The 57671-nt window shown below is 35.2% G+C and carries 62 protein-coding genes and 4 pseudogenes (2 of these 66 only partly in view); 20 read left to right on the top strand and 46 right to left on the bottom strand.

Annotation, left to right across the window (positions count from 1 at the left end; translation table 11 throughout):
- The 4 genes from AN957_RS06980 to AN957_RS06965 all read right to left on the bottom strand — a co-directional run.
- Positions 1–27, bottom strand: the start of a protein-coding gene (locus tag AN957_RS06980; protein WP_053474818.1) for an anthrone oxygenase family protein. 405 nt of this gene lie to the left of the window's left edge; 27 of the gene's 432 nt are visible here — the first part of the coding sequence; it begins with the start codon at positions 25–27; the stop codon falls past the left edge of the window.
- 302 nt (positions 28–329) lie between these two features.
- Positions 330–1466, bottom strand: coding sequence for a hypothetical protein (locus tag AN957_RS28775; RefSeq protein WP_053474817.1), 1137 nt, complete (start codon positions 1464–1466; stop codon positions 330–332).
- Positions 1467–1785: 319 nt separating this feature from the next.
- Positions 1786–2670, bottom strand: a complete 885-nt coding sequence (locus tag AN957_RS06970; protein ID WP_172797623.1) for an IS3 family transposase — start codon at positions 2668–2670, stop codon at positions 1786–1788.
- Between the two features lie 46 nt (positions 2671–2716).
- Positions 2717–2956 carry a helix-turn-helix domain-containing protein gene (locus tag AN957_RS06965; protein WP_245637768.1) on the bottom strand — a complete coding sequence of 80 codons (240 nt, stop codon included), beginning with the start codon at positions 2954–2956 and terminating at the stop codon, positions 2717–2719.
- 308 nt (positions 2957–3264) lie between these two features.
- On the opposite strand from AN957_RS06965, the gene AN957_RS06960 reads away from it, so the two are divergent.
- Complete coding sequence (locus AN957_RS06960) at positions 3265–3792, top strand: NAD(P)H-dependent oxidoreductase (protein WP_053474816.1); 528 nt, start codon at positions 3265–3267, stop codon at positions 3790–3792.
- A gap of 67 nt (positions 3793–3859) precedes the next feature.
- Here the strand turns inward: AN957_RS06960 and AN957_RS06955 are convergent, their stop codons facing one another.
- The 4 genes from AN957_RS06955 to AN957_RS06945 form a co-directional block, all read right to left on the bottom strand.
- Entirely contained in the window at positions 3860–4219 is a 360-nt protein-coding gene (locus AN957_RS06955; protein ID WP_053474815.1) for a winged helix-turn-helix transcriptional regulator, read from the bottom strand.
- 73 nt (positions 4220–4292) lie between these two features.
- Positions 4293–4415, bottom strand: coding sequence for a hypothetical protein (locus AN957_RS28770; protein ID WP_256376280.1), 123 nt, complete (start codon positions 4413–4415; stop codon positions 4293–4295).
- Positions 4412–4870 (bottom strand): hypothetical protein, encoded by a 459-nt coding sequence (locus AN957_RS06950; RefSeq protein ID WP_053474814.1) that lies wholly within the window; start codon positions 4868–4870, stop codon positions 4412–4414. The genes AN957_RS28770 and AN957_RS06950 overlap by 4 nt, the downstream gene beginning before the upstream one ends.
- A 594-nt stretch (positions 4871–5464) precedes the next feature.
- Positions 5465–6097, bottom strand: a complete 633-nt coding sequence (locus tag AN957_RS06945; protein ID WP_056687089.1) for a hypothetical protein — start codon at positions 6095–6097, stop codon at positions 5465–5467.
- A 247-nt stretch (positions 6098–6344) separates the two neighbouring features.
- On the opposite strand from AN957_RS06945, the gene AN957_RS06940 reads away from it, so the two are divergent.
- Both AN957_RS06940 and AN957_RS06935 read left to right on the top strand, forming a co-directional pair.
- The gene (locus AN957_RS06940; RefSeq protein ID WP_053474813.1) at positions 6345–6674 is read left to right on the top strand and encodes a hypothetical protein; all 330 of its coding nucleotides are present in this window, start codon (positions 6345–6347) and stop codon (positions 6672–6674) included.
- A 228-nt stretch (positions 6675–6902) separates the two neighbouring features.
- A complete protein-coding gene (locus AN957_RS06935; protein WP_053474812.1) occupies positions 6903–7268 on the top strand; it encodes a hypothetical protein in 366 nt (121 codons plus the stop codon).
- Positions 7269–7363: 95 nt separating this feature from the next.
- Here AN957_RS06935 and AN957_RS06930 read toward each other — a convergent pair whose 3' ends face one another.
- Together AN957_RS06930 and AN957_RS06925 are read right to left on the bottom strand one after the other, a co-directional pair.
- Positions 7364–7909 (bottom strand): hypothetical protein, encoded by a 546-nt coding sequence (locus AN957_RS06930; RefSeq protein WP_056683054.1) that lies wholly within the window; start codon positions 7907–7909, stop codon positions 7364–7366.
- 358 nt (positions 7910–8267) lie between these two features.
- The gene (locus tag AN957_RS06925; protein WP_056683051.1) at positions 8268–8831 is read right to left on the bottom strand and encodes a hypothetical protein; all 564 of its coding nucleotides are present in this window, start codon (positions 8829–8831) and stop codon (positions 8268–8270) included.
- A 306-nt stretch (positions 8832–9137) separates the two neighbouring features.
- Between AN957_RS06925 and AN957_RS06920 the strand changes: the two genes are divergently transcribed.
- Entirely contained in the window at positions 9138–10061 is a 924-nt protein-coding gene (locus AN957_RS06920) for an EamA family transporter (RefSeq protein ID WP_056687086.1), read from the top strand.
- A gap of 86 nt (positions 10062–10147) precedes the next feature.
- Here AN957_RS06920 and AN957_RS06915 read toward each other — a convergent pair whose 3' ends face one another.
- Positions 10148–10591, bottom strand: a complete 444-nt coding sequence (locus tag AN957_RS06915; protein WP_056683048.1) for a YfmQ family protein — start codon at positions 10589–10591, stop codon at positions 10148–10150.
- A gap of 395 nt (positions 10592–10986) precedes the next feature.
- Here AN957_RS06915 and AN957_RS06910 point away from each other — a divergent pair, with 395 nt between their 5' ends.
- Positions 10987–11337, top strand: coding sequence for a VOC family protein (locus AN957_RS06910; protein ID WP_056683046.1), 351 nt, complete (start codon positions 10987–10989; stop codon positions 11335–11337).
- A gap of 385 nt (positions 11338–11722) precedes the next feature.
- On the opposite strand, the gene AN957_RS06905 is transcribed toward AN957_RS06910, so the two are convergent.
- The gene (locus AN957_RS06905) at positions 11723–13933 is read right to left on the bottom strand and encodes a heavy metal translocating P-type ATPase (RefSeq protein ID WP_056683043.1); all 2211 of its coding nucleotides are present in this window, start codon (positions 13931–13933) and stop codon (positions 11723–11725) included.
- 129 nt (positions 13934–14062) lie between these two features.
- Complete coding sequence (locus AN957_RS06900; protein WP_056683040.1) at positions 14063–14887, bottom strand: cytochrome c oxidase assembly protein; 825 nt, start codon at positions 14885–14887, stop codon at positions 14063–14065.
- A 469-nt stretch (positions 14888–15356) separates the two neighbouring features.
- Between AN957_RS06900 and AN957_RS06895 the strand changes: the two genes are divergently transcribed.
- The 4 genes and pseudogenes from AN957_RS06895 to AN957_RS28405 all read left to right on the top strand — a co-directional run.
- Positions 15357–15980 carry a TetR/AcrR family transcriptional regulator gene (locus tag AN957_RS06895; RefSeq protein WP_056683037.1) on the top strand — a complete coding sequence of 208 codons (624 nt, stop codon included), beginning with the start codon at positions 15357–15359 and terminating at the stop codon, positions 15978–15980.
- A gap of 18 nt (positions 15981–15998) precedes the next feature.
- Positions 15999–16580, top strand: a complete 582-nt coding sequence (locus AN957_RS06890) for a hypothetical protein (RefSeq protein ID WP_056683033.1) — start codon at positions 15999–16001, stop codon at positions 16578–16580.
- Between the two features lie 721 nt (positions 16581–17301).
- Positions 17302–17625, top strand: coding sequence for a universal stress protein (locus tag AN957_RS06885; protein WP_082446808.1), 324 nt, complete (start codon positions 17302–17304; stop codon positions 17623–17625).
- 119 nt (positions 17626–17744) lie between these two features.
- A pseudogene (locus AN957_RS28405) lies at positions 17745–17870 on the top strand (hypothetical protein); the annotation flags it as partial.
- A gap of 240 nt (positions 17871–18110) precedes the next feature.
- Here AN957_RS28405 and dnaB read toward each other — a convergent pair.
- The 7 genes from dnaB to AN957_RS06850 form a co-directional block, all read right to left on the bottom strand.
- On the bottom strand, positions 18111–19430 hold the full coding sequence (dnaB, locus tag AN957_RS06880; RefSeq protein WP_245637767.1) for a replicative DNA helicase: 1320 nt from the start codon (positions 19428–19430) through the stop codon (positions 18111–18113).
- A complete protein-coding gene (locus AN957_RS06875) occupies positions 19360–19689 on the bottom strand; it encodes a replicative helicase loader/inhibitor (protein WP_056683024.1) in 330 nt (109 codons plus the stop codon). Before AN957_RS06875 ends, dnaB begins: the two co-directional genes overlap by 71 nt.
- Before the next feature lie 15 nt (positions 19690–19704).
- Positions 19705–20523, bottom strand: a complete 819-nt coding sequence (locus AN957_RS06870) for a hypothetical protein (RefSeq protein WP_053474803.1) — start codon at positions 20521–20523, stop codon at positions 19705–19707.
- Between the two features lie 243 nt (positions 20524–20766).
- The gene (locus AN957_RS06865) at positions 20767–21207 is read right to left on the bottom strand and encodes an SRPBCC family protein (protein WP_053474802.1); all 441 of its coding nucleotides are present in this window, start codon (positions 21205–21207) and stop codon (positions 20767–20769) included.
- A 399-nt stretch (positions 21208–21606) separates the two neighbouring features.
- Positions 21607–22545, bottom strand: coding sequence for a peroxiredoxin family protein (locus AN957_RS26720; protein WP_245637766.1), 939 nt, complete (start codon positions 22543–22545; stop codon positions 21607–21609).
- 63 nt (positions 22546–22608) lie between these two features.
- Positions 22609–22839, bottom strand: a complete 231-nt coding sequence (locus AN957_RS06855; RefSeq protein WP_056683021.1) for a glutaredoxin family protein — start codon at positions 22837–22839, stop codon at positions 22609–22611.
- Positions 22840–23235: 396 nt separating this feature from the next.
- Positions 23236–23676, bottom strand: coding sequence for an Lrp/AsnC family transcriptional regulator (locus AN957_RS06850; RefSeq protein ID WP_053477455.1), 441 nt, complete (start codon positions 23674–23676; stop codon positions 23236–23238).
- A 120-nt stretch (positions 23677–23796) separates the two neighbouring features.
- Between AN957_RS06850 and AN957_RS06845 the strand changes: the two genes are divergently transcribed.
- Entirely contained in the window at positions 23797–24351 is a 555-nt protein-coding gene (locus AN957_RS06845) for a cysteine hydrolase family protein (RefSeq protein WP_056683018.1), read from the top strand.
- A 446-nt stretch (positions 24352–24797) separates the two neighbouring features.
- Here the strand turns inward: AN957_RS06845 and AN957_RS06840 are convergent.
- The 8 genes and pseudogenes from AN957_RS06840 to AN957_RS06805 all read right to left on the bottom strand — a co-directional run.
- Positions 24798–24944 (bottom strand): annotated as a pseudogene (locus AN957_RS06840) (metal-sensing transcriptional repressor); the annotation flags it as partial.
- Positions 24945–24975: 31 nt separating this feature from the next.
- Positions 24976–25200, bottom strand: coding sequence for a hypothetical protein (locus tag AN957_RS06835; protein ID WP_053474798.1), 225 nt, complete (start codon positions 25198–25200; stop codon positions 24976–24978).
- 54 nt (positions 25201–25254) lie between these two features.
- The gene (locus AN957_RS06830; RefSeq protein WP_082446806.1) at positions 25255–25761 is read right to left on the bottom strand and encodes a hypothetical protein; all 507 of its coding nucleotides are present in this window, start codon (positions 25759–25761) and stop codon (positions 25255–25257) included.
- 188 nt (positions 25762–25949) lie between these two features.
- Positions 25950–26543: a GNAT family N-acetyltransferase gene (locus tag AN957_RS06825; protein WP_053474796.1), complete on the bottom strand. Its 594-nt coding sequence runs from the start codon at positions 26541–26543 to the stop codon at positions 25950–25952.
- Between the two features lie 271 nt (positions 26544–26814).
- On the bottom strand, positions 26815–27312 hold the full coding sequence (locus AN957_RS06820; protein ID WP_056683015.1) for a GNAT family N-acetyltransferase: 498 nt from the start codon (positions 27310–27312) through the stop codon (positions 26815–26817).
- A gap of 172 nt (positions 27313–27484) precedes the next feature.
- Complete coding sequence (locus AN957_RS06815) at positions 27485–27937, bottom strand: NUDIX hydrolase (RefSeq protein WP_075209099.1); 453 nt, start codon at positions 27935–27937, stop codon at positions 27485–27487.
- Positions 27938–28113: 176 nt separating this feature from the next.
- Positions 28114–28395, bottom strand: coding sequence for an immunity 22 family protein (locus AN957_RS06810; protein ID WP_053474794.1), 282 nt, complete (start codon positions 28393–28395; stop codon positions 28114–28116).
- Positions 28396–28540: 145 nt separating this feature from the next.
- On the bottom strand, positions 28541–29026 hold the full coding sequence (locus tag AN957_RS06805) for an NUDIX domain-containing protein (RefSeq protein WP_172797622.1): 486 nt from the start codon (positions 29024–29026) through the stop codon (positions 28541–28543).
- 216 nt (positions 29027–29242) lie between these two features.
- Here AN957_RS06805 and AN957_RS06800 point away from each other — a divergent pair, with 216 nt between their 5' ends.
- Positions 29243–30835 (top strand): M2 family metallopeptidase, encoded by a 1593-nt coding sequence (locus AN957_RS06800; protein WP_053474792.1) that lies wholly within the window; start codon positions 29243–29245, stop codon positions 30833–30835.
- 112 nt (positions 30836–30947) lie between these two features.
- Here AN957_RS06800 and AN957_RS06795 read toward each other — a convergent pair whose 3' ends face one another.
- The 6 genes and pseudogenes from AN957_RS06795 to AN957_RS06770 form a co-directional block, all read right to left on the bottom strand.
- Positions 30948–31472 carry a GNAT family N-acetyltransferase gene (locus AN957_RS06795; protein WP_056683008.1) on the bottom strand — a complete coding sequence of 175 codons (525 nt, stop codon included), beginning with the start codon at positions 31470–31472 and terminating at the stop codon, positions 30948–30950.
- A gap of 250 nt (positions 31473–31722) precedes the next feature.
- The gene (gene alr, locus AN957_RS06790; protein WP_053474790.1) at positions 31723–32838 is read right to left on the bottom strand and encodes an alanine racemase; all 1116 of its coding nucleotides are present in this window, start codon (positions 32836–32838) and stop codon (positions 31723–31725) included.
- Complete coding sequence (locus AN957_RS06785; protein ID WP_056683005.1) at positions 32831–33742, bottom strand: D-alanine--D-alanine ligase; 912 nt, start codon at positions 33740–33742, stop codon at positions 32831–32833. Before AN957_RS06785 ends, alr begins: the two co-directional genes overlap by 8 nt.
- 4 nt (positions 33743–33746) lie before the next feature.
- Positions 33747–35195 (bottom strand): annotated as a pseudogene (gene pdxR / locus AN957_RS06780) (MocR-like pyridoxine biosynthesis transcription factor PdxR).
- A 470-nt stretch (positions 35196–35665) separates the two neighbouring features.
- Complete coding sequence (locus AN957_RS06775) at positions 35666–36232, bottom strand: DMT family transporter (RefSeq protein ID WP_056683002.1); 567 nt, start codon at positions 36230–36232, stop codon at positions 35666–35668.
- On the bottom strand, positions 36219–37139 hold the full coding sequence (locus AN957_RS06770; RefSeq protein ID WP_053477453.1) for a DMT family transporter: 921 nt from the start codon (positions 37137–37139) through the stop codon (positions 36219–36221). Before AN957_RS06770 ends, AN957_RS06775 begins: the two co-directional genes overlap by 14 nt.
- Before the next feature lie 117 nt (positions 37140–37256).
- Here AN957_RS06770 and AN957_RS06765 point away from each other — a divergent pair, with 117 nt between their 5' ends.
- The 8 genes from AN957_RS06765 (at position 37257) to AN957_RS06730 (ending at position 46975) form a co-directional block, all read left to right on the top strand.
- Positions 37257–38597 carry an aminotransferase-like domain-containing protein gene (locus tag AN957_RS06765; RefSeq protein WP_053474786.1) on the top strand — a complete coding sequence of 447 codons (1341 nt, stop codon included), beginning with the start codon at positions 37257–37259 and terminating at the stop codon, positions 38595–38597.
- 898 nt (positions 38598–39495) lie between these two features.
- A complete protein-coding gene (locus AN957_RS06760) occupies positions 39496–40185 on the top strand; it encodes a TorD/DmsD family molecular chaperone (RefSeq protein ID WP_053474785.1) in 690 nt (229 codons plus the stop codon).
- The gene (locus tag AN957_RS06755; RefSeq protein WP_053474784.1) at positions 40178–42580 is read left to right on the top strand and encodes a DMSO/selenate family reductase complex A subunit; all 2403 of its coding nucleotides are present in this window, start codon (positions 40178–40180) and stop codon (positions 42578–42580) included. Before AN957_RS06760 ends, AN957_RS06755 begins: the two co-directional genes overlap by 8 nt.
- A gap of 15 nt (positions 42581–42595) precedes the next feature.
- Entirely contained in the window at positions 42596–43174 is a 579-nt protein-coding gene (locus AN957_RS06750; protein ID WP_053474783.1) for a DMSO/selenate family reductase complex B subunit, read from the top strand.
- A gap of 13 nt (positions 43175–43187) precedes the next feature.
- Entirely contained in the window at positions 43188–44024 is an 837-nt protein-coding gene (locus AN957_RS06745; RefSeq protein WP_056682999.1) for a dimethyl sulfoxide reductase anchor subunit family protein, read from the top strand.
- Positions 44025–44833: 809 nt separating this feature from the next.
- Positions 44834–45451 (top strand): NUDIX hydrolase, encoded by a 618-nt coding sequence (locus tag AN957_RS06740; RefSeq protein ID WP_056682995.1) that lies wholly within the window; start codon positions 44834–44836, stop codon positions 45449–45451.
- A gap of 156 nt (positions 45452–45607) precedes the next feature.
- The gene (locus AN957_RS06735; RefSeq protein ID WP_056682992.1) at positions 45608–46231 is read left to right on the top strand and encodes an HAD family hydrolase; all 624 of its coding nucleotides are present in this window, start codon (positions 45608–45610) and stop codon (positions 46229–46231) included.
- Between the two features lie 486 nt (positions 46232–46717).
- Positions 46718–46975, top strand: coding sequence for a hypothetical protein (locus AN957_RS06730; RefSeq protein WP_053474779.1), 258 nt, complete (start codon positions 46718–46720; stop codon positions 46973–46975).
- 144 nt (positions 46976–47119) lie between these two features.
- On the opposite strand, the gene AN957_RS06725 is transcribed toward AN957_RS06730, so the two are convergent.
- The 8 genes from AN957_RS06725 to AN957_RS06690 all read right to left on the bottom strand — a co-directional run bounded on the left by AN957_RS06725 (position 47120) and on the right by AN957_RS06690 (position 54291).
- On the bottom strand, positions 47120–47665 hold the full coding sequence (locus tag AN957_RS06725) for a GNAT family N-acetyltransferase (protein WP_056682988.1): 546 nt from the start codon (positions 47663–47665) through the stop codon (positions 47120–47122).
- Between the two features lie 152 nt (positions 47666–47817).
- Positions 47818–48261, bottom strand: coding sequence for a carboxymuconolactone decarboxylase family protein (locus AN957_RS06720; RefSeq protein ID WP_053474777.1), 444 nt, complete (start codon positions 48259–48261; stop codon positions 47818–47820).
- Positions 48262–48396: 135 nt separating this feature from the next.
- The gene (locus AN957_RS06715; RefSeq protein WP_053474776.1) at positions 48397–49761 is read right to left on the bottom strand and encodes a DUF4179 domain-containing protein; all 1365 of its coding nucleotides are present in this window, start codon (positions 49759–49761) and stop codon (positions 48397–48399) included.
- The gene (locus AN957_RS06710) at positions 49721–50275 is read right to left on the bottom strand and encodes a sigma-70 family RNA polymerase sigma factor (RefSeq protein ID WP_056682986.1); all 555 of its coding nucleotides are present in this window, start codon (positions 50273–50275) and stop codon (positions 49721–49723) included. The genes AN957_RS06715 and AN957_RS06710 overlap by 41 nt, the downstream gene beginning before the upstream one ends.
- Positions 50276–50521: 246 nt before the next feature.
- A complete protein-coding gene (locus AN957_RS06705) occupies positions 50522–51532 on the bottom strand; it encodes a GNAT family N-acetyltransferase (RefSeq protein WP_056682983.1) in 1011 nt (336 codons plus the stop codon).
- 254 nt (positions 51533–51786) lie between these two features.
- Positions 51787–52035 (bottom strand): DUF3923 family protein, encoded by a 249-nt coding sequence (locus AN957_RS06700; protein ID WP_053474773.1) that lies wholly within the window; start codon positions 52033–52035, stop codon positions 51787–51789.
- Positions 52036–52279: 244 nt separating this feature from the next.
- Complete coding sequence (locus tag AN957_RS06695) at positions 52280–53356, bottom strand: helix-turn-helix domain-containing protein (protein ID WP_053474772.1); 1077 nt, start codon at positions 53354–53356, stop codon at positions 52280–52282.
- A gap of 173 nt (positions 53357–53529) precedes the next feature.
- Positions 53530–54291 carry a glycoside hydrolase family 25 protein gene (locus AN957_RS06690; RefSeq protein ID WP_053474771.1) on the bottom strand — a complete coding sequence of 254 codons (762 nt, stop codon included), beginning with the start codon at positions 54289–54291 and terminating at the stop codon, positions 53530–53532.
- A gap of 365 nt (positions 54292–54656) precedes the next feature.
- Between AN957_RS06690 and AN957_RS06685 the strand changes: the two are divergent.
- A pseudogene (locus AN957_RS06685) lies at positions 54657–55138 on the top strand (DinB family protein).
- Positions 55139–55261: 123 nt separating this feature from the next.
- Here the strand turns inward: AN957_RS06685 and AN957_RS06680 are convergent.
- The 4 genes from AN957_RS06680 to AN957_RS06665 form a co-directional block, all read right to left on the bottom strand.
- Positions 55262–55672 carry a hypothetical protein gene (locus tag AN957_RS06680; RefSeq protein WP_231690026.1) on the bottom strand — a complete coding sequence of 137 codons (411 nt, stop codon included), beginning with the start codon at positions 55670–55672 and terminating at the stop codon, positions 55262–55264.
- A gap of 586 nt (positions 55673–56258) precedes the next feature.
- Positions 56259–56528, bottom strand: a complete 270-nt coding sequence (locus tag AN957_RS06675; RefSeq protein WP_231690025.1) for a hypothetical protein — start codon at positions 56526–56528, stop codon at positions 56259–56261.
- Positions 56529–56999: 471 nt separating this feature from the next.
- Positions 57000–57404: an NUDIX domain-containing protein gene (locus tag AN957_RS06670; protein WP_053474768.1), complete on the bottom strand. Its 405-nt coding sequence runs from the start codon at positions 57402–57404 to the stop codon at positions 57000–57002.
- A 47-nt stretch (positions 57405–57451) separates the two neighbouring features.
- On the bottom strand, positions 57452–57671 hold the 3' portion of the coding sequence (locus AN957_RS06665) for an LOG family protein (RefSeq protein WP_053474767.1). The gene runs 365 nt beyond the window's last position; only the last 220 of its 585 coding nucleotides appear in the window; the start codon falls outside the window, past its right edge; it ends in the stop codon at positions 57452–57454.

The following is a 57671-nucleotide window of genomic DNA, read 5'->3' as shown; positions in this document are numbered from 1 at the left end:
TACATATGGAATTAATTGGTCAATCAAACCTCATCATCCCACACATTATAAATCATCTCCTTATTTTAAATACTTTTGTTATTCGTTAGAAAAAGATAAGTTTCCTTCTTTAACTCCCTCAATATACTAATCACTATCTTACTTTATAAAAAAGTTTGATTGTTTCAGTGCTCCTTATGCCATTAAAGCGCCCGGCTGCTGAATAAAAATTTTACAATTAATGCACAGTATGTTCGTACAGCAATTATTTATTATTTGCATTTTCCTATGGCAAAAGCAAAAAATATTTCATTCAGTCGAACGTATGTTGAACATTTCTTTAAATGACTTTATTTATCTCTATACAAGAAGAATTTCTCATACAACCTTTCCAGCATATTATTATATTGTTCATGGATCTCCTGCAGCTTTTCTTGGAATTTTCGTTCAATTTCCAGAACGGCACGTTCTTTTTCTAAATCCTTTGTATTGGTGAAGTAAGTTAACTTGTTTTCAAGTTTTATCTTTAGGGAGTCCAGTTCTTTTTCGTTTTCTTCGGTAGTCTTGTTGAGTAATTCAGTTAACAGGTTAATTTTGGATTGTTGTTCACTGACGGTTAACTTTAATTCTTCAATGGAAGGTAGTAACCTTTTTTCTTTTTGTTTAAACTCAGTATCCATACTTTCTTTTAAAACTGTGCTTTCCTCAGTGTTTGTTTTTTCATTATTCATTTCAAGAACATTTAATTGGCGGGTATCAAGTAAAAGAGGGGGTATCTTGTTCTCCTTTAATATTGAAGCGTGATGTATATTAAATTCCTCAAAATTTGTTTTCGCTGTTGTACTTGCTGCAAAAAATGAATTAGTAGGGGGAAAAACTTCTGCAGTAAGCCCAAGGTTATAAGCCTGGATATTTACTACATTTCCAGGATTTGCGTTCAGACGATGAGAAGCTCTTATTTCGTACGTATAGGTTCCCGCAGGCCCGGGTACATCGACAAAAGTAAAATTCGGATGCCAACTGTAAAATTGAAAAGTACCCTCAGGTCTAGTGTAGACTCCTTCAACGAAAGCGCTAGTTAAGGGGACGCCATCCCTAAACAACTCATAAATTAGGGCTAATCCAAATGTAGTTGATGATGATACTGCTTGAACTCGAGTACTTACAATTGCATCTATTTTAACTCTTTCATTATCATTGTTGGTAGTAACTTGAACATTTACAATAGGTACTGGGTCAGTGATTAAAAGAGGTATCTCTACTACTAACGCCTGTTCCTCAGTTACGAAAAGATTTGTACTAGGACCTGGATCTCCTTGAGCTCCCTGTTCACCTTGTATTCCTTGTATTCCTTGTATTCCTTGAGGACCTTGAGGACCCGGTGGCCCAGCTGGTCCTTGGGGACCCATTAATCTTGGTAGGTTAGGCGGTTTTGAAATCGGACTAATTGGACAGCATCCCTGAAAGGGGTTATTATTGTTAACCATACAAATCATCTCCTTAATAAAAAACACCTTGTAAAATAATATGTAGTGACTTTTGGAGATTCTTGGACTACGGTTGACTTTCTGCTATTGCCTTCCTATGTATACCAAGGGTTAGGCTCTTGTCCATTATTACTCGTTTATGCAGGATTTTATTAATCGTTGATAGATCAACGTTTTAGGCTTCTGAAGAAGCCTAGGAACTGTATAAAAAAGTCGTGTTTTATGTAATTCTTATTCCATATAATGGCCCGATTACTGAAAAAGGCACAATTCCTCTTCTGATCTGACCCCTGTCAAGTAGACACAAAAATAAGCGCAGTTAAAAAGCCTGACTTCTATATTCGATAGGAGTCAGGTTGTTTAGCTTGTTTTGAAACCTTTCGTGGTTATAAAAGAGAATGTAGTCTTTAATAGCCCTTCTAACCTCTTGTGAAGTTTTAAAAGAATGCAGGTTAAAACATTCTGTTTTTAAATGACTAAAGAAATTTTCCATACTAGCGTTATCCCAACAGTTGCCCTTTCTAGACATACTAGCTTTCATTTTATTTTTTGTGAGTAGCTGATTATAGTTATGGGACGTGTATTGGTATCCTTGATCACTATGGAGAAGGATTCCCTTTACATTCCTTCCTTTTATGGCTGTTTTAAGAGTATCCAAGACTAGTTTATAATCATTGCGTCTACTAATTTGGTACGCAACAACTTCGTTATTATATAGGTCTTTGATGGCAGACAAGTATAGTTTCTGTCCATTTAAAATGAGGTACGTAATATCAGTTACCCACTTTTCATTAGGGCGAGAAGCGTAAAAGGCTCTATTTAAATAATTATTCGAAATAAGATAGGGTTCTTTCTTTCCGTAATAAATTCGTTTCTTCCTGATAATGGCTTTAATACCTAGTTCACTTAGTAACCGTTGAACTTTTTTGTGATTAATGTGAATATCATAGGTCCTTTTTAACCAAATTTGTATTCTTCTATAGCCATAGATGCCCTTATATTTCTGATGGCATTCTATTATTTTCTGCTTTAGCTTCTCATCCTCTATCTGCCTTTCCGAAGGAAATGCTTTACGCTTTACCCAATTGTAGTATCCACTTCTTGAAACTTTAGCCAGATGGCAGAGCAGCTGTATAGAATGATTTGATAAATCATCAATGATTTGAAATAGAATACTAGGTTCTAAATCAAGTCCCCCTTTCACATCTTTAAAAGCTTTTTTAATAGTTCGTTCTCAGCTTCTAATCGCTTTATTTTCTTTTGAGGATTTCAATAGTAGATGAAGAGACTTTACCAGACCCACTTTTTCTTCCGCGTTTCTCTCTAAGGCCAACAATTCCATCTACATTAAACTGTTTAACCCACCGTTGTATGTTTTTTCTATGAATGTTTAATTCTCTGGAAACAGCTGAATAATTCTTCTTTTGATGATATAAATCCACCGCTTTTTTCTTAAACGATATATCATAAGTCTCTGCTTTTTTCTCCATAAAAAATACCCCCTCCTAGTAGACAGATTAATGCGCCTTTTTAAATGTGTCTACTATAAGGGGAAGCCCTTCCAAACGGAAGGGCTTTTTACATCATATAAAGTAGTTAGATAGGAAATTGAAGTATCTTCCAAAAAATAGGCAATAATAGAATATTAATCAAATCAAAATGTGATTGCTTAAATAAGTAACGTCAAACATCAAAGGTACTTACCTTTATGTAAGTACCTGTAATAAAAGTGCGTACTTACATATTTTTAGTTTAGAATTTACAATAAAAATGAAGTCAGCCTAAGGAGGAAGAAACATTGAAAACTCTTATTATCGCAACACACCCCAGTTTAGAAACATCTGTTGTTAATAAGCGATGGGTAGAAGAATTAAAAAAATATTCAAAAAAATACACTGTACACGAATTGCATAAGGTTTATCCTGATGGGAACATAGATGTGGAAAGAGAACAAAAATTGATTGAATCTCATGGAAACCTTGTTCTCCAATTTCCTGTATATTGGTTCAACTGTCCTCCTCTCTTAAAAAAGTGGCTGGATGATGTTTTCCTTTATGGATGGGCTTATGGTTCAAAAGGAGATAAATTAAAGAATCGTAAAGTTGCTTTAGGGGTATCTGCCGGGATCAAAAACGTGGATTATAGTGAAGATGGAAGATATCATTATACACTCGAACAAGTTTTACGTCCGTTTGAGACGACAGCCATCTATTGTAAAGCAGATTATCGTTCGTTCTTTGCGTTTTATGGAACAGAATTTGAGCCATCTGCAAGTGAAATTGAAAAAAGCACTCAAGATTATTTAAATTTCATTGATAACATGTAATGGGTAACTTTTATAAAAGTAAAAATAAGGAGTACCTCCTAAACAAGAAGGTACTTTCTTTTTATGCCTATTTTGTTCCAGCTTCTAGAGCTTGAAAATTATTTTCCACTCCCCACTCGCACATCATATCTAACAATGGAATAAGTGAACAACCACGTTCAGATAATGAATATTCAACTTTTGGAGGTATTTGGGGAAATTCTTTGCGTATAATAAGGCCATCTTCCTCAAGCTCTTTTAACATAACACTTAGTGTTTTAAAGGAGATAGTCCCAATACGTCGCTTCAGCTCATTGAACCTCATAACCTTATTTTCAGACAACCAATACAAAATAATCATTTTATATTTACCACCTATTAAGGATAACGTATATCCAAAACCAGTGTTTTTTAGTTCTACGCCAGTCGGAACACAGGTTTCTCTCACAATCCCCACTCTCCTTCTGATAAAAATATCCTATTAATATGAATACTTTATAGTAAACCACTATGCAATCTTATCACAAGAATGTATAGTAACTCGTTTTTATTTTCATTAATGTTTTTAATGTCATATATTGTTTCATTCTCATGCAAAGAATTAAATTGACTAAGAAAGAAATATTAAAAACTTTCTTACTCATTCTGTTTCCTCCACAATTTGACCCACCGGAGCCAACGGACCCCACTCATACGTATACCGGTTGTCCCAATCAACATTGTCTCTCATATATGAAGGTTCCCCCCGAACCAAAGCAGGATTCTGCTCTACATCTGTTAATCTGACAATCGGTAAGTCAAGACTTGCTTCTGGCAATGTTTTCGTATCACCTTTTACAAGCTGAACGAATGGAGGTATAGCACTAAATCCAACAACTACTGTAAATAGTAAAGCTATAGTCGAATTTAATCGGTAATGCATCTCCCAAGGAGCATGATGATCAATCGGTTTTCCTTCGATAAGATCCTTTCGCAAAGCACGAATAGAAATAGCTGCTTGTAGCGAAGTATAGGCCAAATATCCGATGAAGATGGTTAAAATAGTTTGTTGAATTGCCAGCCCTTCAACTAGCTGAAAAGGGATACGGAATGTAACCATACCATACCCCTTTTGTCAACAAACTGAAAGACTAAAAACTTATTAATGTAAGTAATTCCTTAGATATTTAATAAAACGGTTTATTATTTTTCATTTCATTAATCCATTTAGTTATAGTGGCAAATTCCGCATAATTAATAGGATACTTTTACACTCACAAATTTTCTTACTTGCTGGCTCTAAGTATGAGGTTTTAGCTATTACAGCTCTATCCGCATTCTTGTCTACCATATCAAAATAAAGTGCTTTTACATAAATTACACTTACTTTATTACCAAAAATAAGCGTTAATCCTTCTTAACGTTAATTATGTTATAATAAAAAAACGTCTAATCCCATATGTACCAAGGGTTAAGACATTTTCAATACAAAAATTATTTAAGCGTTAAATTGAATTTTACGCATAATTTTACAAAAATAGACAGCAGTGGCTAGGACAAAACCCTTTATAAACTAAAAAGCCTGTGAAATTTTACGGGGAGTTAAACTTCACAGGCTTTGATTCTTTTTACCTTTATTTTCATGTAGCTGGTGAGCATACCCGTCGGGTTAGGTATAACATGCTTCTTCGAATTGTGCAGAAATAATAGTGTTTTATTCACTTTGTACGGTAGATAGGGAAATATGAATGGGCCCAGCGAAATCGGATACCTCCGCCCCTTTCGGATTATGAAGACGGAACAAAAAAGCATCGCCCGATTCCGATGTCCACACGATATAATCGCTGATGCCTTCCTTTCCGGAAGCTTGAAGGTAGAGATCCGCGAAACCAAGAGGATGTTCGATCAACTCGCCACTAAAATTGGACACATCACCGAATTGACGTAACTCTTCCTTACCCGCTACCTCAAGTTGAGCCAAATCATAATCGGATGGCAGTGGTTCAATATAAACGTAATATCCTGGGTTTCCACTTAATGATAGGCGACCCGCAGTTGCGTCAAAAGTAAATTTCTCAAAGACATACAAAGAAAACCCTTTCCCCTGATGTAGAGTAGCCTCCAGTGACTGATTCCCCTTAGATGTTAGCAGTTCAAAGCTTTCAACTGCTGGACGAGTTTCTAGAGCGGTTGGCTTCTGCCCGGATGAAGAAGACGATACCGATTCAGCTTCTGAGGTTTCCTTTATCGTTGTATCGGAAGGCCTTGTTTCTCCTGTGCAAGCAGTAAGCATGAAAACTATGACTAGTACCAGTATACTTTTCAAAATGGCATATAGTCTTTTCAATTTAATCGCTCCTTTCAAAAATGATACTCTTTTTCTGCAGTGTATTTACTCTCACGTTATCCTCCTTGAATGGTTAGACGGATAAATGGTAAATAAGTTACTTAATTATTCCGCAAAATGGCCCGATTGTTGAATCGTATGTCTAGGGGTACAGTCAGGAAAGTAAAATGATAAATTATTTTCACCCTGCTTAATCTTGTTTTTTTTGGAAATTTGTTACCATAAAAAATATGGAGGTATCTTTAATATGAAAAAAATTCTATATCTAGTTTTTACTTTTGTTGTTGTTGGTGCCATTTGGTTTGGGGGAAATAGTCAACTTTCTAAAAATCAATTTGTTTTTACTGTAGCTGACGAAGATCTACAAGATAATGGAACTATCTCTGATGGAATCCATAACACATCAATGTTTTTAAGTATGTTGTTAGAAGATTCATCTGAATTTTCGGAATTACGTGGACTTGAAACCCTAAAAGGATATTCAAAGGGTGCCGTGCAACTAGCTGAAAAAAGAAATGCTGACTTAATGAGGATGTCCCAGGGAACGTTACCCCTCATAAGAATGATCGAGTTTTAAAAGCTGTAAGAAAGACTAACATTGAGCAAATATTAAACAAAACTAATAAAAAAGATTTGTAGCTATCCGCTTTTTATAAAAATATATGGAACCTAAAATTCTTTACTTAATGTAACGAAATAATATTCGCAAATTTTTCATTTTTTCTTTCTTAATAAGCTGATATGCTCTAAATAAGTATATAGATAGTAAATTAATACTAGCTGCGTTAAGTAAAGGAGGTTAGTTATGAAGAGAATCATCATTTTTTTACTTTCACTTCTCGTTTTGTTGGTTGGCGGATATGTACTAATTAGTAGTGAGGTTCTAAAAATTGATGAAGATAGGGATATCATCAAATATGACGGACGTATTTACTCTAATGCTACCGACCTTGAATGGTTCGATGAAGAAAAGAATAGGTTTCAAAAGGGACAAAAAATTGGAGAAATAAAAAGACAAAAAGACACTTCCATTTTATGGGGAAACTTTACAGCAAATAAATTAGTCAAAGGAACTGCATTGTATGGTACACATACTGGGAAAGGAGGAATAATAATAGTAGAAAAAGATAATGGAGAATTATTATATTATCTTGAGCAAATTAAAGAATAAACTCAGTTTTTTATAGAAGTTACTAGTGTTGCTGTATACAAATTAAAAACCATTCCTGCAACTTTGCAACACTAGTAAATATCAAGCAAAGACATTTAATTATTCTTTGTCTGTTTTGTTGCCTTTTCCATGAATGTATCAAGAACATTTAAATTAGAAATTTCAATTAGATTAGAAATTTCCTTTAATTTATTTTCTCCAACTGGATAAATTTCTCCTTCTTTATCAATCTTGTAATGACCTTGATGTAGACCCATTAACCTGTAAGCATCTTCAATTACAGGACCTTCATATTTCTTTAAAAACAATAATACTTTTTCGTTTTTCTTAACTAGGGGGTCAAGTTCACCGAGGTCATTTTGTAAAAGAGTAATTTGGGTGTTTCGTTCTAGAGTACCATCAGTATCTTTATATATATCTTTGATTTTAATTTCAGATTTATAAAACGGTACTCCCTCGAATTCAAATTCTTCTGTATCAGTATCGACTTGCCCTATAATTATAATAGGACTTTCTTCAGTTAATTCTTGAACATCTCCAAAGATTTCAGTCGGATCACCATTAATGAATTTCCTTTTCGATTCTTTTAACAAAAGTAAAATAAGATAATTTTTAAATTTGGATATTAAGAAAGAAGCCACCCAGCAGAAATCAAACTATAAATACTTTTCTGAAAAAGTAAAACTTGTAACTCCTACATCTCCAAGTCTTGCTCCCTATTGTTGAAGATTCAGCCAGTTAGTATTTGTTAAAGAACCTCCTTCACTATATAGAGAAAGGTGTTACTATTTGACTAACTAATTAATATTTTCCACTCAAAAGCCGAACTTGTCCTATTGTGTTATTTATTTCTTAAAACTAACGATTGCTAACCTATAAATGCGTTAATCCACGTGGGATTAACGCATTTTTTTTTTGTGGATGGTTATTAATCTTCTAATCACCCTCAAAATTTTCTTCTTCCATTTTTCTTAGCTATTAAACAATGAATGTTAGCTATTAATCTCTTTCCCAAAATAAAATACCACTGTCATCTGCAATGACAAAATAATTGCCGCTATATGAAAATCCATAGCCATACAAAAAGCCTCGATAAATACGAACGCAATTTTCATTGTGTCCTTCAACAAAACAGTCCTCAAATGCAGGCTGATAGATGATGTCTTCACAAGGGAAAAGTGGAGAAACTCTGCGTAAATGATCCCCGGATTTACTGCCGATTGGCAGAAGACTGCCACCGTACTTGCCTGCTAATTTAATCGTTTTATTTTTTAAAACGTCAAATCCTTCACAAATTAACAGCGTTTCATCTAAGTGAAAGTCTTCTGAATAATCACGAGCAATCTTTTCTGCTTTTGATAGATCGATAATTCCTCTGCCATTCGAGGATACGACAAGGCATAAATCGGATGATTCATCAAACCCAAAATATTCGAGTCCACCAACATTAAAGCTGCCCTTATAGGTCCAGCCAGCTGGACTTTTAACAGAAGGTACTTTTTCTAATATGTTCGTTATTTTATTTCTATGTTTCTCAAATGCCTCACTTTTAAAATAATCCATTTATGGCCCTCCATTCGTTCATCATATTATTCATCATAGCAAAATTGCTTCTATCTATGTAAATACATTCCTGGTTGAACCTGCTCAATCGTGGAATATCGCGCTAGGAAGTTAACCACTTCTCATCAGCAGATTTTCTAAACTAGATTTGTATAAGCATTTTTTTCGTCCATTTCCATAAAAAAAGGTTGCAAAACAGGCGATACATATTTTATATTAGAGTTTATGATTTTTTTTTAACACTCCTAAAATCATAATCAAAATTTAAGTCATCAGGAATTTTAGGAAGGATGTAGTATGATGAAGATGTATCTCTATCCCCTGCTAGTTATTATTGCAGCTAGCAGCTTTGGTGTTGTTTCTACCATTATTAAACTGGCAATGGGCAGTGGCTTTTCAGTGTCTGAGGCTGTTACTAGTCAATTTTTTGTCGGTTTTTGTATCGCCGTAATTATTTTCTTACTTACAAACAGAGCAAAATTTAGCTTTAATGGGGTTAAAATACTGATTTGTGCAGGTATTTTAACTGGGTTAACAAATATTTTATATGGTCATTCGTTGAACTTTTTGCCTGCTTCTTTGGCGGTTGTCCTTTTGTTTCAATTCACATGGATTGGCATGCTGATTTCTTGTATCTCCAAACGGCAATTACCAAGCAGAATTGAAGCCATATCCTTACTCGTATTGGTAGCTGGAACGATCCCGGCTGCTGGGTTGATTGATGTTGATTTATCGCAAATCCCTCTTCAGGGGTGGCTATGGGGGCTAGCAGCTGCTCTTAGTTATTCCTTCTTTTTATTTGTGAACGGAAAGGCAACTGCAAATATGTCAGCCTCAAACCGTTTAGTATGGGTTTCTTTTTCCGCTTTTATGATTACGGCTGCTTTTCAATCTCCGGAAATTATTTGGAACGGTACGCTGTTTAACGAAGGACTTTGGATGTATGGATTGGCATTAGGGTTATTTGGCATGATTATTCCTGTTTTCTTATTCACAATGGCCGTTCCTAAAGTTGGATTAGGGATGTCATCGATATTGAGTGCCTTTGAATTGCCTATCGCGGTGATGGCATCCGTGATCTTATTAAGCGAAACGGTTACACCATTGCAAATTGCAGGTATTGTAACCATCATTCTCGGTACGTGTTTACCAGCGTTGCTAAATAAAAATGGTTTGTTAAGAAAAAATAAAATGAAAAAACAAACGGTGTTAGGCGAACATGTGAGTTGATACAAAAGGGACAGTTCTATTGCTTCAATGAAGCATGAGAACCGTCCCTTTTCTTACATTTCTAGCAAATAAGTATATAAGACTTTTTATACACTTATCCCGTTTGAATTAGTAAGATTTTGTAAATTAGTAGAGCTAAGATTATAAGAAGCAACTTTCTTTTTCCACTGCTTAACTACAAAAATCTGATCATCCTCACAATAAACATAGAATTTCATGTTTCTTTTACAATCCTTTACATTAATGATAAATGGAATAATATTAGTATCTGGGCTTAAAAATAGTTTTTCATCCCCCGGAAAAATATGGTTTCTATCTAAGAAAAGAGCTTTATTGAAATAGTCTGTAAATCTAATTTTTTCTTCCCCTTCTAAGTACTCTCCATTAAATATTATTGAAACATCTTTGACATCTAGTTTCGGATGAAGGGCAAATTTACTTATAAGCCAATTTACAACTGCACTTGGAGGACTTGTTAACATCTTCAATGTTATTCCAAGAATGATAATAACAAAAGCAGTCCATGTCATATCTATCCACTCCTTGGGTAATTTCTGGGTGCCTTATTTTACAAATAAGTAAGTATTATTCTAGTTATCCACTTTTTTAATCATATATAATATTTCATTTTTTTGACCATCCAATCCATTACTTTTTTGACCGTCCATTTACCAAAAAATGAAGGAAAATCAAGAGCAATTCTGATTGAGTTTAGTGCTGCCACATTCTCTCTAGCAAAAATGAATCAGGCATAACATGTTTAGGATCCCATTTTGCTTAGAATCAACAACCGCTTTTGCATTAAAATCCAATATTTAACTTACTTGTCTAGCAGTGCTTGTAGTAACAGGCAGAAGTTCACAAGAAGGAGATTTTTATTTCATCACGAATTAAACCTCTAAAGCTAAAAATTTGGAGGTAATCTATGAACCCTATTTTAAATCAAATTGGTACGGTGTTTATTCCTGTAAGCAACATTGAGGAAGCTCGTAACTGGTATTGTGACATATTAGGGTTACCAGCAGATGGTGAGATATTATTTGGTCATCTGTATATAATCCCTATGAACGGAACGGGAATTGTATTAGACAGCAAGATTTATTCAGAGGACAATATTTTCAAAACGCCACCTTTTCATTTGAACACTGCCAATATAGAACAAGCATATGAGCATATGAAGAGTAAAAATGTCGAATTAACAACCGAAATTGAGCATAACCATTGGTTTAATTTCAAAGACCTTGATGGAAACCATTTAATGGTTTGCAAATGCTAACCCTATTGTATTAACGATAAACGTTAATTACGTATTGAGTGGTCTCTTTTTTTATGTAGGCTCTGTTATAACTGAATGTTGATTTTTCTGTGTTTGAAAAATAAGCGGAGAATTTCCGTTTATTTTGGTAAATACCGATATTTCCTTAAAAATAAGGGGAGTTTTTCCGGTTATAGTATCCAAATCACAGGATTTCGTCTGAATCAGAGCAATTAACCGGAATATCTCCGCTTATATCTGCTTCTTGAGCTTCCTCTCTATATATTAGCCGGAAATTCTCCGCTTATGAATTCTCATACATACATGAAAATCAAAAATGAAAAATAGCAGACATTTCTAGCAAATAGGTATATAAGACTTTTATATACACTTATACCGTTTGATTTTAGATTCTAGTCTTTTGTAATCTAAGAGAGTTAAGGACGACTGAGACTGAACTAAAAGCCATTACAGCACCCGCCAGCCAAGGGGCTAAGAGTCCGAACATCGCAAATGGAATGCTGATCATATTATATAGAAACGCCCATACAAAGTTTTTCCTAATATTGGTCATCGTTGCTTTACTTATCTTAATTGCATCCACAACTTTACTCAAATCACCTTTTATTACCGTAATATCACCAGATTCAATAGCAATATCGGAACCGGTACCCATCGCAATTCCAACATCAGCGACTGTTAAGGCTGGTGCATCATTAATCCCATCACCAACCATAACGACATGTTTTCCTTCGTCCTGAAAAGATTGAATGATTTCTGCCTTTTTTTGTGGTGTGATATTTGCTTGAACCTTTTCAATTCCAGTCTTTTTGGCAATCGACAGGGCGATCTTCTCGTTATCACCAGTTAACATGATCACATCCATTCCCATCTGCTTTAGACGAGTAATCGCTGATTTTGATGATTGTTTTACCTCATCAGCAACGGCAATAATCCCGGCAAATCGAGCATTAATAGCGACTAACATGACTGTTTTTCCTTCTTGTTCAAATCTTTTAATCTCTTTATCTGCTCTTGATGGAACGTAAAGTTTATTCTTAATAAAGTAACTTGGATTAGAAATTAACACTTCTTTCCCTTTTACAAACGCCTTGATTCCATATCCCGGAATGGTTAGTACTTCGCTTGCACTTGGAAAATGAAATACCCTCTTCTTGGATTCTTTCACAATCGCTTTTGCAACAGGATGTCCTGAAGCCCCTTCAACAGCACCTATCATTTCAAAAAAGTCACTTTCACTAAAGGATTCAACATACATGTCCGTTACTTGAGGCTCTCCTTTTGTAATCGTTCCGGTTTTATCAAGAATGACGACATTGCTTTTTCCTAAAACTTCAAGATATTTTCCCTCTTTAAAAAGAATGCCTGTCTGTGCTGCTCGTCCACTCCCTACCATTACAGAAGTAGGGGTAGCCAATCCAAGAGCGCATGGGCATGCGATAATTAATACAGCAATTACTTTTTCCAGCGCTTCACTTAATTGTCCCGGCTGGATCATGACATACCACAAAACAAATGTAAGCATTGAAATGACAATAATAATCGGAACGAAGATTCCTGTCACCTTATCTGCTATGTGCTGAATAGGTGCCTTTGAAGATTGTGCTTCTTCCACAATGCGAATGATTTGTGACAAAGTAGTCTCAGAATCTCTTTTAGTAACCTTTATTTTTAATGTTCCGTTCTGATTAATGGTCCCTGCATAGACATGATGACCAATGCCTTTTTCAATTGCTGCACTTTCTCCAGTTAACAATGACTCATCAATCATTGAGTTTCCTTCAATAACTTGTCCATCTATTGGCACCTTTTCGCCAGATTTAACAATAATCACATTGCCCGGAGATAATTTATAAACAGGCGATTGGGATTCCTTTCCGTTCAAATACAATGTGGCTGTTTTCGCCTGTAATTGGTACAGTTTCTTGATTGCCTCTGTAGTCCTCATCTTCGTTCTTGCTTCTAGTAATTTTCCCAACAAAATAAACGTGATAATAAATGCACTTGTTTCATAGAACAGTACAATTGAATGTGGACGTTCTAAGGTATTTAAATGAGTGAAAGTCAAATAATGGCTGTAAAAAAAGGCTGCCGATGTACTTAAAATGACTAAAACATCCATATTCGCACTTCCACTTTTCAACGATTTCCAAGCCCTTTCATAGAATTGGTACCCTATTATAAATTGAATAGGAATGGTAATAGCAAATTGGAATAATGGATTGATGAAAACCTCTGGAACTGTAATAAAAGAAGCCCAACTAAAATGAGAAAACATCGCCCATGCCAAAGGAAAAGTTAGCAATGCTGAAACAAAAAACTGCCATTTGAGGACTGTAATTGCTCTATGCTTCTCCATTTCTGACTGAAGGTTATTCTTTCTATCTATTTCCGCATCAAATCCAATTGTATTAATCTTCTTGATAATCTCATTAATATTTATCTTAGTATTGCTAAATGTGACACGTCCCTTTTCAGTTGTTAAATTCACATGTATTTCCTCTACCCCATCTATTTTAGAGACCGCCTTTTCTATTCTTGTTGCACAAGCGGCACAATGCATTCCTCTAATTTCTAAATGGTTTGTTTCTTTCATCCTCTATTTTCACCACTTTCTTTTTCGCCAAATTAATATAATCTATTAACAATAGATACGCTTTAGAACAATTAATAGAGAAGAGCCTTATTTTAATAAACTAGAGTTGATAATAAAAAAGAGGTATTTTTACGGACTTACTTTATCTGCTTGAGTGTCCGATCTCTCCGTTCCAAGCCTTATGGCAGCCATTAATGACATTTTATGAATGCCCAGCATAATAAATCCTGCCATTGCTTGATCATATTTTGTATTAAATGGAGGAGGAAGGATATGAATGGATATGGATTGAGAGGGCATGCAAAGAAGAGCTGTTATTTGTGTCAAGAAGGGGTTATTTGCTCCGTCTATTAAGGCGCTGAAAACGGATAATAAGCAAGCTGGCATTAATAGAACGCCACTCAGTAATACATATCGTTTCTTTTGTCCATCACATAGTCGTTGCTGTGGATCAGGTGACACAATGGGCCACCACATACTAAAAGATAATATCAACAGTAAACATATATACCCATTGTGAACCAAAGGGTGTTGTGTAAAAACAGTTAACACAACAGGTAAATGATACATCAAAAACAATACGGCAAAAACGATTAATGAAAGCTTAGGCGCCAGGAACCGTTTGCTTATTATTTTGTTAGCTATCGGCGTCTTCAGTATCCTTTGAAACAACTGACTAGGAATCCCTAATAAAAAAATGGGTGGGACAATAAAATATAAAATGCTCATTTGAATCATGTGTAAACTAAATGAGAGATGACTTATCGCAGTTAAAGGACTGCCGATGGTTAAGTATAACAAGCCTAAACTTAGGAAAAAGAATAGTGGTTGTTTATGATACATTTTTATGTCTTTCAAACGATTAACGAATAATGCATATAAAACGGCAATACCTATCACACACAATAACAATGGTTTATTCCACGTCAGATCTACAAGTAAAATATTAAACATCTAATTCCTCCTCCCCGCAGCTTGACCCCTTTGCTATTGAGAAACAATGTTCATTTATTAACTATATATAAGTATGTTTGATTATGTGATTTATAACAATAAATCTTAGTATTTAGCTGTATGCCGTAAAGTGAACGGCTCCCTATAGGGAAAGAATAAAAATAACCTACATTTGGAAATATATTATAAATAGTTCCGAAGGTGGATTATATGTACCACTATACAAACGATAACACTAGGTAGAAAGGTAGAAAACTATTTTAATAGCTTTGTGTTCATAAAATGACGGTTTTTTGAACAATTCCTTTATGTATGTTTACAGCGTTTTGCTGGTACTCCCCCTTATGAATAATATGAAATTTTTGTCGAATAATTTTGGGGTTAATTATATATACAAAAATTAGAAAAAGAATTATCATGACAGTAATGTCATATGACATTACTGTCATTTTTAAGGAGTGATGATTGGATGCCAACACCAACCTTTTTTAATTTATCTGAGAATAAAAAAATTTTAATTATAGAATCTGCAGTGGATGAGTTTTTTGAAAAGGGATACGAAAAAATGAGTATAGCTAAGATGATTGACAAGGCTAAAATTCCCCGTGGGAGTTTTTATCAGTACTTTGAAGATAAACAAGATCTTTATACATTTATTATCATCAATATCATTGGTAGCAAAAAGCATTCTTATTTTGAAAATAGTAATATTGATGAGATGAATTTTTTAGACATAATTAAGGAGTTATTCGTAAGTGGAATCAATTTTTATAAGGATGAACCTAAGCTAGCCTCAATTGCAACGGAATTTCTCAATATCAAGGATCGAGAGTTGAAAAGGAATATTCTTGGAGACAGTCAAAAAGTGGGTCATGTATTTTTAAAAAATCTTATAGAAGATCGAAAAAGGTTGGGGGAAATTTCAAAGGAAATTGACACGGAAATGCTAATTTATTTTATTAATACGATCAACTCTTCCTTTGTGGAGTATTTTATTGAACATAAGAATCTAAGTATTGAGAACAATGGTTTAATAAAATATTTGGATAAGATGCTTTTTCTATTAAATAATGGACTTCAATCAAATAAATAGAGAGAGGTTGAGTTATATATGTTTTTAAAGAAGTATGATAAAAAGGTGGCCATTATATTTGCTTTTTTCACTTTGCTATTTTTTATAGTTGCGATTACAAGCAAGGACTTCCTTGATTGGGCGTTTACTCGGCATCAAAATCAATTAAGTTGGTATATTAGACCACTTTTTCTAATTCCTTTTTGCTTTTTTGCTTTTAAGAAAAGTTGGGCTGGGATCTCAATAACTATCTTCTGCATATTTACTAGTATGTTCTGGTTTCCTGAACCTCAATCGGTGAGCAAGCAAGTCGAACAATTTTTGCAATACGAGATTGATTATTTGACTGGTGACTGGAACGTTACAAAAATTCTGATGACTCTTTTAGTCCCAATATCCCTGTTCTTATTAGGTATGGGATTTTGGAGGAAAAATTTATGGATTGGCTTATCAGTTATAATTATGATAGCATTTGGAAAAATAGCGTGGAGCATTCTTTCTGCAGGTGAATCTGGTAAGTCTATTATAATCCCGGCCATAATAGGGTTACTTATTTGTGTGGTATTAATATATGGTGGTTTTAAGAAATTAGGTGAAAAGGGCAAAACGATTAGTAAATAAATATAGATTATGAAAAAGTCTTCTTATTGGATGGAATATACACTTTTCAGCTTACTAATGTTTCCTATTGTTTAGCAAAAGGGCGCTTTTTTTTAGAGTAACGAAAAACTCCCAATTTCTCAATTTTACTGCTGAGGAATTGGGAGTTTAATATTGAGATTTCCTTAACGTTGTAAATCCACATTTTCCTGACGCTACCCCTTAAAGAAGATTACTGAGAGAAAAAAGAATTTTAAGAGAAGACTTACCAAATTGACACGATGATAAGTAGCTAGTTTAGATTCATTCTGGCCCTTGTCCTATATGAATAAAGCCCATGATTCCTTAGCGTAGGATAAATCGGCTTTGTTCATGTTGAAATTTGGCTTAGCGTATGTTTTCCGCGTTTTGTTGGCGGGACCCTTGGCGGGACCCCATATAGGGAGAATTATATTTATTTCAACTCTTATTCTTTTAAGTTGTTTTAGCTTATATATGGTTTTTTATTCGTTCAACTAATGCAATCCCACACTAAAAATAATTTGAATTTTAATTGTGGTTCAAGTAATGGGTACGTTAATGGAAAATGACGGCTAACGTTGGGAGACTTTTAAAGACGCCCACTTGCGTAAAACATTAACGATTATTTTTCTTGGAAAAACATGTGAAGCTATGTTTCGTGCAATCTAGTTCATTACCCAGGGTATGCCTTTTAGTAATTGCTTCACTTGTTCCAAAGTGTATGATTGAAGTCGTTTATGTAGCTGATTTTTCAAAATCAAAGAGCGAAATCCTCCATTCTAGTGGAAAAGAAGAGCTGGACCTTTCTCGCAGACAAAAGCTTCTTCCCCTTGAGGAACAAATAAAATCGAAACAACTAGCTTATGAAGTGAAGATCTTACATGGTGAACCAGGACCAACAATTGTTGATTATGCTAACAAAAATGGGTTTGATTTAGTCGTAATAGGGAGCAGAGGCCTTAGCACTCTGCAGGAAATGGTATTAGGTAGTGTGAGCCATAAAGTTATGAAGAGAGTAAAATGTCCGGCTCTTATAGTGAAGTAAAATTTATCAATAACACAGCTTAGAAAAAATAAAGTCTTAATTCTGGAATATTTCCAAATTAGGACTTTATTTTTTTGTGCTTATGAAAAATATTTCTACAGTACTGTTTATTCGATTACGATGAAAAGCTGCTTAAGCCATTGCTCCATCCATTTCATCATGAACTAATGGAAACTTATGAGGTCTCTTCGCTTGTTAACTCGCCAAAGAATAACTCCGTTGAATTGATTCGGGAAATTTGCTGAGGGGCGAAGGGAGATTTTCCGTCTCTTTTTCTGTATATAAAATATAGCAATCACGAAAAAGCACGGACTGTTATCTTGTGTTATTTATTTCTTGAAACTAGTACTTTTTAAAGTATAGATGCGTTGATCCGCGAGGGATTAACGCATTTTTTTAAAGGTAATTAATCCTCTAACATCTTCAGCCTGATCCACTTCCACTTCTCTCCTGCCTCAAACGAAGCAGGAGAACCATCCCTTCGCTTACACAAATCTGCCATACTCCTTCTCAAACAACAGCTTAACCATTCCAATCGGCCCATTCCGATGCTTCGCAATATCGATTTCGATGAACTTGTTGTCGGAGTTGTCTTTGTTGTAGTACTCGTCTCTGTAGAGAAGCATGATGAGGTCGGCATCTTGTTCAATGCTTCCGGAGTCACGGAGGTCGGACATTTTCGGGCGCTTGTCCATCCTTTGCTCCACTCCTCTTGATAGCTGGGAAAGGAGAATAATCGGAACCTCATAAAGTCTTGCAATCTGTTTTAACTCCTTTGTGATGCTGGCAATCGCGAGGTCATGGCGATCATATTTTCCCGATACATTGATTAGCTGAAGGTAGTCAATCACAACAAGGTAGTCTTCATCAGGAAATTCCCGCCGCGTTTTCTGGATTTGGGCTCTTAGACATGAGACCGTTTTCTGAGAGGGATCGTGAATCTGGAGATTCCATTGATGGAAGACTCCTAGAGCCGTATTTGCTTTTGCTTGGTCTTCCTCGGTAAATAGTCTGTACGGATTTTTCCATTTGGCTCCGTCAATTTTTGAGAGGCTGCTTAAGATTCGTTTGGCGAGCTGTTTTTTTGGCATTTCTAGCGAAAACACATCGACAACACCACCTTTTTTACAGCAATTCATCGCCAATGACAAGGCAAAAGCCGTTTTTCCCATGGATGGCCGAGCAGCCAGCACAATCAAATCCCCCTTGCTCCAGCCGCTTGTCATCCGATTGAGGGAGTCAAAGCCTGTATCGATCCCATTTAAGTCGCCTTGGTCCTCATACATTTCATTAAAAATGTCCATTATCAGATCGTGTTTCGTTTCTTCATGTGTCATGCCAATTTCCTGGAGTCTGATAAAGGTCTGATAGAAGCGCTCTGCCTCGGCCAATCTCCCATCATTTAAAAAACTAGCCGCTGCCCGTTTTAACTCGCGAAGCTTATAATGCTCGAGCACGATCTGCTGGTAGTCTTCAAGGTGAACGGTTGTCGGACAGCTTACGGCAAGACTTGTCAAATAGCTTACGCCGCCAATCGATTCAATCAGACTGCCAAGCTTATTGACCACTGTGACTACATCAATTCCCTGTGATTCCTGGCGCAGCTCTGTCATCACTTGAAAAATAAGCTGATTCTTCTTTTGTGAAAAATGATAAGGTTCTAGAATTAATTCAAATATGCAGTCAGGTTCTAAAAAAACAGCTCCTAGAACCATATTTTCCGCTGCGATCTCTTCACTTTCGGATGGATGGGGATAGCCAGTCAGGAGTTGGTTTCCTTCTGGCCAATTGCTGATCTCGTACAATACGCTCCCTCCCTTCCTGCTCCCATTGTTTGGTTTGCTGAAGAAAATGATTTTCTCTCTCCTGAAATACCGTAATCTCGGCCAGCACTGGCGGAAAGGGATGCTTCGCAATATGAGCGGTCAATTTTTGCATGACAAGCGTAAAATCCATTTCCTTCATCACTCTTAGCCACATGAACACCATTTCATCACTGATTTTAACTTGCGGATACACCGATTCAATGGTCGCTAACACTTGAATGAGTTCTTTCTTATCCATTGTCCCCAAACCTCACTATTGGAGGATCCCTTGCATTTCGAGCCGGGCAATGCGGTCCAGAAGGGTTTCTTTTTGTGGTTTCTTCCTTTTCCACTCAGATTTCCCAAGGCGTGTGACAATTGCTGCCTCATAATAGGCCATGCTGTTGATGCGCTGCTGTGGCGATTTTTGCTGATAGGTCGAATGAATATTCTCCATCCAATTCAGCAGCTTTTCTAACGGGACTTCCATCCTGGCGACTTTTTCAATTGCATTCATGTCCTTCGCTGACAAGGCTGCTCCACGATTGCGGAGCTGAAGGAAACGCTCCGTGATGGCATTCATTCTTGCGCTTTGGTCCATCTCTCCATTCTCTTTCGGCTGATCCTTCTCTTCCACTAACTTTTCCTCTTTCTTCTCTCTTTCTTGATTTTGTTCCACTTTCGTATCGTCCTCGTTTTCAGATGGTTCTGTCGTCGTTCCGCGAAAAGAAGGGCAAAAAAAATCGACGAATCCCTCCGATTGGATTTCTTCACAGTTTAATAAAGTAAACAACGTTCCCACATTCGTTTCCTCAACCGTAATTAACCGTTTTTTCACGAGCTTATCCACCGACCGCTTGATGGTGCTCTTGGAATACTGCTTCTCTCCTCTGCCTTCCCGGTAGCCAAGATCCTCCACTAACTTGGAAAATGCCCTTATGTATTGCCCGCGTTTTAACTTCACACCGCTTACCATCCTTCCGTCCTCTCTTGTTGCTCGTGTCAGCAGCAAAAGATAAAGCCGAAACGGAACAATTTCTTTCCATAAATCAACCTCGACCACATCTCGATTCAATTTCACCCAGCCGCACATATTTTCCCCGCCTTCCCATTATGTTTCTCCTCACCTTATACATATAGAAATGCAGCCAAAAAGGACAGGGTCATTGTAAAAAAATAAAGGGATGGGAATCCAGTTTGCTAATTAAAAAGATCAGGTGCTGTGAACACCTGATCAGCGCAGCTGTCAGCCGCAAAGTGGCTCGCTGCCTAACTATTGATTATTAAAAAAGAAGTAACCACTATAGCAGGGTTACTTCTTTTTGTTTTTGAAAAACTATGAGAATACTGCAATTTTACGTGCGATAGATTCTGTTAAACGAGAGGCTACCTTTGGAACAGCCCATTTAATAATTGGTGTTAACACCGCACCCGATATTCCACCTGCATGGACGTTCACCGTACAAGTCATTGTTGTTTTCCCATTCACTTCTTCTGCAGTAAAGTGACCGCTTCCTGTAAAATTATCTGATAAACCTTTTAGTTCAAATTTAATATTTGAAGGTTCATTCCATTCAGTAATATCTACTTGCGCTTTTATTGTTTTTCTAATCCCTTTTACATTGCCTTCAAACGTCCAAATAGATTGCTTGTCATTTATAATTTCATGTTCTTTATAGGCAGGTACTGTCGTTGCCCATTTTTCAAGATCACTGACATAGTCCCAAACTGCTTGTACATCTACTGGAATTTCTACTGTATGTGTTCCCGTTGCCATTATGATTCCCACTTTCACTATGTATGAATTGTAAATTTGCATTCCTACAATATTATTATTACATAAAAAAGGTAAACTCACATCAATTATACATAGTGAAATATTTTTTGCTCTGTAAATGCTCCCTTTAATGGAATAACTGTAATAAGTCCTCAATTCCAATTAAAAATAAACACACATATATAAACAATTGAGCTAGACCACAGCAAAGTGACTAAAAACTAAAATAGGAGCAACGTTTTTTCTAGTTGCTCCATTCAGTTCATGTTACCCGTTATTAAATGAAACATTACTCAATCTTTGATAAAAAAAGAGAGTTGCCAATCATTTAAATGCGAAGCATGGTAAACTGCCCGCCCCCGAACAATGACTTTGTATAAGCTTTTACTTACTATTTTTTCAATCAATATTTTCTATTAACTGGTTCATCATCTCTTTATCCATAGGCCCAACTATTTTCTTGCGTACAATCCCATTGGAATCAATCAGATAACTTGTTGGAATGGTTATGGCTCGATATTGGTCGCCAACATCCCCATCTTGGTCGAGTAAAATAGGAAAAGTTACATTTCTCTCTCTCACAAATTCCTTTATATTTCCCGGATTTTTCTCTGAAGTCGTCAAATTGACGGCAAGTATTTCCACTTCTGTTTTGTCACTTGATTCATAAAAATCCTGCATATGCGGGATTTCTGCTTTACAGGGCGGACACCAGGTTGCCCAGAAATTTAAAATTACCTTTTTCCCATGCAAATCAGACAGTTTTACATCCGTACCGTTTAATGCCTTTAATTGAAAATCAGGTGCTTTATTTCCTTCCTGAAGTCCAATTTCTACTGTCTTTGTGCCAGATGTATTTACTTTCGGCTTATCCTCATTTAAAAAAAGATTCAATAAAAATGAACCACTCAGAACAGCAAAGGCAAAAACAAGTATCGACTGCAGAATCATACTGTTAGTTATTTTTAGTTTTCTGGCTTTCAACACGAAATAGATTAACGCACCAAGTATTCCTAAAATGAATCCTTTCGTTCCACCGGTAAAATACACTAACGACATTGGACTTTCAATAATTAATTTCGGCTCCAGCAGCAGCAGACTCCCTTTCCAAATCAGAAAGCCCCAAAAAACACTGTTTAATACCAGCTCAAATAATTGTTTTCCCAATTCCTTTTTTTGTGAACGCAGCAGCCATAGTTTCAGAAAAACAAATCCGATTACAATGGCAATGCCAAAAATAATCCATTTCAACATAATAGTAAAAGAACCAATTTGGATAACCTCTATTCCCGTCTTCCCCCTTCTTTTTAAGTTAATGCAATCTGTAGTTCCAAGCACTTATGCCGCTTTGACATATGACTCCTGCATCTTTATCCTTGAATAATTCCGGTTCTTACGTTTCTACTTTACTAATCTCATAACCTTTTCCGGATCAAACCCTACTACCCATTGGCCGTTAATTTCAGTTTGCGGTACGCCCAACTGACCAGTAGCTGCAACTAAACGGTCAGCGGCAGTCTGATCCATTTGTACGTTCACTTCCTTGAATGGAAGTCCTTGATCCTTTAAGAAATTCTTCATCATCACACAATATGGACAAGTATTTGTTGAGTAAACTGTAATTTGGTTCATTATAAATGCTCCTCTTCTTTAGGGAATATACACTCAATTAAAAGCTTTAAAAATCAGGTAAATGACTCCTGCCAGGAGCCATACAATTGTTCCTGGTCAGATTGGAAGCGGCTGTTTAACCTTTTTTCCATCTCCAGAAACCTTTGTCCGGCTGATTCCTCAAGAACCAGTCGTGGAGCACTCTTTGATTTTTCTTTCCTTATCGGACATTATATAACCCCCTAAATAATGATTATTAATTACCCATTAGGGTATTAAAACATTTAAAAATAAAAGAGGCGAAACCTCTTCTAACAAACATTAACATACCTTCATATTATACCTATAAGGGTATGCAGTCAACCAAATTGCATTGATGTGATTTCTTAAACTTAAGACCATTAACTTTAATCTCTATCATGTGGCTGATAACGGATTCTCTTGTTTAATTTCCTTTATGGATAAATGCAGACTATAATTTCCATATTCGAGAAGTTCATTAAGAAAAAGATTTAACTGATCTTGTGATTTAACTTTTATTTTTATATGGTAGCAGCCTTCTCCCGATACCCTGTGAACTTCAAGTACTTCATTTCGGTCCTGTACAAAACGTATAAATGAATCATGGTTTGCTGTTTTCATATAAATAATAACAAACGCAGTAAAAATCAATCCTAATTTCATTTCATCTACTAGCAGAGTGTAGGCGTTAATTACCCCGCTATCCTCTAGTTTTTTGATACGGTTCCCTACTGCCTGCCCTGTCATATGAATTTGTTGACCGAGATCTTTCCATTGAATACGGGAGTTTTCGGATAGTAACCGAAGGATCTGAAAATCAATATTATCAAGTTCCATCATAAATTCCTTTCACCATGAAATGATTTAATACAAAAGGGTTTCATCAAAGTATCGATAGAAATAACCATATTATTTATCCTTATATTGTAACAAAATTTTATGAATGAGGTGGATAATATGAGCACAGCTTTAATCATTGTCGATATTCAAAACGACTATTTTCCAAACGGAAAGATGGAGTTAAGCAATCCTGATCAAGCAGCTGCTAATGCTGCTAAAGTTCTTGATTGGTTTAGACAAAATAAGAAAGAAAACATTTATCATGTTCAGCATATCGCAAGCAGTCCAGAGTTAGGCTTCTTTCTTCCAAATACAGAGGGGGCTGAACTACATGAAACGGTTCTGCCATTAGAACATGAAAACATGATCGTAAAAAATTTCCCTAACAGCTTTTTAAAGACTGATTTAGAAAGCAAATTAAGAGAAAAAGGTGTAACCATGGTAGTCGTTGTAGGGATGATGACACATATGTGTATTGATGCAACTGTAAGAGCTGCAGTCGATTTAGGCTTTGAAACTACACTTATTGGTGATGCATGTGCAACAAGGGACTTATATTATGAAAATAAAGTCGTGCCAGCAGAACAGGTTCATTATGCGTTTGTCGGCGCACTTAATGGCATGTATGCCAATGTAATTTCAACTGAGGATTTCCTGCAGCAAAACAACTAATTCAATTCAAAAGGGAGTTTGTTTAAAAACAAACTCCCTTCGTGTATGCATGAGATTGCATAGGCGGAGATTTTCCGGCTATATTATAGAGACGAAGCTTAAGAGGCAGAAATAAGCGGAGATTTTCCGGTTAACTGCTCTATATAAGACAAAATCCAAAGATTTAGATGCAATAAGCGGAAAAACTCCCTTTATTTTTAAGGAAATATAGGTATTTCCCAATTTAAACGGAATTTCTCCGTCTATTTTCAAAAACTGTAAAATCAACAGGCAGTTGACTTATTAAATAATCGCTGCCTACCCGTTTTAATAATTTATAAAAGGTCTCTCTCTTCTCCCCTCTTGTGAATAGACCTCGATTATCTTTTCTACTGTTTCATACAATTCTTCTGGGGCAATATACACTATAGGGGTATAAAAATGGTGAAAAATTATTCCCTATCAATCTATAAAGTTTTGTTATTTTTCATTAGCTTTTGAATCGTCACAACTAGTTCATCTAAAACTTCGTCATCCCCTTCTGAATGGCGATCGACGACACAGCCCTTTAAATGACCTTCCAAAAGAATTTTAGCTACTCTATTTAATGCAGAATCAAGGAAAGTGTCCGATTGCGGAAAATAGTTATTGATTATAAACATTTATTTGGAGAATGATCCTACTTTGTTTAGTCCTAATCATTTTCTTAGCAACCAAACCTCCAGCTAAAGCTGATCCTACAGCAATTATTGGGATAAATAATGTTGTGTTTAGATACAATGCAGTGAAATAACCTAAACTAGGAACTAATACGAAAACAAATAAAAGGACAAAAATAGATTGGCGAATATTTAATTTCATTATGTTCATTTGAATCCCCCGTTCATTTTGTAATTTAAGGAGGATAGCTCTCCTTTAATCCATTTAATATGTACACCAGAATACCCTTTCAGCTATCGGTTCAATGGCGGGAACCTTTATGAAATGTAACAAAAGGTCCGTTTCGCTCGCTCCAACATATTCATTCTTATCTACATTATAATATTGAAGGACCTCAACCTTATAATAGCCATTTTCGATGTCAATCTTATAATCGGAACAATTTTGATCAGGTACATTCTGATCTTCAAACTGAGCAGCCATTGTCAGGCAGTCGTAATCCACTAAATATAGCTGATTTTCCGTTACTTCTATATATCCTGCGGCTTTCCTAAAGCATGTATGGGCTATTTCTTCTGTCCCTACTCTCACGTCTACTTTCCAAGAATATTCAATTCCTTCTTCCGTCATTTGAAAAACCAAAAGATGCCCTTGTTTCATTTCGTCTCCAAAATGCTGCAAAAGACTATCAAACTCCCAATCTTCATCTACGAATGATTTGTATTTAGCCGCATTCGCCACTCCAATAAAATTTGTATCACCAAACTTCATACAAAACCTCATTTTTTTCCCCCTCGTTTAATTATTTTTTTTGAATAAAGCAGAGGAATATAACTCTATACATAAAAAAGAGTGACATTCTTATTTTGGAGTTTCGCCCGTTCGTTTACATACAATCCTTCACAAGTTGATAGTTATACTTCTTCCAAATAGAATTTTTAAAAGATACAGTAATCCTATTAATATTTTTTTGCTAATAAATCGTTCAATCTTTGTTTAACTGACTCCCATTCACTATCAATAATACTGTAAAAAATATTGTCGTGAATGGTACCATCTGCCTTTACCCTATGTTTACGAAAATTCCCCTCTTTTGTTGCCCCTATTCGTTCAACTGCTTTTTGTGAACGTACGTTTTGTCCACTTACTGAAAATTGGACACGAAGGACCTTTAATTCTTCAAAGCAATACGTAAGTAATAATAATTTACATTCGGTGTTTACCTTTGTTTTCCAAACCTCGGGTGAAAGCCAGGTCCAACCTATTTCCACATTCCTATTTACTTTATCAATATCACCAATGCGAGTTGTCCCAATTACTCGACCAGTCCTTTTATCCTTAATAATAAAAGGGATTTGTTTACCCTCCTTTTTATTTTTAACAGCCATTATTAATACTTGTTCCAGGTCATCCACTGTGTTAATTTCTCGCCACGTATATTTCCATACTTCAGGGCTCTGTAATGCTTCATATAATAATTCCGTATCCTTTAATTCAAGAGGAATTAGTGAAACCGTCTCTCCTTCTAGAGTTATATCCTTTTCAATTTCCATCGCAGCTCTCTCCCTTTTCCCAAAATAGCCAACTAGCAGTTGTACCTGTAAATTCCATACTAATAAGAATATCTCCTTCTTTCATAAAGAAAGAGCACCATTCTTGCTGCAGAATTGTGCCCAATTGTTGAATATCTATTACCTTCTAATAGCTTGTTATACTGAACAACGTTACTCGTTTGATTGTAATCTTATAAGTAGTACACCAAGGATTATCTTCTTTTTCCTTATCAAAAGTAAAAATAGTTACTTACTGAAGCCACTCAATCGTTTACTTATTTTCTAATGTTGTCATCATATCCCACGAAGTTCCATCTATACCGACTTTCACAAATCCTTGTCTTTCATACAAACGAAGAGCGGGATTATTAGGATCAACACTTAATGATAATGAAGTGAAACCAGAATCCTTAGCTGTTCTAATCATTTCATTAAGAAGTAAAGTTCCTAGCCCTAGCCCTCTATATTCTGGTAAAACAGCCATGCTAAGTACTGGAGTGTTTTTATCAATAAATCCATACGTTTTATTTGTTTCATCAAATAAACGTGACCATATTGCACCAACTGGGTTTTCGCTTGAGTCCGTCGCGATTAAGGCTATATCCCCTTGTCTCCCCCAATTACTTACATACTTTGATAAATCAGGCTGGTTTAAAATTTCTCGTGAAGGTTTTACATCACCTTCTGCAATAAAAATAGCTTGATAAAGCATTTCCCATAAAAAATCAATATCCTGTTCTGTTGCTGTCCTTATCTTGTATCCTGTCAAGTTCATTGCTCCTTCCTATATTTAAAAAGACAAATAAAGAGCAGAAGTAAGCCTTGATAATATGGAATTGTAGAAGAGGCTATAATAATAGAAGAAAATTGGCCACTTACTCATTGACATTCATCACTATACTCCCAATTTTATTAAACGCTTTAAGTTTATATACGATTTTCTACTCTATAAGTTTTACAATTCCATCTTTGTACGCAAATAAATAATTGCCCTCTTTTTCTAATAGAACAGGTAAATATTGAGTGACCATTTCAGCAATCCCTAAGTTATTTGGATTCAATATCCAATCAATTTTTTTCCAATCAAGAATCCCTTCCCTCGTTTTTTGTGAGGGTTCATTTCCGAATGTCTTATCTACTTCGAACAAATACACATATAATCCATCTTTTTCTTCATCATCTTTCTCCCATGTAATTACACCTTTTGAATAATATTCGTTTACTGTAAAACCTGTTTCTTCTAAAACTTCACGTTTTGCACCCTCGTCAGCATTTTCGTCTGCTTCATTTTTACCGCCAACCCCATTCCACACTCCCATAATTGGCGGCTTTTCACGATTCAACATTAAGATACGGTCATTGCTCTTTAAAAAACATACATTGTATTTAAACATGAATTCATCTCCACAATTAAATTGTTTTCTTATTGCACTACAATTTGTAATTCAACTAAACTGCTCTTAGCTTTATTACTTCAACAAAAAAAGCGTTAATCCTTGTTCGATTAACGTGCCCTTTAATGGAATAACTAAAATATGGCCTCTGTCCTAAAATCACTTATCCCTTGGAGCTAGTATAGAAGTATGGACACTCCTTTCATTCTAATAAAATTCGGAATAACAGCATCATCGTATGAACAACCGTCTAATAGGGCTGGAAGGTTCTTCGTTTCTTGATCAAAATACTCCGCTTCCATAAAATCCTCATCAAAATAATCAATTTGAAAGTCCTTTTCAAATGTTGATGGGATTGCATCCCCATCTTCAGTGTAAGTAATTAAAAGGTAATTTTGAAGGTCATTATTTGATTTAAATTTACCTACCCATAATGACACAAAACCTTCTTCTTCCATCAAATACTTCCTCCCTATGTAGCTATTGAACATTCCATTCAGTTTGTCCATGCCGTACTATGTACAATGTAGTTTTTTGCTTCCTTTAATTCCTCCATTGGCTAATTCTAATTACACCTTAATATTAATAAATTAGAAAGATGAATTAATTCAATTCTATACGGAGTTTGTCTAATCTATAATCCTCAATTAGGTCGATGCTTTTTTTGTTCCTAACATAGTTTTTGATTTGCTGGTTAATATTTGGTATCAGTAAAATGGAGTCTAGTTCCTCGAGAGGAATCCACTTGACTGCCGATTGGTTTGGGTCTGGAAATTCAGGTAATCGTGGCATTGAATTATTCTTTATTTTACATTCAAAAATGAGATGTAATGCGTGTTGCTCATTGGCATTATAATCACCAGATTGTTGATGAGGAGCAAACTCGTAAATTAACGCTAATGGTCCAACATCCACTTGAGCTGTAGTTTCTTCTAACACTTCCCTTGCAACACCATCAATTATAGTTTCACCTGGCTCTAGCCCTCCACCAGGTAAATTATAATGAATCCCATTATCATCGTATTCAACTAAAAGGACAGAATTATTTTCAATAATTAAAGCGGTACATCGAATTCTTACATGCGACAAGATTTCACACCTCATTAAATAAATTTAGAATGCTATTCAATTAAAAGACATCAGGTACCCATATTAACAAATTAGTCAAACACCATAGCCAATTATATTTTTACACCATACTTTTTAAATATTTTTTTATAAGCTTTTAAAGGTTTAAGAATACCTTTAACGAATTCTTAATAATGTTACTATTTTGATACTTAGATATAGAAAGGTAGGATAAATATGGAAACACTACAAACATTTCTAAAAGATATCAATGACCAAATGCAAGTATTATTTAAAGATGTGACTCAATCAAGCTGGATGGCCCAAACAACTGGAGACCCTGAGTGGGCTGCTAAATTAAGTGAAGCTGAAACTCGATACAATCTTTTATTCTCTTCAAAAGATTCATACGAGAAAACAAAACAATTTCTAGCAACGGAAAACTTAACGGAGATCGAAAAACGTCAGCTTCAACTTCTGCTAAGCGAAATGGAAGGGAATCAACTCCCTGAAGAAGTGATTGCTGATTTATCAAAACGCTCTTCCGAACTAAATTTATTATTTAACACATACGCACCTGTTGTGGATGGCAAGAAGTATTCTGCCAATGATATTCGAGAGATATTGGTTAATAGTGATGACCAAGAATTACGCAAAAAAGTATGGTTTGCAAGTAAGGAAGTTGGTAAAGTCGTAGAAAAAGACCTGCTTGAGCTTGTGAAGAAGCGCAATGAAGCTGCACAACTACTTGGTTATGATAACCATCATCAAATGGGCTTTGCTCTTCAAGAACTTGACCGTGACGAGGTATTCGCTATTTTCAACGACCTTATTGCTCAATCAGACGAAGCATACCGCTCAATGAAGAAAGAACTAGATGAACGTTTAGCAACTCGATTTGGGATTAATTCAGAGGATATACGCCCATGGCATTATGTCGATCCATTTTTCCAAGAGGCACCACCATCTGATTCAACCAATCTAGATCCTTTTTATCAAGGGAAGGATATTGTCCAAATCACAACAGATACGTTTAACTCAATGGGAATCAAAATTGATGACCTATATGCAAAAAGTGATTTGCTCCCTAGAGAAAAGAAAAACCCAACAGCCTTTTGCACGGATATTGATCGCGAAGGTGACGTTCGTGTCCTTTGTAACTTAACGGAAGATGCGTATTGGATGGAAACGAACCTACATGAGTTTGGCCATGCGGCTTATTTCAAATATGTAGACTCTAGCCTTCCATTCGGATTACGTACAGTTAGTCATACCTTAACAACCGAATCGATCGCGATGTTATTTGGAAAAATGGGCAAAGACCCACGTTGGTTAAAGCGCTTCTTACAAGTTGATGAAGCAACAGTAAATGAGCTTGCTCCTGAATTAGAAAAGTACCAACAGTTACAAATGCTTATTGCAGCAAGATGGATTATTACCTTTGTATTTTTTGAAAAAGAACTATACGAAAATCCTGATCAAGATTTAAACGCTTTATGGTGGAAAACAGTAAATGAAGTTCAGCTAGTCACTCCTCCTGATTCAACTGATCAACCCGATTGGGCTGCAAAAATTCATTTTACACTCGCACCTATTTACTACCAAAATTATCTACTTGGAGAATTAATGGCAGCACAGCTTCTTCGTCATATTGAAACGAAGATTTCTCCTGAATTTTTCACAAAAGAAACGGGAGAAATGCTCATTAATCAATTCTTCAAACCAGCTGCCCTTTATGACTGGAATGAAAAAATTAGCCGTGTAACGGGTGAAAAATTAAACCCTGCTCACTTTGTTGATGTTTATTGCAAAACTCAGGTAAAAAGTTAATTAGTGAAAAAAAGGATAGCTTGGACTATATGAACCGAACCCTGAATAGTAGACACTTTAAAAAAAGTGGATCTATTCGGGGTTTTTTATTTGTTCTAGCTTAAAACCAAAATTAAAATATATTCCTAATATCATTCCAACCATATACAAGTTCGGAAAGTTTCTTTCCTCCAATCTCTACTTCAACAGTATCTATTCTTTTACCTCCAAGTAATTCATAAAACTTACGAGAGGTATTCTCTTCCAAGACAAGAACAACCATAGAGGTTAATCCCATTCCTTTCAATTCATCTATAACCGGTTTAACAAGGGCTGTTCCAATCCCTCTTCCCTGATATTCTTTCAATATATAAATGGCGTATAACTCCCCATCGTACCCTTTATAGTTACCGCTTCTTTCTTTACCGCCTTTGGAAAAACCAACTATTAATCCCTCATTGTTTTCTGCTACATATACGCCTCCATACGGAATGGCATTGGTCCACATCTGTTCACGGCTTTCATACGAAAGTTTATTTAAATATTCATCAGGAACAATGTTGGCATACGTTGTTTTCCAACTGTCGACATGTACTTTAGCTATTCCTTTCGCATCGGTTAAAATTGCCTTTCTAATTTTTATGAACCCTTTATCCATTTGTTTCACCTCCTTTTTCCATTATAAACCACCTGTCTCATTTTATGGTTTTATTAGAAAGTTAAACCATTGTTTTTTAATAGAAAGTCGTATCATGTTTAAAGCAAGATGTACGCTATATGTTTAAAAGGAATGTCTCAATTTTAGAGACATTCCTTTTATTCTACTAATACTATTTAATTCCTTCTTCCACAATCACGCCTGTTTGCGGAAGATTAAAATCATTACTACGAATGCTGCCTTTAGCTTGTTATTTGTAAATTCTAGGAACTCTGTGACCTAAGTTACATGCTACTTCATACGATATGGTTCCTAACATATTTGCCACTTCATCTAATGATATAAAATGATTTCCTTGATCTCCATAAACAACTACCTCATCACCAATATTTACACCTTTAATTTCAGTTACATCGATCATACAAAAATCCATACATATTTTACCGAAAACAGGAGCTTTTTGTCCGTGAATTAGAACGTGAGCTATCCCAGATAATCGCCTCGAATATCCATCTGCATACCCAATGGGAATAGTTGCAATAACTGCTTTATCTCTATCAATTGCAGTTGCCCCATATGAAACACCGTGGCCTTTCTCAAGTGTCTGGATATGGATGATTTTGGTTTTTAGCTGCATTGCCTGTTTAAGATTAACTTTTGTCTTATTCACCTCTTTAGATGGATAAAGCCCATACATTGAAATTCCGATACGAACCATATCATAGGTCATATCTGGAAATTCGATAGTTGCAGCACTGTTCGCAATATGACATAGGGGAATTGATATTTTTCGATTCTCCAATTCTTCCAATAAACTTCTCCATCGGTTCATTTGTTTTTCTGCATACCATTTGTCAGCTTCATCTGCGGTAGCAAAATGTGAAAACACTCCTTCAAGATAGATCCCATCCATTTTTGAAACGATTTCGATAAAATCACTTGCTTCTTCTGCTTGCAGTCCCAACCGTCCCATTCCTGTATTGACCTTGACGTGAACCTTCGCCTTTTTTCCTAAGATCTGCCCAGACTTTGATAAAGCTTCTGCATGTTCCATATCAAAAATTGTTTGTGTTAAATCCCAATGCACAACATCATTCGATGCTGAAGACGGTGTGTATCCAAGTATTAGTATAGGTACTTGAATATCTGATTTTCGCAGTTTAATAGCTTCTTCCAAACTAGCCACTGCTAAATAATCTACTCCACTATCAATCGCTCTTTTGGAAACCTCTACAGACCCGTGTCCATAACCATCCGCTTTTACTACTGCCATTATTTTGGTTAATTTAGGTATTACTTTTTGAAATTCACGAATATTATGTGAAATATTCCTAAGACTAACTTCAGCCCATATTGGTCTATACATCATTTCTCCTCACTTTAAGTGAATGTTCGATAATCAAGTCAAGTAGCTTATGATAAGGAATACCCGCTCCCTGTGCACTTTTTGGCAGCAAACTATTTTTCGTCATCCCAGGTAATGTATTAACTTCCATCACATAAGGGATACCATCTTTAATCATCATGTCGATTCGGGCGTAAACACTACATTTCAATGATTTATAGCAAGTCATTGCAGCTAAAGAGACACGGGTCTGTGTTTCGGGCGGGAGCTGGACCACCTCTTCAATGGTAGCCACATCATTATATTTGGAGGTATAATCAAAAAACTCACCCTTATGACGAATGGAAATCACCGGTAAAAGCTTTCCATCCAATACGGAACAAGTGATTTCCTCTCCCGTAATAAGCTTTTCGATTATCACTTCGGAATCCCATTTGAATACTTCCTCAATCGCAGGCTTTAGCGTTTCTTTGTCATATACAATTTTTACGCCTACACTCGAACCGCCTGAATTAGGTTTCACAACTAGCGGGTAACCCATTTTGTCTAGTTCACCCATTTTAAGTTCTTCCATGTTCGTAAGGTGAATCCAATCCGGTGTTTGCACGCCTTCAAAACGGATGATTTTTTTGGAGATATTCTTATCCATGCATAAGCTGCTGGACAGGATACTGCTCCCTGTATAAGGAACTCCCATGGTTTCAAGAGCACCTTGAATCGTGCCGTCCTCACCGAATTTGCCATGCAGCGCCAGTAGCGCAATGTCGAGATCTTTCACCTTTTCCACTAAGCCTTCTTTGTTCTCTAAGTGGATCGGTACAATTTCATATTTATTTTTATCTAAATGCACGATCATTTCTTCACCTGTCATGATCGAAACTTGTTTCTCGGAAGAAACCCCTCCCATAATTACGCCAACTCTCATTTTTCTAGCCTCCATAATTATTTTTTAACGTGTCCCCTATGATTTTAATTCCCTGAATAATCTCTCTTTCTTTCAGCCTAGAAAATCCTAATCGTAAAGTATGGTTTCCACTGCTGTCAGTGTGAAAAACATTACCTGGTAAAAAAACAACGCCCCTTTGATAACATTTTTCTAAAAGCTTTCGTGAATCGATGTGGTTTTCTAGTTCTATAAAAAGGTGGAGTCCACCGTCACCAGTTATCCGTTTAAAAGGAATAAATTGCTTACAATAATGAACAGTTAATTCGTACTTTTTCTTATAGACTGATTTAGCCTTTTTTATATACTTCTCAAAGTATCCATCATTCAAATATTGATATAACACAGCTTGATCTAATGTAGACGTATGAATAGTTCGAGCTCTTTTCATACTTTCTAAGTAATAAATCAAATCTTTGTCTGCTACTATCCACCCAACCCGTAGGCCAGGAAAAAGAATTTTAGAGAAGCTGCTAATATAAATAACATTATTGCCTAGTCCAGCGAAGGATGCCAACGATGCAAGATGTGACCCAGAGTAACGTAATTCTTCATTAAATCCATTTTCAACGATAGGAAGCTGATATGCAGAAAACAGATCCATGATTTCTTTCCTTTTTTTAGAGGACGTTACGATTCCAGTTGGATTATGATAAGACGGAATCAAGTATGCAAAATCATATTCTTTTTTTGATAAGAATGTTTCTAGCTGACTAACATTGACACCGTCATTATCCATTTCAATTCCATCGATTTCGAAGCCATGTAATCGAAAGAGCTTTAGAGCAGAATCATTGGTTGGATTTTCACAAATAACACGGCCGCTCTTTTTATTTAAAGAGGATAAAATGATATCCAGACCTTCCGTGAATCCATTGGTAATTAAAACATCTTTATTTCTAGTGTCTACCCCTTTAATTTCCATGTAATGAAGCAGGTATTCGATAAGTGGTTTATAGCCCTTTGCATATCCATAGTTAAGAACGATGTCACCTTCAATGGACATCCGATTTAAAAAAGCCCTTTTAAAATTTTCTACATCAAAAAGCTTTTCATCGGGTGCGATGCTATTAAATGAAATCATTTCCTTATTCCAGCGCACTCCATGCTTCATAAGGTCCAATTCATCTGCCAAAAAGGTTTGCTCGTTGACTTTTTCAGTCCAATTTAACTGGATGGATGGGGATTTGAAGGTCTCAACATGACTTACAAAGTTTCCTTTTCCTTTTACCGCATAGATTAGGCCTTCTTGTTCCAAATCCGCATAAGCTGTTAGAACGGTATTTCGGCTAATTGATAATAATGAACTGAGTTCACGAGTGGATGGAAGCTTTTGGTGCTCAAGCAAATGCCCGTTGGTTATCATTCTTTTTAAATATTCTTTAAGTTAAATATATACAGGACGGCCTTTCGTAATCTTAAAATCGTTAAACACTACATTCATCCCCTTGCTAACATTTTTACATTCCTGCACCGATTTCAAAAGGTCCACCCAATATGTATTTTTACGGTCTTGTGGTAGGGTGTGTAACTAAAAGGGTACCATTCTCTAAATGACCCGATTGTCGCATAGAATAACTGTATTATCAAAAAAGCAATGACAAGATATGATGGACACCAGAAGACTTGAGAACGTTAAGTCCACATATCTATAACCATGTAAATCCTTATGGTATCTTCAAATTGGATATGATAGAGAGAATTCCAATCGAAGAAAGACAATCAGAAATAGAAAATACTTTGCATATTTAACTATATTGCTTTTTGAGGGGGGTGACACTAAAGGCTCTATAATAGAAGAAGAGACTCTTTCCTTTTGTTTATTTATCATATTTATTAATATCAATTTGATCAAACTTTATTTTAAAGTAACATTTGGAAAACTTGAAATCTAAGTAATCATTATTACAGGGGCAACAAAGTGGAATTGTAGAAGCCGGCCCTTTCCACAGGAGAACCACCTTCTAATTTCTCCATTAGAATCAATGATAACGCAAAGCTCATCGCAGCAAGAATGAGTAAAGCATTTCCAAATATATTTCCTAATACGTCGTGGATTCCATGCGTTGACCATGATAAGAAAACAATCCCTAGAAACCCTAGAATTATGCTAACTAACTCAAACTGACTTGCTTTTTTTCTGAAGAACACTGTTAAAAGTAATAGGGTGAAGACTGGGACCATTGCGATTAGCATAGATGCAATACTGCTCGATACGTACTTTTGGCCTTGTGCAATAAAAATAAACGGCAAGATTACTTCAAAAAGTGCAATCCAAAAATATTTTTTAGTATTGGTTGTGTAGTTTTTCTTTGATTGGAACAGGCCAATCACTGATAAACAAATTGCACCGATCAGTGCTTTCAAAGCAGACAACGAAATGGAACCTACATCATTCGTTACTAATTCCATGAAGAAAAATTGAGATCCCCAAATGAAGCTTATGATTAGCAAGAGACTATATTTTTTCATTTGATTTGCCCCTTGCACCAAAATAGTTTGTACCAACAACACCGATGATAATGATAATTGATCCTGCTATGTGGTATAAATGAAATTCCTCTTTTAAAAAAATGACCCCTGCTAAAATGGTAATGAGCGTAGCAAAATTACTGAAAACACTCATTTTCGATGCGTCTATTTTTGATAAAGCATAGTTGGAAAGATAGGACGTTCCTAAAGACGATAGGATACCTAAATATAAAATGGCAAGAACAAAATCCCAGTGTCCAAAAGGTTGCATAAATTGATGGACTGTTCCATTCATTACATGGTTTGTCAGTGCCAGTCCATTAAAAGCTATAAACCCAAACAAGGTCATGATATATGTGATAGTGAATAACGAATACCGTTGTGTTAACTTTCTGGCAAATACGTTGTATAGTGAGGCTGTAAGTGCTGAAAGTAATATTAAACCAGTCCCGAGTAGACTTGTATTTGTGCCCCCTGCCCCTTTCATGTACATAATATACATCACACCGAGTACAGATAAACCAATCGCTATTTTTTGACTACGTGTAGATGTTTCCTTTAAAATGATACTTGCAAAAATCAACGTAAAAATTGGTATTGTTGCTTGAATAATACCAGCTTCCGATGAAGATGTATGCACTAACCCAAATACTTGAAAAGCAAAAAAGAATGTCGGATATAAGATGGCTAACAAGGCAATCCGCAGTACATCTTTTTTTGTTACTTTGATCGATTCTTTTTTTAACACGAACAACACTGTGGCAGCGATCCATGCAATGGTAAACCGATGAGCCAATGTATCTAACGGTGTTGCAACCGTGAATGTCACTTTAACAAACATAAATGACAATCCGATAATGATTGCATAGATAGTTGCTGCGATATATGCATTTCTATTTTCAATTATTTTGATTACCCCCTTATATTGATCCGGCCGGCACCATTTATCGTAAGGGATAATAATATCCTTTACGATATAAAAAATACACATCTGTACCGATACAGATGTGCAAAGAGGTTTAAAATGCTTAAATATGAATCAATCTATCAATCACTTATGATGCAAATTCAGTCTGGTAAATTTTCGACCGCTGCAAAATTACCATCCATTCGAAATTTAACACAACAATTTTCTTGTAGTACAAGCACGGTATTGACCGCTTTAAAAAAATTGGAGGAGCAACATATTATTTATGCCCAACCGAAAAGTGGATATTATGTTGTAGATAATCACGTCTTCAAAACCCCATTGTCCACTGACATAATTGACTTTGCAAGCGCATCTCCTACTTGGCATGCATTTCCTTATAAAGATTTTCAACACTGCATAAATAAAGCAATAGACACATATCAGGAAGAATTATTTCGCTACGGAACGCCAAAAGGTTGGCCACCACTCATAGCAGAAGCTAAAAAACTGTTAGAATCTTACCAAGTATTTACTCATAACGAACAGATTTTCATCACTACAGGTGTTCAACAGGCTCTATCTTTAGTAAGTATGATGCCCTTTCCAAATAATCGTTCAACCATTCTTGTTGAACAACCTAGCTATCATTTATATATGGAACTTCTGAAAACCTTACAGCTGCCAGCAATAGGAATTCAACGTACCGCGAAAGGTATTGATTTAGGTCGACTAGAACAAATATTTCATGAAGAAGATATTAAATTCTTTTATACAATGCCACGTTTTCATAATCCTTTAGGATCTTCATACGGTAAAAAAGAAAAAGAGGCTATTTTACAATTAGCAGACCAGTATAATGTATACATTGTAGAAGATGATTATTTAGCAGACTTTGAATACAATCCGAAGAACGATCCTCTTTTTGCTGATGATTACCATGATAAAGTCATCTATTTAAAAAGTTTTTCAAAAATTATGTTTCCTGGGTTAAGAATTGGATTGGCGGTTCTCCCTCCTTCAATTATTGACATTTTTCAAAAATACAAAATGACAACAGATATCGACAGCTCTATGATTTCACAAGCCGCATTATATCTCTATTTGAAAAATGGTATGTTTGAACATAATAAAACAAAAGTCAGTAACATCTATCATACACGTGCGAAAATTCTGCATCAATCAATACAAGATCATTTATCTACGTACGAATCATCATCAGAAATTGTAATGCATAGTCATATTGGGCTGCCCAAGCGTGTGAATTTGAAATCATTTGTTTATCATTTGCATGAAGAAGGCATATATCTGGATTCAGTTGAAAGAAATTATTTAGATGACTTTTACCACGAACGGATTTTGAAGTTGAATGTTTCAAATGTTGACGCCCATCGAATTGAAGAAGGAATTAGGAAAATTGCAAGTGCATTAAAAAATCCTCAAAACTACTTTTTATAAATTCTTTCAGCAAGGCAAAAACTATCCTTGTTCGAAAGCATAAAGGGTGAGGGGATATTAAACATGCCCGATTGTTGAATTGAAAAACAGGAAAGTTACAAAATAGTTCATAAGTTATTTTGCTAAAGCACCCGTTCGTAATATAAGGTTAGCCAGATTTTTCTGGTTGACCTTTTTCTATATGGTCATATGATTACGGTAGTCGGGGTAGAACGTCGCCCCCGTGGGACTCGATCCCGTCAGCTAAACTGTTCACCCCCTACTTGTATAAACATGTTTCAGGAGCGAAAATTTATTCGGTAATTAGCTGGCCGTAATGGATACGAATTAGACTGGAGTAAAGTAAGCGAAAAACAGTTATTTGATGCTTCAGTTAAAGCTGTTGTAAATGAAAGCCCTTTAGCACAAATAATTAGTAAATGTATAATGAATGAAAAGCCTGATCAAACTTTAAGACAATCGTTTGTTAGATTTGTAAATCGTGATCGTTTTCTTGAAAGATAAAATGTACACTACCTGATTTATTTGCTTATATATAAATATAAAATAATACACTTTGAAGAGGAACACCCTTATGCGAATCCCATTAACTATGGTTATTGGGATTCGCATAAAGGTGTTTTTTTATGGAGGGAAAAGAATGAATAATAAAGAGAGAGTTATTTAAAGTTTTGTTACACCTGTGAAGATATTGTTAACGATGAATATACAAAATGTATAAAAGTCACTTTGAGTCACATATTGTTATGTATTTTGTTTGAGATTTGAACTGTTCAGCTAAAAAAATTTCACCTATAATTACACCAGTATTGTGTAAAAGATCACAAACCAGGTTCATAATTTGAAAATATTTATTATGAATTTTCTGTCATCTTGATTATTGAGAGGAGGAGTTTCAATGACTAGTTTGTGCGCAAATAATCAATCTACTGTTAGTTTTCAGAGAAAATTGGTCTACGAGTTTCTCATTGTCGGTTTTAAAGAACCACTATCCATAGAAACTTTGCAACGTTGGAAAGACATGCTTCACACAAGTGACCTATCCGTACTTGCTGAAGGGAATATTCATTTAAATACATTTTTTACTGAGTTAAAAGAAGAAAATGTAAATGAAGTTGTTGAAAAGGAAAAAAATGAATTCTTCCGTATTTTTAACGTGTTTAATGATAAAGGTGAAATTCCTGCACCACCATGGGAATCTGTTTATGTGACAAAGGATCAGACGATGTTTGGAGAGACTGTGTTTCAATTAAGAGACAAGCTACACCAGTTTGGTTTGAGATTTATTAATGAAAATGAAGAACCAGAAGATCACATAGCCATTCAATTAGAATTCATGCTTTATTTACTTCAGTACACGGAGAAAGCGTTTGAGGAAAGACAAAAGGATGATTTTACGAAGGGAATATATAATCAATATTGGTTACTTACAAATCATCTTATGCAATGGGTTAAGCCTTTTACAAAGGATATTCACTCTTCCTCCACAAGTGTTTTTTATAAAGGAATAGCAACACTGTTATTAGATTTCATTGATGAAGAATTTGAATACATTAAGAGTTTCAAGGAGGTTCTTGAAAATGGATAAAAACTTTTTTGAGCAAATTGCTGAAAAAACATTGAAGCGGCGAACATTTTTAAAATGGTCAGGAGCAGTAACGGCACCATTATTAGTTGGAAGTGCTGTGACATCAAAAAGCTTAGTGCCAAAAGTGCTTGCAAAGTCAGAAAAAAATGATGTCGAGGAAGTCGTTATTCCAACTTGTAGTACGCTGAATTGTGGCGGAAAATGCCTAATTAAAGCACATGTAAAAGACGGACAAATCGTTCGTATTTCTACAGATAATGACGAAAGAGATGAGAATGCGGACAATGAACAGTTCCCGCAAATTCGCGCTTGTTTACGTGGCCGTGGTTATCGTAAACATGTTTATTCGCCTCATCGGATTAAAAAACCGTTAAAGCGCGTTGGAAAACGTGGAGAAGGAAAATTCGAGGAAATTTCTTGGGAAGAAGCAATAAAAATTATTGCTAAGGAAAATAATCGAATTAAAGAAAAATATGGTCCAGCTTCTCGCTTTAGCCTTTATGCAACAGGGCAAACGGGAACGGTTGGAAGCGGTGATACGGTCATTCAAAGATTATTAAGTTGTGATGGCGGGTTTTTAGGACGCTATTCAAATTATAGCTCAGGACAGCACGGTGCTGCGACACCATATACGTTTGGTACAAGCTCAGCAGGTAACAGTTGTCGCCCGTTATTAGATTCAAAGCTGATCATTTTACACGGTATGAACCCTGCTGAAACAATCATTGGCCATTTTAATATGTACCTTCGAATGGCGAAAGCAAAAGGGGCAAAAATTTATACAATTGATCCGCGGAAAACGGATACAAATGTGGCTTTTGCAGATGATTGGTTCCCTGTTAAGCCGACAACAGATAATGCGCTTGTAGCTGCAATGGCGTATGTCATGTTTACAGAAAATCTCCACGATCAAGACTTTTTAGATAAGTTTTGCGTCGGTCATGATGAGGAGCATATGCCAGAAGGTGTTCCAGCTGGTGAATCTTACCGTAGTTATGTAATGGGTGAGACAGATGGAGTGCCAAAAACACCAGAGTGGGCAGCAAAGATTACAGGGCTTCCTGCGAATCGCATTATCAAACTTGCACGTGAAGTGGCGACAACGAAACCAATGGCTTGGGTTCAAGGAAACGGCATTAATCGTCATATGAATGGTGAGCAGATGTCACGAGGCGGTTCTATGATCGCAGCATTAACTGGAAATATTGGTATCAGTGGTGGTTGGGCAGGACCAAACTTTCCTAGCGGTAAGCTAATCAAACATCAAGATTTTCCAATCCCAGAGAATCCATTAGGTATTTCAATTCCTGTGTTCAAATACACGGATGCGATTGTCCGAGGTACAGAAATGGGTGCAGAAGATGGCGTTAAAGGTCTAGAAGAGGGACAAAAATTGCCATCAAACATCAAAATGATTTTCAATATGGCGGGAAATTGTTTAGTCAACCAACATAGTGATATTAATGAAACGACCAAAATTCTTGAGGATGAATCTTTATGTGAGTTTATCGTCACATCAGATATTTATATGACACCTTCTGTAAAGTATTCAGATATTATTTTACCAACTTGTACTTTCTTTGAGCAAAATGACTTTGTTCCACCATGGAGCTTTGGGCAGCATATTTTCCTTTCACAGAAAGTTGTTGAGCCTTTATATGGTTCGAAGACTGAATATGAATGGATGACTATGCTTGCAAAAGAGTTAGGTATAGAACAAGAATTCACAGAAGGCAGAACTCAAGATGATTGGGTGAAATGGATGATTGAGGAGTCGAAAACAAAGGATCCAGACTTCCCGTCCTATGAAGAAATGCAGAAAAATGGTGTTTATAAGTATAAAGACAATCACATTGTCAATTTCAAAGAACAAATAGAAGATTTTGAAAATAATCCATTTGAAACACCATCAGGAAAAATCGAATTATTTTCTAAACAGCTATGGGATATGGATAAAAAAGAAACGATTCCTGCTATTCCGAAGCATGTGGCAGTTGCAGAAGGTCCAGAAAGCAGCGTAACTAACAAATATCCATTACAAGTGTTTGGCTGGCATGTGAAAAGACGTTGCCACTCAACATGGGAAACGAGCGAGTGGATGGAAGAGGTACAAACACAAGAACTATGGATCAACCCGATTGACGCTAAGAAAAGAAAAATTAACGAAGGCGACAAGATAAAGGTATTCAATGAAAGAGGAACGACGATTATTCCTGCAAAAGTGACAAGTAGAGTAATGCCTGGCGTTATTTGTATGCCACAAGGTGGTTGGCACACACCAAATGATAAAGGTGTTGACGAAAGAGGTGTCATTAACGTTCTCACAGGTCTAGATGCGTCACCATTCCATTGTAACCCTCAGCATACGAATTTAGCACAAGTTGAGAAGGCATAAGGAGGAGGATGAAAAATGGCACAACTAGGTTTTTATATTGATCAAAGCCGCTGCAATGGTTGTAATGCATGTGTAATTGCATGTAAGGATAAGAATAATAATTCAGTTGGGATAAATTTTAGGCGTGTATATGCATTTGAAGATGGTCATTTTACGAAGGATAAAGACGGTGCTTGGATTAATAATGTTAGAGCGTATAATGTCTCGATTTCTTGTAATCATTGTGACGAACCTGGCTGTGTAAAAGGCTGCCCAACAGGTGCTATGCACAAAAGAAGTGAAGATGGGGTCGTTGTAGTAGACCATGAAAAATGTGTTGGTTGTAAATACTGCGAATGGAACTGTCCATATGGTGCTCCGCAATTTAATGAAGAGCTTGGGATGATGACAAAGTGTGATACATGTTTAGATCTTCGTGATAAGGGAGAAAAGCCAGCTTGTATTGCAGCTTGTATTATGCGATGCATCGATTTTGGCCCGATTGATGAATTACGTAAAAAATATGGTAATAATGCAGAAATTAAAGGACTTCCTAGTCCATCTATAACTAAACCAAATATCGTTATTAATCCGCATAAGGATGCGGCTATATAAGGAGGATTCCATAATGCATGAGTGGCCATTGTTGATTTTTACCATTTGTATGCAAGCGGCAATTGGTGGAATCGTTATGCTGTCGATTTTTTACAGTAAGATGAAGAAAAACGGAATAGATCCTTTCAAAGTAATGAAGTTACCGTTGCTGGTTATTACAGTATTATCATTCATCGGACTAGGAGCTTCATTTGTTCACCTTGGAACTCCAACGCATGCTTTCAATGCGATTTTAGGATTTAGTCATTCGTGGATGAGCCGTGAAATTGTCGTTACTGGAACGTTTATTGCTTTCGTATGTGCTACTACGGGTTTAGCTTTATTACAAAAAAAGGTGAATCCAGCTTTACTTATTATTACAGCCATCGTCGGTATTATTGATGTGTATTGTATGGCAGCCATCTATTCTAATACACTCGTAAATGGCTGGAATCATGCGAATACATTCTTGTCTTTTTATGGTACAACTTTCACTTTAGGAGCGATTCTTGCTGTTAGTCTATCAATTATTTCACTTCAGAATAGCAAATTGTCTAAAGACCTATTAAAAACGGCTTTCTTAGTAGTCTTTGCGGGCATCGCCGTTCAGTTAATTGGCTTAGCAACATACTCTTCTCTAGAAGGAGAAATTCGACAAATAAGTGGTCAAGCTGCTGCCGTTAGTTTAGGAGCTTACGAGGGAACCGTTGCAATCCGCTGGATCATTGAGCTTATTGGAATCACTGTCCTAGCTTACTTAGCACTTGCACCAAGTAAAAAAGTATATTATTCATTTGTTTATCTAGCTTTACTTGCTATCATAATTGGAGAAGGCATGAGTCGTTACGTATTTTATGTTTTAGGTTCTTAATTTGAATGAAACGAATTAGAAATGTTAGTAAGCGGAAAATCTAATCTTTGCTATGGATGATGAACAAAAGATTAGCATTTTTTAGCGAAAAGTAAAATTTATGAGGCTGTCCCATAAGTCCCAAAAAGTAAAGAAACTAAGGAAAACGATCCGTTTTTCCTTAGTTTCTTTTTCATTTTCATTCCGGGTGCTATGGATGAATTGCGGTAGTCTGTTCTAAATTACATTTTTAGTTATGAAAAGCTAAAGGGTTTAAGTGGAGAATTTTTCCACTATCATTGTTAAAGTGTTAAATAGATAACTATCTCATCTAATTTGACATCACTTTGTAGATAAAAGAAAAAGGACATCAACCATCAGTAGCTGTTTGCTGCATAATGATAGATACCTTCGGTTAGGAGTATATGCAGGATTTTTTCTTATTCCATAAGCGGGCCATTATGTAGAAGACTTGAATTCGAGATATTTCTAGCAACCCCGAACTGCTTTCTTGTATATATAAAGGATTTATGAGGAAAAAGAGAATACCCAACTTAAAAATTCTAACCCCTTAATCAGCTGCCAAATCAGGTGGTTTTTTTTCTCACGAAACAGGTTTGTTATCTGATTGCCTGAATCGTTTTAAGTTTTTGTTTGAGTTTTCCCTTGACTTGAAATGCATTTCATAAATTAGATTGAAATTAAGCTAATTTTCAACCAAGGGAGTAGAAAGATGTTTAAAAAAATTAACCTTCAAAAAGATGAACATGTACTATCAACCTTTAGTTTTTAATGAAAATGAGGTAAAAATCAATTGGTGGTGAATAACGATGAAACCTAAATGGCTAGAATGGGCAAAACAGCTTCAATCAATTGCACAAGCAGGGCTAACTTATTCAAAAGATATTTATGACTTGGAAAGATTTGAATTAATAAGAAAAATTAGTGTTGAAATATTGACACAGAATACAAATATGGACAATAAAATTATAAAAGAATTATTTGCAAATGAAACTGGGTATGCAACGCCAAAAGTTGATATTAGGGCTGTTGTATTTAGTGGTAATAAAATATTAATGGTGAGAGAAAACAGTGATGGAGATTGGTCTTTACCAGGAGGTTGGGGTGATATTGGATTAACTCCAAGTGAAGTAGCAGTCAAGGAAGTAAAAGAAGAATCAGGGTTTGATGTTAAAGCGATAAAATTAATAGCTGTACTCGACAAGAAATGCCATCCTCATCCACCTTCTCCATATCACGTTTATAAAATATTTATCCAATGTGAAATCATTGGCGGGAAACCAAAAGAAGGTATTGAAACAGATGCGGTGGAATTTTTCGTAGAAAATGAACTACCAGCTTTATCAATAGCTAGAAATACAGAATCACAAATTCATATAGCATTTAAACATTTACATAATCCACAAGAACCTGTCTATTTTGATTGATATTCCCAGTTGTTCACCTAATGAGAGCTTTACTTCAAAAGGGATTTCTGCGGAGATTTTTTTTCTTCTTGTGCTAATAGCAGTTTTTCTCAAGAGTATTTTTTTACATTATAATTGTAAAATGTTTATATATTAGAAACTAGGGAGTGATAAGGAGTGTTTAAATATGTGATTTTTGACGTCGATGGGACTATTTTAGATACTGAAAAAGCTATATTAAAATCTCTACAAAAAGTCTTAAAAGAAGAAGGAAAGGATTATCAATTAGAGGATTTAAGGTTTGCTTTAGGAATACCAGGGATAGAAACATTAAAAAAATTAAATGTGACTGATCTGGAACGTGTACATCCAAAGTGGTCAGAGACTGTACTAGAATTTTCTCACCAGGTAAGTGTTTTTCAGGATTTAGAAAATGTTATAAAAACATTATCAGAAAGTCCTGTCAGAACTGGTATTGTGACTTCAAAAACAAAACAAGAGTTAATTGATGAATTTGAACCATTTGGATTGAGTTCATTTTTTGAGTACACGATTTGTGCAAGCGATACTGAAAAACATAAACCACACCCTGAACCTTTATTAGCTTGTTTAGATGGGTTAAATGCTAATCAAGATGAAACAATATACATTGGAGATTCTATATATGATATGCAGTGTGCAAAAAGTGCAGGTGTTAAATTTGCACTTGCATTATGGGGTTCTAAAACAACTGAAGGATTTGAATCAGTAGAATTTGTTTTAAAGGAACCAAAAGCTATTTTAGATTTAATAAAAATATAAAACCTAAATGGCTTGAATGTGCAAAGCAACTGCAATCAATTGCACAGGACACTTAAGAAATAAATCTGAAATTGTAATGAATTTTACTTAATCTATAGGGTGCTTTTCTTTAATAAGAAACCTTCTTTTTGTAGTGCTTCCAAATAATTAAGAGTGGCTACGATTGTTGAATAAGGAATTATAATATTGTAAGAAAAAAGGAATGTCTCCAAAATTGGGACATTCCTTTAGATTTTCTAGAATACATCTTACTTTCAATAGAGTACAACTTACTTTTTAAAAAAACAATCAATTTATAGGACTTTTAATAGACATTAAAGAACAGGATAATATACATCAAAAAAAGCATAAAAACTTCATGAAAATTGTAGATACTTTTATGTCAACCGTCAGTTTTTGTTGCTTGTTATATCATTACTCGACTATCTTCAGACTATACTTCCAAGTTACTCCTAACAACAGATATATTATTAGCTATGTTAATTTTTGAAAGGGACAAAAGAAATAACTTTTAAAGTTAAAGCAGCAAACACGGAAACTGTTTTATTTTGGCTAATTCCTACTGGTACGCAAACATGGACAGAAAGAAGACTAATAGGCTATGACATTAAGGAAAACGAAAACGATAATAACTTTTCTTTGACTTGGAACATTGATAAGCCTTACCTACATGACCATTTACATATTCAAGCAATAGGTGAAGGAATAGTAACGAATGACATAATCAATTTATCAATGAACTAAAGGCTGATGCTTCTTCAAGTAAACTGCCCATATAATTTAAGTGAAACATTACTCAATCTTTGATAAAAAAAGAGAGTTGCCAAGCAACTCCTTAGATATGTACCAGGTTCTCGTTTATATAATATTTTCGCAAGTGAAATGAGCTTACACATCCAAGCTGTTGATGATAGCCAATATTTGATGATCTGTCCATTTGCCATTAATCTTTAGATTTTCCTTAGCTATACCTTCTTTTTTAAATCCCGCTTTTTCTAATACACGAATAGATGCTATGTTGTCAGGCATAGCTCCTGCTTCAATTCTATGTAGTTTTAATTCTCTAAAAGCAAAGTCGACAACAAGTTGAAGGGCTTCAGTTGTATAGCCCTTTCCATTATACTCCTTATCTAAAGTAAATCCCGTATAACAGCTTTGGAGGTCTCCCCTGGCAATTTGAGTTAATGAAATGTCTCCGATAAGTTTATCAGTTGCTTTTAAAAAGATTCCAAAGGCGTATAATTGCCCTTCATCTGTCTTTTTTAATGCCTGTTGAAGGCGTATTTTTTGATATTCCTCTGTATAAAAATCTTCTGGGAGTAATGGGCTAACTCGTTGAAAAAACTCACGATTTCTAGTATGTAAGCTAGCTAACTCTCTGGCATCAGAAGTTTTGTAAAGTCGAAGATAAATTTGTTCCCCTACAAGCTTCATAGAACCCCTCCAATATCTTTTTACTACTATTTTATTCTAATTACTTGTACATTCTTCCTCCATTAAATGGAACTTAACATAAAAAAAGAGCACAATTCATGCTGCAGAATTGTGCCTATTGCTAAATATTTAAAAAATGCGATTTAGAGTTATTATTTTTCAGTGGCTCTATTGCCCATTGCAATAGAAATTCTATTCCAACTGTTAATTTGATTAATGATTAAAACAAGATCAACATACTGTTTCTCGTCATAGTGTTCACGAACTCGTTGATATAGCTCGTCTGGCACACCTTTTGTCGGGATTAATGTCACATGCTCTGCCAGCTCCAAAGCTATTTTTTCTGCTTCTGAATAGAATTCACACTCTTTCCAAGCACTAACACAGTATATTCTTTGTTCTGTTTCACCCATTTTTCTCGCATCTGCTGAATGCATGTTCAAACAATATGCACAGCCATTAATCTGAGAAACACGAATTTTGATTAGCTCACGAAGTTTTCGTTCGATTGCTGCTGTTTTCGTGTATTTTTCCATATCTATCATAATTTCCATACCATCAGATGCAATTTCATAGTAAGAAACTCTTTGGCTCATATAGCAGGCCCCCTTTAATTTAGTATAAGACAATTATATCCTTGCAAGAACATTTGTACCATTTTTATTGAATTGCTCCACAAGTATTTTACCTAAGCACATACAGTTCGTTTAATACTATCTATATTCCACATTTTAATTTACATCCATCTTAACTTTATCTAATTCAACAGGAATATTCGCCCTTAAAGATCCCAAGTTAACCCTTATTACATAATTGTTTAGGTTAAACCCATCAAGCTTACGAATATCAAATGTACTTCTAAATCGTAATTCATCCTTATGAATGGTTTTAACTGCGTGTTGCATGGGTTCCATATAAATATCCTTTTCTGTTTCCTTAACAAAAAGGACATCATTTCGAGCAAAATCCTTAAAGAAACCAAAGCTCCTGCCCATTTCATCCCCATAATTAACTTGAAAATCAACACCAAGGCTATGATCATTAACAGTTATCTTTTCAATGGTAACAGCCAGATTCTGTCTATCTGCCTTGATTTCAACAGGTGTTGATGCATTCAGGGAAACAAATTGATCTTGTTCATTTATTGCTACTTTTGGATGCACCTCTAAATACTTTGTTTCCCCTTTTACCGACTGTGGAATGATACTTCTTCCTTTAACAATAATATGGTCGTTTTCTTCAATCGTTTTCAGGTCGATCCCATCCATTGAGATGTTTATTTCATCCCCTTTGTCATCATAGACTTCTAGCCGCACTTGATCATGCTTCCCTTGAATAGGAAAAGTAGCCGTGTAGTTAATTGCGGTCGATGCTTGACCAAAAAGAATCGAATCAAAATGAACTTTAACACCTGAAAATTCTTCACTGCTCTCTTTATCAATAGTAACTGTTTCATACGGCAGCTGGTTAATTGGAACATCAAATCTCCAGCTTCCTTCTTTCCCCCCAATTGTTTTGAATTCAAGTGGGAAGGTAGCTTCTTGTGGTAGTTCTGATTCTGGATAACTTAATTGAATATGTCCAATATAACCATCATCTGTCGGTTCCATATGAACGAGTTCTTTACTATCTGAAATTCCTTCATCTCCATCAAAAATCTCATAAAACCCAACCACCTTGCCGCTTTCCTCAGTGTTCAAATTCCCTTTCACATTAAAAGTTACTCCTACAACCGCACCGTCATAATATGCATTGGTAATAGTGACATCTATTCCTTTACTGCTAGCTGTTTTATTTAGTTCAGTTATTAATTCTTGTGATTGTAAGCTTCTGCCAATGGCATCGTTAAACGTTTCATATATCTTTCCAAGTAAAGGTACATTCGCCATTACATGAGACATGGAAGGAGAAATAAAACTGGAAGAAACTAAAATCGCAGCAGCTGCAACCGTCGACCACACAACTATTTTGGTATTCCTTTTAGTTTTAGGAACATCAAAACTAGCCCGATTCATTCCATTCTGAATGGCTTTTAAAACATCCTCTTGTGGTACTTCAATCTTCTCGTATACCTCTTGAAATGAGTTTTTTTCCATTGTGGTTCATTCCTCCTAACAACATTTTTAACCTTTCTTTCCCTCTGCTCAAATAGGTTTTTACTGTATTTTCAGGAATGTTCATGATTTGAGCCACTTCACTTATTGGAAGATCCTGAAAGTAAAATAGAATAATTGCATTTTTATATTTTTCATTTAACTGTTTTATTGCCTCTAATAAGTCAAGACTCTCTACTCCTGTTACTCCTTTATCAAACTCTCGCTCGTTCATATTGTCTATAGGGATCTCTTTCTTACTCTTTTTTAAAACGTCATAGGAACAATTTACAAGGATTCTTGTTAGCCAAGTTAAAAAGAAATGCTCATTTTTCAGTTGGCTGATCGATAAAAAAGCTTTGTAAGATGTCTCTTGAACAACATCCAGAGCATCTTCACGATTTCTAACATATAAGTATGCCGTACGGTATAATTGATCACTATGTAAAATAAGAAGTTCCTGAAGACATTTTTTATTTCCCTTTATTGCCTTCTTAATAAGTTTAAGTTCATTCATTATTTGCCCCCCTTTCGCTTATTAGAGTGAGATTGGTATAAATAAGTTTCAACTTTTTCATTCACTTAAAAATTTCCCTTTAGGAAGAAATGAAGCACCTCTGGTTCACATAAAAAAAGAGCGTCTATTTTGACGTCTCTCCTAGTTTTATTAATCATATTATAGGTTAAACAGAACAAGGGCTGCCTAAGCAGCCCTTTCCCTTACATGACAGCTGCAAAGGATAAGAATACCTGACTGAATTTGCTACAACAACTTTATACTCGGGTTGTTAAAGTTTGCCCATGCTATATTACTGTTAATATATCTAACCATTCTATAAGCTATTGGCTTAAACCCGCACTTAGGCCAAAATGTGGAAGAAGCAAGATTTGTTATTCTCCAATCTGTTATTATACTGTTATATCCCTTTTCCTTCATAATCCTCCAGCCTTCATTCATTAGCTTTTTACCAACACCTCTTCCCATTTGAGAATAGTAAGTACCTGCAATACTTAACTCTACTCCGTTATCGGGTGTCATCAAATCTGAAGTAATAGGATAATATACTTGAAATCCTAATTCCTTCATGTCTTTTATCGCAATAAGACACGTTTCATCATTTCCCTCTGCTATTCTTTTATATCCTTCTTTAATATTCAATACAACTTCAGGTAACGCAGGCTCAAACGTAGGTGCAGAATTATGATACGATTGGATAATGCTAGACATTTCACCCATCATTTCACTATCCATTTTATTACCAGCTCTTATCTCTGCATTAGATACATTTTCAAAGGGTTTGTAATCCTCCATGTTCATTACCCCGTGTACTTGCTGGATAGAAAAGCTTAATCGTTGGCAGGCATCTAAGTACACCTGATTTCCAAGAGGTATTATCGTGTAGTGCATAAAGCAGCCTTGCTCTAGCCACGCCATTGAAACCTTTGCATATAGATTCCTTATAAGTTCAGAGGATTGATCCATTCTGATTGCTATTCCCTCATAGGGCACCCATATATGTCTGCCTCTAACGGTGTCAATCTTTATCTCTCCAATTATATAACCAACTAGTTCATTATTAGTAAACGCTCCTATCCCAATGACTTTACTATTAACGAACAATTTTCCAAGTATATCTGTTGTATATTCAGCATGAAGACAACTGTTTTTTAGAAACGGAAACACTTCACCTTCAAAATTTTGCCTATGTATTAACAAATCAGCCATTGCGGGTATATCATCCATACGAATGGGTTTGAACTCACATATTTCCATTTCTATTCTCCTTCAATAAATTTACATTATATTACATATTCTATCATAATAGATTATATTACTAGATATGTAAGAATCAATTATTAATTTACGACTCACAACTACTTATCTTAAAAAACTAATCTATCTTATTGAAAATTGGCAGCTCTTTTTCAACAATTTGACCATTTACATAAAGAAAGAGCGAAATTCTTACTGCAGAATTTCGCCCCGCTTTCTTTAGTTTGCTAATATCCTAAATACATAAACCCCTTTTATACCTGCTGAAATTTAGTTTTTTTATTACTGTTAATAATCAAGTTAACAATTAGCCATACAACTTGAATGATTACCGGGAATATAAATGCGATTAATAAAACAATAAATGATGCTAATTTTGCCTCAAGCGTTTGAATAGCACCTGTGCCATCAACCTCCCTTAGCCAAACGAAAGCTGTACCTACTGCAAAAATGACAGCCCAAAAAATGTTAGCAATCCACCAAAAGATCCATAGCTTTTTCATATTCTCACTCCGTTTCTTTCTTCATCATAACTGAAAATAATCCAAAATCGAAATTTTTATTTTATGTACATTCGTTCCACTACTTCCTTCTTTATATTTCTATCTTACAGTGCGAATGAATTCCTGTTAATGGACCTGAGATATATTTTAAGCTAGGGCTTGAGATGTATAAAACTCCAGCGTATCCTTCACTGTCACAATACACTACTCCACAAAAGGGCCATTTACATAAAGAAAGAGCTCTTCATCTATTTCTATTAATAAGCTCTAAATATTGTGAATCTCCATACCCTATTGTTGGAAACAGATCAAATAACCTATTCATTAATTCTGATGTTGGTAAATCTTTATTTTTGGAAATATACTTTACTACTGCATTATTTTCCTTTAGCAAATCTAAATATATATCTATTGCCTGATACATTACTGGAAGTAGTTCATTTGATGGTCTTTCATGATTTACCAAAACTTCATTATAGACAGAAAAAAAGTTACCTAGTTTAAGTTCCGTTTGACTTACCTTAAATTCATCCTCTCTGAAGCTATTTAAGAAAACTTTTCCATCATATCCCCACTGTTCAAGATAGGCTAGTATTGTCAATAGGTTCATTTGACAAAACATATCCTCACCAAACCATAAAACGATGCATTTATACTCTTTATTAAAAAGATTATCTAATGGGTCAATTACCTTTTTAATATAATCTTCTAATGAAACATGATGTCCCAATGCTCGTGTTTTTATAAATTCTTCATTAAAAACTTGTTTAGTGGTCGCGTTTACACACATTGCTTCATTAAATGGAACGTAATCAGAATCTCCCATTAGTTTTTTATCTTTAAACTCTTCATACATGACCTGACCATTCAATATGTTGAGTACGTCTTTGTCGAACAACTCATTTTTCTCATTTTGTAACTGTTCAACCTCTTTTTTTCTAGAAATATTCATTCTGCAGCATTCCTCTTCTTTATTAATAGTGAGTTTAACAAATGATTGGACAGGCATCTGGTGAAGTTGAAATTCTCGTGGATTTATACCAAAAATAGCTTTAAAAGCTCTACTATATGCTTCTTGCGAAGAATATTCGTAATCAAAGGCAATATCAATTATCTTTCTGTCATTTGCCAAATCTTTCGTAGATAAATACAATCTTCTAAGAAGAACATAGCGCCTAATACTTATACCTGTTACTTGGTGAAATTTAAAAGAACAATAATAAGGGGAATATCCCATATAATTAGAAAGCTTATCTAATGAAAACTCATTTTTTAAATGATCTTCAATCCAATCAATCATAAGCTGTATATGTTCATTCATTTATCTCACTCCTAAATAACACTATACGAGGTATCTATTTCTTTCTTTTGATATTTCTTGTGATTTATAAAAACATAAAAATGGGAAAACGTAAGCCCTTTTCATTAAGAAAGACGCTTTCCTTGTTTCAGAAAAACATCCGATTATGGTATAACACATATAATTAAATAATTTTAATATCCGTACTCTATAAATTCCTTTTCACTACCATAAAAAACATTTACATCTATGTACTTTTCTTCTCCACTATATCCATCTAATTGTTCTCGGTCTGTGTACTGCCAAAATGTCCACTTTCGTTTATCTGGTAACGAAGGTTGGGTAAAAACATCCCTTATCCATATATCGCATTGTTCAAAACTATTTTTTATATACAAATCATAAGCCTTTCGTGTAGTGTAAAGAATTACACGTTTTCCATAATGTTCTTCAAGCATTTTCACCATTGTATGAAGCTCTTTTTCTACTTGACTACGATTAGGAGGATTTTTTTCTTTATCACCATAAAACTCAACATCAATGACTGGTGGTAATGCTTGTTCACTAATTGGCACTGTTTTAATATAATTCTGAGCTTGAGTTTTGCCCTCACTATCATAGCTAAAAAAGTGGTAGGCTCCAATCCGTAAGGTAGTATTTTCTGCACTTTTCCAATTCTTTTCAAAATATTTATCGACAAAAGTGCTCCCCTCTGTGGCTTTAATAAAAGCAAACTTTAAGTCTTGTTCCTGAATTTGTGCCCATTCTATTTCACCTTGATAAGATGAAACATCTACACCTTTCACAGGATAATGTTTTGCACTGGAAGCATTAGGAATAATGATGCCTTGATACCACAATAAAATGGTCAAGAGTAATATACTTATTAAAAAAAAGATAGAATAAACAAATATTTTTCGTTTTCTCTTTTTTACAGCTATATTTTCAACTATCATCTTCTTTCACACCATTCTGATTTATTTTTACTTTACTCATCTCCAGAAGAGGGGATGACTCATCAATAGAAAAAAAGTCTCTTAGAGCTTATTATCTATTCTATTTGAAAGCCTCTAACTCCTTGTTCAACTAAATGGACCGATAAATCAAAAAGACACGTTCCTATATAAACGGGTTCTTTAACGGAATAACTGATGTGTCTCTAATAGCTGGTTTTTCGGAAGATCGTTGATTAAAGTATAGGCTCCAGAGATATAAAATTCATGTATATTTTCACTCCTATGTATTTTTTTCGGAATATTAAATAAAATGATCGTAACTAGTGAATTTCATTTAGATAGTTACAAACAAGGAGGCAATCCTAATGAGTAAAAAAGAAATCTTACAAAATGTAGTCAAGCAAGTTTTTTACGAAGAAGAATGATATCAGAAGCATTAAAAAATCTTACCGCTGCACAAGCATGTTGGCAACCAGAAGGAAAGGCGGGTAATACAATTTGGGAAAATGCAAACCATTTACTAACCTTTAAAGAGCGCTTACTCTCCCGCTTACTACAAGATGACACATTTGTTGCTCCACAAAATAATGATGACACGTTTGTGCAAGGTGAAGCTAATGATGAAGATGCTTGGCAAGAAACAGTGAAGCGAACGCTTCAAGTACATGATTCCTTGCAATCTTCATTAACATCCCTTCATGAAGCAGAACTGGATCAACTAAGTCCTTCTCTACCAGTTTGGCAACAATATCTGAATATCCTTTTGCACGATGCTTATCATACAGGACAAATTGTACAACTTCGTAAACTACAAGGTTCATGGCCAGCTCAACGCTCATATTTATAAACGATGATTACAGTTTCTTGGGTTTCGCACCCAACAAAACGATTGAAGAGCAGATCTAACTGTTACATCAAAAAAAGAAGCCTTTCGTGTTCTGGAAAAGCGCCTTTAATTGAACAAGGTCCATTAAAAAGAGGTATTACCAATTTTAAAGGTAATACCCTTTCCCTTACTTATTCTGATATATGTTTGCACTCTAAAACTTCTACCTTGATTACATCCAATCTTTGGACTATCACAAGATGGAGATACTCTTACTTTAACGAAGTCTTCTGCATATTCAAATGGTTTATTGTTACTGTCAGGAACTTGAATTCTTAAGGAAATATCATAAGAATGATTGTTGTTATAAACAATATTCTCAACCCTCCGTTGCTGCCAGCCAAAGCCAGAAGCTTCTTTTCCTCCATATTCTTTTATTACCCTTTTATCAATTGCTGGAAATATTATATCCCGAATAATATCTTCTGGTGTAACATACCAATTTTCTGCATACGATTTAATTTCCTTTTGCTCTAGAGTTTTTGCACTAACCACATTATGTATGGCAAACACTAATTAAATTGTAACTATAACAAGCATTTTTTTCATGATTGTCACTCCCACAGATCTTTACAGCTAGAATCCCCAACTCAAATAACTATTAACCAAAACAATCATTAACCCGAATGTCCGAATCGTGTTGTTTTCCAATTTGTATCAAAACCTACATTAATGAACTAATTTAAAGTTCAACAAACCTGCATTTTAAGTGGAATCATTTATAAACACTATACAAAAATGCATTCAATTTTTCTTAAAATTCTTCCTCCATTAAATGCCCTTTTCATGAAAAAAGACACTTTCCTGATTTCAGAAAAGCGCACTTTAATGGAATAACTAAAATATGAACTCAATCTTAAAATCAATTAATACTTCTTGAACTAAAGTACCCTTAAGTTCAAGAAGGCACTATATTGGAAATTTCTTTTTAAGTTCTGTCTTAGATTGAAATCCCAAAGACTTTTATAGAATTTTATTGTTTAATTTGCTATTTCTACGTCTATATCATCGGAAAAGGCTAACATTATGAAAGATCATTTATTTCAATAATGAAATTGCTTTGACGATTGTGAGGGGAAAACTAATCTCCACAATCATCCCCTCCACCATCGCTATCCCCGTTGTTAAAACCGTCAATGTCTCCATCATTATCGCCATCGTCGAAAAAATCATTTATAGAATCAATTATGCTTTTATTCTGACTTTCAGCATTCAAATGATGGGCATTAATAAAACTCTCAAACGTAAATACTTGTATAGCCTGTTGTTTGTGTCTTGAAATAAAGTAAAAACAGATAATTATTATAATAATTACAAGCAATACGATAGACAGAATCACAATTTTATTCAAAACTATCCCTCCATACTTGTCTATTAATTAATATATGAACTATCGTGTTTTAAATTACATATTTTAACAAGCACAAAAATAGAAAACGCGGTTGAAGTTAAAACACCAGCGTTTTCCTTTGTAATTTTTTATTATGAATCGGTACTACCTGTTTCATTTGAACAACCAGTTAATAGCAGTCCAATAATCCCTAGCAAAAGAATAATGATACTACGCATTAATTTCCCTCTTATCATAGTGCTTAACATTCTTTATTCCACATTATCATTAATATTCCTTCATCATCTAACTGTCTCTTTTATGGAATAACTTACAATTTCAAAAATAACTTTTTAACTCCTTCCTTATTCCACAATCTGCGATTACGGAACAAAAAATTCAGCAATACTGGATTTTTGAACAATCTTTTTTATAAATACCGACTCCAATTCAAGTCCATAACGTAACTCTATTTCCCCTCTCCTTAAACGATTATCGTAATTGTTTAAGCGCGTGATCCGTTGTAATGGTGATGTTATCTGGCATCTCGTCAATCGGGAACCACTGCACTTTTTCTAAAGCATGAGGCTCCTTATTTTTCACTTGTCCATTTGTAATACGCACGATAAAAGTAGGAGCGACATAATGAATATCTTCTGCTTGAATGATATGATTCGTTACACATAACAGTCGTGAAATCTCAATATCAATTCCAAGCTCTTCTTTAATTTCACGTCTTACCGCATCTTCTATCGCTTCCATATAATCAACCTTACCTCCAGGCAGACTCCAGCAGCCCGCTTCTGGCGCCTTTTTACGCAAGACCAGTAAGATTCTGTTATTCTCATCCAATATAACCGCTCCAACGCCAACCTTCGGTAATTTTTCTTTTTCCATTAGTGCTCCTCCATGTTCCCGCTTATTTTTATTGATGCTATTTTCAATCAGGTTTGAGACTTGTTTCTAATATACGTTTTGACTGAGGGTGGTTGATAGGTAGCAAATTGATCAAGCAAGCCTGTAGATTTCGTATCGACAAGGGCCATCGAACGATACTTTTCCTGTAGAAACTGTTCATTTGTCATATGATCAAATAATTTGATCAGCGGATTGAAATAATTATTAATGTTTAACAGTCCGCACGGCTTCTTATGCAGTCCTAAC

This window comes from Cytobacillus solani, assembly GCF_001420595.1.
Classification (GTDB): domain Bacteria; phylum Bacillota; class Bacilli; order Bacillales; family Cytobacillaceae; genus Cytobacillus; species Cytobacillus solani.
This window is presented reverse-complemented; position numbering and strand designations above follow the sequence as displayed.

Coding starts and splice junctions, on each gene's coding strand:
- AN957_RS06895 (WP_056683037.1), top strand. CDS start 15,357: ATGCCAACACCAACCTTTTTTAATTTATCTGAGAATAAAAAAATTTTA.
- AN957_RS06745 (WP_056682999.1), top strand. CDS start 43,188: ATGCATGAGTGGCCATTGTTGATTTTTACCATTTGTATGCAAGCGGCA.
- AN957_RS06890 (WP_056683033.1), top strand. CDS start 15,999: ATGTTTTTAAAGAAGTATGATAAAAAGGTGGCCATTATATTTGCTTTT.
- AN957_RS06670 (WP_053474768.1), bottom strand. CDS start 57,404: ATGGAAAAAGAAAAATTACCGAAGGTTGGCGTTGGAGCGGTTATATTG.
- AN957_RS06750 (WP_053474783.1), top strand. CDS start 42,596: ATGGCACAACTAGGTTTTTATATTGATCAAAGCCGCTGCAATGGTTGT.
- AN957_RS06705 (WP_056682983.1), bottom strand. CDS start 51,532: ATGGAAATATGTGAGTTCAAACCCATTCGTATGGATGATATACCCGCA.
- AN957_RS06690 (WP_053474771.1), bottom strand. CDS start 54,291: ATGATAGTTGAAAATATAGCTGTAAAAAAGAGAAAACGAAAAATATTT.
- AN957_RS06900 (WP_056683040.1), bottom strand. CDS start 14,887: ATGTTTAATATTTTACTTGTAGATCTGACGTGGAATAAACCATTGTTA.
- AN957_RS06905 (WP_056683043.1), bottom strand. CDS start 13,933: ATGAAAGAAACAAACCATTTAGAAATTAGAGGAATGCATTGTGCCGCT.
- AN957_RS06700 (WP_053474773.1), bottom strand. CDS start 52,035: ATGAAAAAGCTATGGATCTTTTGGTGGATTGCTAACATTTTTTGGGCT.
- AN957_RS06915 (WP_056683048.1), bottom strand. CDS start 10,591: ATGACATGGACTGCTTTTGTTATTATCATTCTTGGAATAACATTGAAG.
- AN957_RS06800 (WP_053474792.1), top strand. CDS start 29,243: ATGGAAACACTACAAACATTTCTAAAAGATATCAATGACCAAATGCAA.
- AN957_RS06740 (WP_056682995.1), top strand. CDS start 44,834: ATGAAACCTAAATGGCTAGAATGGGCAAAACAGCTTCAATCAATTGCA.
- AN957_RS06715 (WP_053474776.1), bottom strand. CDS start 49,761: ATGGAAAAAAACTCATTTCAAGAGGTATACGAGAAGATTGAAGTACCA.
- AN957_RS28770 (WP_256376280.1), bottom strand. CDS start 4,415: ATGAGTAAGAAAGTTTTTAATATTTCTTTCTTAGTCAATTTAATTCTT.
- alr (WP_053474790.1), bottom strand. CDS start 32,838: ATGTATAGACCAATATGGGCTGAAGTTAGTCTTAGGAATATTTCACAT.
- AN957_RS06875 (WP_056683024.1), bottom strand. CDS start 19,689: ATGGATAAGAAAGAACTCATTCAAGTGTTAGCGACCATTGAATCGGTG.
- AN957_RS06845 (WP_056683018.1), top strand. CDS start 23,797: ATGAGCACAGCTTTAATCATTGTCGATATTCAAAACGACTATTTTCCA.
- AN957_RS06950 (WP_053474814.1), bottom strand. CDS start 4,870: ATGGTTACATTCCGTATCCCTTTTCAGCTAGTTGAAGGGCTGGCAATT.
- AN957_RS06885 (WP_082446808.1), top strand. CDS start 17,302: ATGATTGAAGTCGTTTATGTAGCTGATTTTTCAAAATCAAAGAGCGAA.
- AN957_RS06810 (WP_053474794.1), bottom strand. CDS start 28,395: ATGGAAGAAGAAGGTTTTGTGTCATTATGGGTAGGTAAATTTAAATCA.
- AN957_RS06825 (WP_053474796.1), bottom strand. CDS start 26,543: ATGGAAATTGAAAAGGATATAACTCTAGAAGGAGAGACGGTTTCACTA.
- AN957_RS06755 (WP_053474784.1), top strand. CDS start 40,178: ATGGATAAAAACTTTTTTGAGCAAATTGCTGAAAAAACATTGAAGCGG.
- AN957_RS06830 (WP_082446806.1), bottom strand. CDS start 25,761: ATGAAGTTTGGTGATACAAATTTTATTGGAGTGGCGAATGCGGCTAAA.
- AN957_RS06935 (WP_053474812.1), top strand. CDS start 6,903: ATGAAGAGAATCATCATTTTTTTACTTTCACTTCTCGTTTTGTTGGTT.
- AN957_RS06855 (WP_056683021.1), bottom strand. CDS start 22,839: ATGAACCAAATTACAGTTTACTCAACAAATACTTGTCCATATTGTGTG.
- AN957_RS06850 (WP_053477455.1), bottom strand. CDS start 23,676: ATGGAACTTGATAATATTGATTTTCAGATCCTTCGGTTACTATCCGAA.
- AN957_RS06785 (WP_056683005.1), bottom strand. CDS start 33,742: ATGAGAGTTGGCGTAATTATGGGAGGGGTTTCTTCCGAGAAACAAGTT.
- AN957_RS06760 (WP_053474785.1), top strand. CDS start 39,496: ATGACTAGTTTGTGCGCAAATAATCAATCTACTGTTAGTTTTCAGAGA.
- AN957_RS06910 (WP_056683046.1), top strand. CDS start 10,987: ATGAACCCTATTTTAAATCAAATTGGTACGGTGTTTATTCCTGTAAGC.
- AN957_RS06725 (WP_056682988.1), bottom strand. CDS start 47,665: ATGAAGCTTGTAGGGGAACAAATTTATCTTCGACTTTACAAAACTTCT.
- AN957_RS06920 (WP_056687086.1), top strand. CDS start 9,138: ATGTATCTCTATCCCCTGCTAGTTATTATTGCAGCTAGCAGCTTTGGT.
- AN957_RS06865 (WP_053474802.1), bottom strand. CDS start 21,207: ATGGCAACGGGAACACATACAGTAGAAATTCCAGTAGATGTACAAGCA.
- AN957_RS06870 (WP_053474803.1), bottom strand. CDS start 20,523: ATGTGCGGCTGGGTGAAATTGAATCGAGATGTGGTCGAGGTTGATTTA.
- AN957_RS06765 (WP_053474786.1), top strand. CDS start 37,257: ATGCTTAAATATGAATCAATCTATCAATCACTTATGATGCAAATTCAG.
- AN957_RS06695 (WP_053474772.1), bottom strand. CDS start 53,356: ATGAATGAACATATACAGCTTATGATTGATTGGATTGAAGATCATTTA.
- AN957_RS06720 (WP_053474777.1), bottom strand. CDS start 48,261: ATGAGCCAAAGAGTTTCTTACTATGAAATTGCATCTGATGGTATGGAA.
- AN957_RS28775 (WP_053474817.1), bottom strand. CDS start 1,466: ATGGTTAACAATAATAACCCCTTTCAGGGATGCTGTCCAATTAGTCCG.
- AN957_RS06965 (WP_245637768.1), bottom strand. CDS start 2,956: ATGGAGAAAAAAGCAGAGACTTATGATATATCGTTTAAGAAAAAAGCG.
- AN957_RS06795 (WP_056683008.1), bottom strand. CDS start 31,472: ATGGATAAAGGGTTCATAAAAATTAGAAAGGCAATTTTAACCGATGCG.
- AN957_RS06835 (WP_053474798.1), bottom strand. CDS start 25,200: ATGAACATAATGAAATTAAATATTCGCCAATCTATTTTTGTCCTTTTA.
- AN957_RS06925 (WP_056683051.1), bottom strand. CDS start 8,831: ATGGATTATTTTAAAAGTGAGGCATTTGAGAAACATAGAAATAAAATA.
- AN957_RS06815 (WP_075209099.1), bottom strand. CDS start 27,937: ATGTTTAAATACAATGTATGTTTTTTAAAGAGCAATGACCGTATCTTA.
- AN957_RS06940 (WP_053474813.1), top strand. CDS start 6,345: ATGAAAAAAATTCTATATCTAGTTTTTACTTTTGTTGTTGTTGGTGCC.
- AN957_RS06775 (WP_056683002.1), bottom strand. CDS start 36,232: ATGAAAAAATATAGTCTCTTGCTAATCATAAGCTTCATTTGGGGATCT.
- AN957_RS06710 (WP_056682986.1), bottom strand. CDS start 50,275: ATGAATGAACTTAAACTTATTAAGAAGGCAATAAAGGGAAATAAAAAA.